The organism is Kitasatospora sp. NPDC004272 (assembly GCF_053603035.1).
The window spans coordinates 1-56,834 of the sequence record NZ_JBSGET010000005.1; the positions used below are offsets into that span (position 1 = coordinate 1).

53 protein-coding genes, 4 tRNA genes and 1 pseudogene (1 of these 58 running past the window's edge) are annotated in these 56,834 nt (G+C 72.6%); 48 read left to right on the plus strand and 10 right to left on the minus strand.

The window, feature by feature from the left end:
- From ACWEO5_RS03055 to ACWEO5_RS03115, 13 genes and pseudogenes are all read left to right on the plus strand, one after another.
- Window positions 1–330 (plus strand): annotated as a pseudogene (locus ACWEO5_RS03055) (hypothetical protein); the annotation flags it as partial.
- On the plus strand, window positions 327–1,286 hold the full coding sequence (nuoH, locus tag ACWEO5_RS03060) for an NADH-quinone oxidoreductase subunit NuoH (RefSeq protein ID WP_452159614.1): 960 nt from the start codon (window positions 327–329) through the stop codon (window positions 1,284–1,286). The pseudogene ACWEO5_RS03055 and the gene nuoH, both read left to right, overlap by 4 nt.
- Window positions 1,286–1,849, plus strand: a complete 564-nt coding sequence (locus ACWEO5_RS03065) for a NuoI/complex I 23 kDa subunit family protein (RefSeq protein WP_452159616.1) — start codon at window positions 1,286–1,288, stop codon at window positions 1,847–1,849. The genes nuoH and ACWEO5_RS03065 overlap by 1 nt, the downstream gene beginning before the upstream one ends.
- Window positions 1,846–2,469, plus strand: a complete 624-nt coding sequence (locus tag ACWEO5_RS03070) for an NADH-quinone oxidoreductase subunit J family protein (protein WP_452159618.1) — start codon at window positions 1,846–1,848, stop codon at window positions 2,467–2,469. The genes ACWEO5_RS03065 and ACWEO5_RS03070 overlap by 4 nt, the downstream gene beginning before the upstream one ends.
- A gap of 1 nt (window position 2,470) precedes the next feature.
- A complete protein-coding gene (gene nuoK / locus ACWEO5_RS03075; protein ID WP_452159620.1) occupies window positions 2,471–2,809 on the plus strand; it encodes an NADH-quinone oxidoreductase subunit NuoK in 339 nt (112 codons plus the stop codon).
- Entirely contained in the window at window positions 2,806–4,764 is a 1,959-nt protein-coding gene (locus ACWEO5_RS03080) for an NADH-quinone oxidoreductase subunit 5 family protein (protein ID WP_452159622.1), read from the plus strand. The genes nuoK and ACWEO5_RS03080 overlap by 4 nt, the downstream gene beginning before the upstream one ends.
- Before the next feature lie 43 nt (window positions 4,765–4,807).
- Window positions 4,808–6,334, plus strand: a complete 1,527-nt coding sequence (locus ACWEO5_RS03085) for a complex I subunit 4 family protein (RefSeq protein ID WP_452159624.1) — start codon at window positions 4,808–4,810, stop codon at window positions 6,332–6,334.
- Window positions 6,335–6,366: 32 nt separating this feature from the next.
- Entirely contained in the window at window positions 6,367–7,920 is a 1,554-nt protein-coding gene (locus ACWEO5_RS03090; RefSeq protein WP_452159737.1) for an NADH-quinone oxidoreductase subunit N, read from the plus strand.
- Between the two features lie 105 nt (window positions 7,921–8,025).
- Window positions 8,026–8,883, plus strand: a complete 858-nt coding sequence (htpX, locus tag ACWEO5_RS03095) for a zinc metalloprotease HtpX (RefSeq protein ID WP_452159626.1) — start codon at window positions 8,026–8,028, stop codon at window positions 8,881–8,883.
- Between the two features lie 104 nt (window positions 8,884–8,987).
- On the plus strand, window positions 8,988–10,700 hold the full coding sequence (gene ctaD / locus ACWEO5_RS03100) for an aa3-type cytochrome oxidase subunit I (protein ID WP_452159739.1): 1,713 nt from the start codon (window positions 8,988–8,990) through the stop codon (window positions 10,698–10,700).
- A gap of 132 nt (window positions 10,701–10,832) precedes the next feature.
- Complete coding sequence (locus tag ACWEO5_RS03105) at window positions 10,833–11,249, plus strand: SHOCT domain-containing protein (protein WP_452159628.1); 417 nt, start codon at window positions 10,833–10,835, stop codon at window positions 11,247–11,249.
- Between the two features lie 250 nt (window positions 11,250–11,499).
- The gene (locus tag ACWEO5_RS03110; RefSeq protein ID WP_452159630.1) at window positions 11,500–11,901 is read left to right on the plus strand and encodes a YccF domain-containing protein; all 402 of its coding nucleotides are present in this window, start codon (window positions 11,500–11,502) and stop codon (window positions 11,899–11,901) included.
- Between the two features lie 83 nt (window positions 11,902–11,984).
- The gene (locus ACWEO5_RS03115) at window positions 11,985–12,755 is read left to right on the plus strand and encodes a phosphotransferase (protein ID WP_452159632.1); all 771 of its coding nucleotides are present in this window, start codon (window positions 11,985–11,987) and stop codon (window positions 12,753–12,755) included.
- Here the strand turns inward: ACWEO5_RS03115 and ACWEO5_RS03120 are convergent.
- Together ACWEO5_RS03120 and mug are read right to left on the minus strand one after the other, a co-directional pair.
- Window positions 12,737–14,113, minus strand: coding sequence for a GH1 family beta-glucosidase (locus tag ACWEO5_RS03120; RefSeq protein ID WP_452159634.1), 1,377 nt, complete (start codon window positions 14,111–14,113; stop codon window positions 12,737–12,739). The genes ACWEO5_RS03115 and ACWEO5_RS03120 overlap by 19 nt on opposite strands.
- Before the next feature lie 79 nt (window positions 14,114–14,192).
- The gene (gene mug / locus ACWEO5_RS03125; protein ID WP_452159636.1) at window positions 14,193–14,780 is read right to left on the minus strand and encodes a G/U mismatch-specific DNA glycosylase; all 588 of its coding nucleotides are present in this window, start codon (window positions 14,778–14,780) and stop codon (window positions 14,193–14,195) included.
- 190 nt (window positions 14,781–14,970) lie between these two features.
- On the opposite strand from mug, the gene ACWEO5_RS03130 reads away from it, so the two are divergent.
- Window positions 14,971–15,417 carry a hypothetical protein gene (locus tag ACWEO5_RS03130; protein ID WP_452159638.1) on the plus strand — a complete coding sequence of 149 codons (447 nt, stop codon included), beginning with the start codon at window positions 14,971–14,973 and terminating at the stop codon, window positions 15,415–15,417.
- 151 nt (window positions 15,418–15,568) lie between these two features.
- Here the strand turns inward: ACWEO5_RS03130 and ACWEO5_RS03135 are convergent, their stop codons facing one another.
- Window positions 15,569–16,057: a YajQ family cyclic di-GMP-binding protein gene (locus tag ACWEO5_RS03135; protein ID WP_344553620.1), complete on the minus strand. Its 489-nt coding sequence runs from the start codon at window positions 16,055–16,057 to the stop codon at window positions 15,569–15,571.
- A 214-nt stretch (window positions 16,058–16,271) separates the two neighbouring features.
- Here ACWEO5_RS03135 and ACWEO5_RS03140 point away from each other — a divergent pair.
- Window positions 16,272–16,352 (plus strand) — tRNA-Tyr (locus ACWEO5_RS03140).
- A 124-nt stretch (window positions 16,353–16,476) separates the two neighbouring features.
- Here ACWEO5_RS03140 and ACWEO5_RS03145 read toward each other — a convergent pair.
- Window positions 16,477–17,727 carry a hydrolase gene (locus tag ACWEO5_RS03145; RefSeq protein ID WP_452159641.1) on the minus strand — a complete coding sequence of 417 codons (1,251 nt, stop codon included), beginning with the start codon at window positions 17,725–17,727 and terminating at the stop codon, window positions 16,477–16,479.
- Window positions 17,728–18,069: 342 nt separating this feature from the next.
- Here ACWEO5_RS03145 and ACWEO5_RS03150 point away from each other — a divergent pair.
- From ACWEO5_RS03150 to ACWEO5_RS03195, 10 genes are all read left to right on the plus strand, one after another.
- Window positions 18,070–18,142: transfer RNA gene (locus tag ACWEO5_RS03150), tRNA-Thr, on the plus strand.
- 42 nt (window positions 18,143–18,184) lie between these two features.
- Window positions 18,185–18,257 (plus strand) — tRNA-Met (locus ACWEO5_RS03155).
- 83 nt (window positions 18,258–18,340) lie between these two features.
- Window positions 18,341–18,505: a 50S ribosomal protein L33 gene (gene rpmG, locus ACWEO5_RS03160; protein WP_006604855.1), complete on the plus strand. Its 165-nt coding sequence runs from the start codon at window positions 18,341–18,343 to the stop codon at window positions 18,503–18,505.
- 126 nt (window positions 18,506–18,631) lie between these two features.
- Complete coding sequence (locus tag ACWEO5_RS03165) at window positions 18,632–19,093, plus strand: MaoC family dehydratase N-terminal domain-containing protein (protein ID WP_344552059.1); 462 nt, start codon at window positions 18,632–18,634, stop codon at window positions 19,091–19,093.
- Window positions 19,090–19,518 (plus strand): MaoC family dehydratase, encoded by a 429-nt coding sequence (locus ACWEO5_RS03170; RefSeq protein WP_344552058.1) that lies wholly within the window; start codon window positions 19,090–19,092, stop codon window positions 19,516–19,518. Before ACWEO5_RS03165 ends, ACWEO5_RS03170 begins: the two co-directional genes overlap by 4 nt.
- Window positions 19,519–19,640: 122 nt before the next feature.
- Window positions 19,641–20,192, plus strand: a complete 552-nt coding sequence (locus ACWEO5_RS03175; RefSeq protein WP_452159741.1) for a TetR/AcrR family transcriptional regulator — start codon at window positions 19,641–19,643, stop codon at window positions 20,190–20,192.
- 80 nt (window positions 20,193–20,272) lie between these two features.
- Complete coding sequence (locus ACWEO5_RS03180) at window positions 20,273–21,724, plus strand: DHA2 family efflux MFS transporter permease subunit (RefSeq protein WP_452159643.1); 1,452 nt, start codon at window positions 20,273–20,275, stop codon at window positions 21,722–21,724.
- Between the two features lie 57 nt (window positions 21,725–21,781).
- Window positions 21,782–22,168, plus strand: a complete 387-nt coding sequence (locus ACWEO5_RS03185) for an antibiotic biosynthesis monooxygenase family protein (protein ID WP_452159744.1) — start codon at window positions 21,782–21,784, stop codon at window positions 22,166–22,168.
- A 65-nt stretch (window positions 22,169–22,233) separates the two neighbouring features.
- Complete coding sequence (locus tag ACWEO5_RS03190) at window positions 22,234–23,271, plus strand: UDP-N-acetylmuramate dehydrogenase (protein ID WP_452159746.1); 1,038 nt, start codon at window positions 22,234–22,236, stop codon at window positions 23,269–23,271.
- A 9-nt stretch (window positions 23,272–23,280) separates the two neighbouring features.
- Window positions 23,281–23,409: a hypothetical protein gene (locus ACWEO5_RS03195; RefSeq protein WP_452159645.1), complete on the plus strand. Its 129-nt coding sequence runs from the start codon at window positions 23,281–23,283 to the stop codon at window positions 23,407–23,409.
- Here the strand turns inward: ACWEO5_RS03195 and ACWEO5_RS03200 are convergent.
- Together ACWEO5_RS03200 and ACWEO5_RS03205 are read right to left on the minus strand one after the other, a co-directional pair.
- Window positions 23,406–24,443, minus strand: a complete 1,038-nt coding sequence (locus tag ACWEO5_RS03200) for an adenosine deaminase (protein WP_452159647.1) — start codon at window positions 24,441–24,443, stop codon at window positions 23,406–23,408. The two genes, ACWEO5_RS03195 and ACWEO5_RS03200, sit on opposite strands and share 4 nt — an antisense overlap.
- Window positions 24,444–24,536: 93 nt before the next feature.
- Window positions 24,537–25,775 carry a pyridoxal phosphate-dependent aminotransferase gene (locus ACWEO5_RS03205; RefSeq protein WP_344552054.1) on the minus strand — a complete coding sequence of 413 codons (1,239 nt, stop codon included), beginning with the start codon at window positions 25,773–25,775 and terminating at the stop codon, window positions 24,537–24,539.
- Between the two features lie 310 nt (window positions 25,776–26,085).
- Here ACWEO5_RS03205 and ACWEO5_RS03210 point away from each other — a divergent pair.
- The 19 genes from ACWEO5_RS03210 (at window position 26,086) to ACWEO5_RS03300 (ending at window position 48,681) form a co-directional block, all read left to right on the plus strand.
- A tRNA-Trp gene (locus ACWEO5_RS03210) sits at window positions 26,086–26,158 on the plus strand.
- 141 nt (window positions 26,159–26,299) lie between these two features.
- Window positions 26,300–26,665, plus strand: a complete 366-nt coding sequence (secE, locus tag ACWEO5_RS03215; RefSeq protein WP_380273587.1) for a preprotein translocase subunit SecE — start codon at window positions 26,300–26,302, stop codon at window positions 26,663–26,665.
- 180 nt (window positions 26,666–26,845) lie between these two features.
- Complete coding sequence (gene nusG, locus ACWEO5_RS03220; RefSeq protein WP_452159650.1) at window positions 26,846–27,742, plus strand: transcription termination/antitermination protein NusG; 897 nt, start codon at window positions 26,846–26,848, stop codon at window positions 27,740–27,742.
- 166 nt (window positions 27,743–27,908) lie between these two features.
- Window positions 27,909–28,343 (plus strand): 50S ribosomal protein L11, encoded by a 435-nt coding sequence (rplK, locus tag ACWEO5_RS03225; RefSeq protein ID WP_014136323.1) that lies wholly within the window; start codon window positions 27,909–27,911, stop codon window positions 28,341–28,343.
- A 78-nt stretch (window positions 28,344–28,421) separates the two neighbouring features.
- Window positions 28,422–29,144: a 50S ribosomal protein L1 gene (gene rplA / locus ACWEO5_RS03230; protein ID WP_344552053.1), complete on the plus strand. Its 723-nt coding sequence runs from the start codon at window positions 28,422–28,424 to the stop codon at window positions 29,142–29,144.
- A gap of 162 nt (window positions 29,145–29,306) precedes the next feature.
- A complete protein-coding gene (locus tag ACWEO5_RS03235; RefSeq protein WP_452159653.1) occupies window positions 29,307–30,149 on the plus strand; it encodes a hypothetical protein in 843 nt (280 codons plus the stop codon).
- 103 nt (window positions 30,150–30,252) lie between these two features.
- The gene (locus ACWEO5_RS03240; RefSeq protein ID WP_452159655.1) at window positions 30,253–31,056 is read left to right on the plus strand and encodes a hypothetical protein; all 804 of its coding nucleotides are present in this window, start codon (window positions 30,253–30,255) and stop codon (window positions 31,054–31,056) included.
- 295 nt (window positions 31,057–31,351) lie between these two features.
- On the plus strand, window positions 31,352–31,906 hold the full coding sequence (gene rplJ / locus ACWEO5_RS03245) for a 50S ribosomal protein L10 (protein WP_014136320.1): 555 nt from the start codon (window positions 31,352–31,354) through the stop codon (window positions 31,904–31,906).
- 80 nt (window positions 31,907–31,986) lie between these two features.
- Complete coding sequence (gene rplL / locus ACWEO5_RS03250) at window positions 31,987–32,373, plus strand: 50S ribosomal protein L7/L12 (protein ID WP_344552066.1); 387 nt, start codon at window positions 31,987–31,989, stop codon at window positions 32,371–32,373.
- Window positions 32,374–32,980: 607 nt separating this feature from the next.
- Window positions 32,981–36,454, plus strand: a complete 3,474-nt coding sequence (gene rpoB, locus ACWEO5_RS03255) for a DNA-directed RNA polymerase subunit beta (protein ID WP_033250896.1) — start codon at window positions 32,981–32,983, stop codon at window positions 36,452–36,454.
- Between the two features lie 104 nt (window positions 36,455–36,558).
- Window positions 36,559–40,452 (plus strand): DNA-directed RNA polymerase subunit beta', encoded by a 3,894-nt coding sequence (locus ACWEO5_RS03260; protein WP_344552050.1) that lies wholly within the window; start codon window positions 36,559–36,561, stop codon window positions 40,450–40,452.
- A 173-nt stretch (window positions 40,453–40,625) separates the two neighbouring features.
- A complete protein-coding gene (locus ACWEO5_RS03265) occupies window positions 40,626–41,294 on the plus strand; it encodes a DUF4097 family beta strand repeat-containing protein (protein ID WP_452159658.1) in 669 nt (222 codons plus the stop codon).
- Between the two features lie 102 nt (window positions 41,295–41,396).
- Window positions 41,397–42,851 (plus strand): WGR domain-containing protein, encoded by a 1,455-nt coding sequence (locus ACWEO5_RS03270; RefSeq protein WP_452159660.1) that lies wholly within the window; start codon window positions 41,397–41,399, stop codon window positions 42,849–42,851.
- 102 nt (window positions 42,852–42,953) lie between these two features.
- The gene (locus tag ACWEO5_RS03275; protein WP_452159662.1) at window positions 42,954–44,126 is read left to right on the plus strand and encodes a sensor histidine kinase; all 1,173 of its coding nucleotides are present in this window, start codon (window positions 42,954–42,956) and stop codon (window positions 44,124–44,126) included.
- Window positions 44,127–44,161: 35 nt separating this feature from the next.
- Entirely contained in the window at window positions 44,162–44,836 is a 675-nt protein-coding gene (locus ACWEO5_RS03280) for a response regulator (protein WP_452159664.1), read from the plus strand.
- Window positions 44,837–44,995: 159 nt separating this feature from the next.
- Window positions 44,996–45,535 (plus strand): hypothetical protein, encoded by a 540-nt coding sequence (locus ACWEO5_RS03285; RefSeq protein ID WP_452159666.1) that lies wholly within the window; start codon window positions 44,996–44,998, stop codon window positions 45,533–45,535.
- Window positions 45,536–45,584: 49 nt separating this feature from the next.
- Window positions 45,585–46,346, plus strand: a complete 762-nt coding sequence (locus tag ACWEO5_RS03290) for an SIR2 family NAD-dependent protein deacylase (protein WP_344552041.1) — start codon at window positions 45,585–45,587, stop codon at window positions 46,344–46,346.
- Window positions 46,347–46,420: 74 nt separating this feature from the next.
- Window positions 46,421–47,671 carry a cytochrome P450 gene (locus ACWEO5_RS03295; protein ID WP_452159668.1) on the plus strand — a complete coding sequence of 417 codons (1,251 nt, stop codon included), beginning with the start codon at window positions 46,421–46,423 and terminating at the stop codon, window positions 47,669–47,671.
- A 14-nt stretch (window positions 47,672–47,685) separates the two neighbouring features.
- On the plus strand, window positions 47,686–48,681 hold the full coding sequence (locus ACWEO5_RS03300; RefSeq protein WP_452159670.1) for an ADP-ribosylglycohydrolase family protein: 996 nt from the start codon (window positions 47,686–47,688) through the stop codon (window positions 48,679–48,681).
- A 198-nt stretch (window positions 48,682–48,879) separates the two neighbouring features.
- On the opposite strand, the gene ACWEO5_RS03305 is transcribed toward ACWEO5_RS03300, so the two are convergent.
- The 4 genes from ACWEO5_RS03305 to ACWEO5_RS03320 form a co-directional block, all read right to left on the minus strand.
- The gene (locus ACWEO5_RS03305) at window positions 48,880–49,899 is read right to left on the minus strand and encodes an ADP-ribosylglycohydrolase family protein (protein ID WP_452159672.1); all 1,020 of its coding nucleotides are present in this window, start codon (window positions 49,897–49,899) and stop codon (window positions 48,880–48,882) included.
- Between the two features lie 31 nt (window positions 49,900–49,930).
- Window positions 49,931–51,241, minus strand: a complete 1,311-nt coding sequence (locus ACWEO5_RS03310; protein WP_452159674.1) for a DUF2786 domain-containing protein — start codon at window positions 51,239–51,241, stop codon at window positions 49,931–49,933.
- 281 nt (window positions 51,242–51,522) lie between these two features.
- Window positions 51,523–53,142, minus strand: coding sequence for a transporter (locus tag ACWEO5_RS03315; RefSeq protein WP_452159676.1), 1,620 nt, complete (start codon window positions 53,140–53,142; stop codon window positions 51,523–51,525).
- A complete protein-coding gene (locus ACWEO5_RS03320; RefSeq protein WP_452159678.1) occupies window positions 53,139–53,918 on the minus strand; it encodes an ABC transporter ATP-binding protein in 780 nt (259 codons plus the stop codon). Before ACWEO5_RS03320 ends, ACWEO5_RS03315 begins: the two co-directional genes overlap by 4 nt.
- Before the next feature lie 286 nt (window positions 53,919–54,204).
- Between ACWEO5_RS03320 and ACWEO5_RS03325 the strand changes: the two genes are divergently transcribed.
- The 4 genes from ACWEO5_RS03325 to fusA form a co-directional block, all read left to right on the plus strand.
- Window positions 54,205–54,816 (plus strand): DUF1707 and DUF4190 domain-containing protein, encoded by a 612-nt coding sequence (locus ACWEO5_RS03325; RefSeq protein WP_452159680.1) that lies wholly within the window; start codon window positions 54,205–54,207, stop codon window positions 54,814–54,816.
- A 340-nt stretch (window positions 54,817–55,156) separates the two neighbouring features.
- Window positions 55,157–55,528: a 30S ribosomal protein S12 gene (gene rpsL / locus ACWEO5_RS03330; RefSeq protein WP_014144289.1), complete on the plus strand. Its 372-nt coding sequence runs from the start codon at window positions 55,157–55,159 to the stop codon at window positions 55,526–55,528.
- Between the two features lie 2 nt (window positions 55,529–55,530).
- Window positions 55,531–56,001, plus strand: a complete 471-nt coding sequence (rpsG, locus tag ACWEO5_RS03335; RefSeq protein ID WP_030457432.1) for a 30S ribosomal protein S7 — start codon at window positions 55,531–55,533, stop codon at window positions 55,999–56,001.
- A gap of 39 nt (window positions 56,002–56,040) precedes the next feature.
- On the plus strand, window positions 56,041–56,834 hold the 5' end (the start) of the coding sequence (gene fusA / locus ACWEO5_RS03340; protein ID WP_344552033.1) for an elongation factor G. The gene runs 1,312 nt beyond the window's last position; the window shows 794 of its 2,106 coding nt (coding positions 1–794); it begins with the start codon at window positions 56,041–56,043; its stop codon lies off the right edge, out of view.

Sequence of the window (56,834 nt, forward strand, 5' to 3'; positions counted from 1 at the left end):
CAGGCCGCCGCGCCCGACGCGGCGGCCGCGCCCGACGCCGCCCCGCCGGTGCGCGCCGACCGGCCGCGCCGCACCCGCAGCGTCGGCGAGGGATCGGTCAGCCAGGGCGGGGCCGGGGCCCCGGCCGAACGGCCCGAGGCCCCGCGGCGCACCGCCCGCACCCAGTCGTCCGACGCCCCCTGGCACGCGCCCGTACCGGCGCGGGACGGGAAACCGGAGCCCGAGCGGTCCGAGCGGCAGCCCACCGAACAGCCCGCCGAGCAACCCACCGAACAGCCCGCCGAACAGCCCGAACAGCCCACCGAGCAGCAGGACGGAGACGGCGCGTGAACCTCCTCGACACGCTGCTGCGCTGCGTCGGCACGCTGGTGGCGTTCCTGGTGCTGCCGCTGGTGGTCGGCCAGGCCGAGCACAAGGTGATGGCGCACATGCAGGGCCGGCTCGGCCCGATGTACGCAGGCGGGTTCCACGGCTGGGCGCAACTGGTCGCCGACGGCGTCAAGTTCGTCCAGAAGGAGAACATCGTCCCGGCGGGCGCCGACCGGAAGGTCTTCCAACTGGCCCCGGCCGTCGCGCTGCTGCCCTACCTGCTGGTGCTGCTGGTGGTCCCGGTCGGCCCGGACGGGATGGTCGGCCAGGTGGTCGACGCGGGCATCTTCTTCGTGCTGGCCGTGATGGGCGTCGGCGTGCTCGGCTCGCTGATGGCGGGCTGGGCGTCGGCCAACAAGTTCTCGCTGCTGGGCGCGCTGCGCACGGCCGCGCAGCTGATGTCGTACGAGCTGCCGATGCTGCTGGCCGCCGCCTCGGTGGCGATGGCGGCGGGCACCGTCTCGCTGCCCGGCATCGTGGACGCCTTCCACTGGTGGTGGGTGCCGTGGCAGCTGATCGGTGCCTTCGTCTTCTTCACGGCCGGCCTGGCCGAGCTGCAGCGCCCGCCGTTCGACATGCCGGTGGCCGACTCGGAGATCATCTTCGGCGCGTACACCGAGTACACCGGCCTGCGCTTCGCGCTGTTCCTGCTCTCCGAGTACGCGGGCATCGTGGTGCTCTGCGGCCTGACCACGGTGCTGTTCCTGGGCGGCTGGCACGGTCCGTTCGAGGACGGCCTCGGCTGGCTGTGGACGCTGGTGAAGACCTTCGCGCTGGCCTTCGTGGTGCTCTGGCTGCGGGTCACCTACCCGCGGCTGCGCGAGGACCAGCTGATGCGCTTCGCGTGGACCGGACTGATCCCGCTCGCGCTCGTCCAGCTCGCCCTGACCGGCATCATCAAGGTGGCGATCTCGTAATGGGAATTCCCGGCTCCGGCCTGGCCAAGGGCCTGGCCGTCACCATGCGCACGATGATGCGCAAGACCGTCACCGCGCAGTACCCCGACGTGCAGCCCGACCTGCCGCCGCGCACCCGCGGCGTGATCGCGCTGCTGGAGGAGAACTGCACGGTCTGCATGCTGTGCGCCCGCGAGTGCCCGGACTGGTGCATCTACATCGACTCCCACAAGGAGACGCTGCCCGCCGCCGACCCGAACGCCCGCGCCCGCACCCGCAACGTGCTGGACCGCTTCGCGATCGACTTCTCGCTCTGCATGTACTGCGGGATCTGCGTCGAGGTGTGCCCGTTCGACGCGCTGTTCTGGTCCCCGGAGTTCGAGTACGCGGAGACCGACATCCGCGAACTCACCCACGAGCGCGAGCGGCTGCGCGAGTGGATGTGGACCGTCCCGCCGCCGCCCGCGCACGACGCCGCGGCGGAGGAGCCCAAGGAGATCGCCATGGCCCGCAAGGCCGCCGACAAGCTGGCCGCCGCAGCCGCGGCGGCGGCCGCCGCCGCCGAGGAGGGTGGGGAGAGTTGAGCACCCTGCTGGCCGCGGCGGGCTCGCTGGAGCCCGCCGCGCGCTCGTACCTCTCGCCGACCGGGCAGGAGATCGTCTTCCTGCTGGTCGGTGTGCTCGTGCTCGGCGCCGCCGTGGTCTCGGTGACCACCCGCCAACTGGTGCACGCCGCGCTGTGGCTGGTGGTCGCGCTGGGCGGGCTCGCGGTCGAGTTCCTGCTGCTGACCGCCGAGTTCGTGGCCTGGGTGCAGGTGCTGGTGTACCTGGGCTCGGTGATCGTGCTGGTGCTGTTCGGCCTGATGCTGACCCGCGCCCCGATCGGCCGCTCCCCGGACGCCGACTCCGGCAACCGCCCGGCCGCGCTCGCGGTCGGCGCCGCCTCCGCCGCCACCCTGGTCACCCTGGTCGTCGACGCGTTCCGCTCGTCCTGGATCGACCTGGGCGGCGCGGCCGGCACCACCCGGCTCACCGGCGAGTACCTGTTCTCGCACTGGGTGCTGCCGTTCGAGGCGCTGTCGGTGCTGCTGCTGGCCGCCCTGGTCGGCGCGATCGTGCTCTCCCGCACCAAGGGCGGCAGCGCGGACGCCAGGCCGCGGGCCGGGAAGCTGCGCACCGCCCCGACGAAGCCGAAGGAGCGCTGAGGTGCACCTCGCCTACCCCGCCGTCCTCGCCGTGCTGCTGTTCAGCGTCGGCGTGTACGGCGTGCTCGCCCGGCGCAACGTCATCCTGGTGCTGATGTCGGTCGAGCTGATGCTCAACGCCGTCAACCTCAACCTGGTCGCCTTCGACGTCTGGCTGCGCGACACCCTGCACGCCGGACAGGCGCTCACCCTGTTCACCATCACCGTCGCCGCCGCCGAGATCGGCCTCGGCCTGGCGATCGTGCTGCTGGTCCACCGCACCCGCCGCACCGCCGCCGTCGACGGGGTCACCGCGCTCGGCGACCGCCACGAGGCGGACACCGAGGAGGTCGCCCGATGAACCTCGCGCTGCCGATCCTCGTCCCCGTGCTGCCCGCGCTCGGCGCCGCCGCCGGACTGGCCACCGGCCGCCGGTACCCCGGCCTGGCCCGCCCGCTGGCGGTGCTGCCGGTCGCGGTCTCCGCCGTGCTCGCCCTGGTCACCGCCCTCCAGCTGGGCACCGGCGCCACCCTGGACGCCGCCACCCGGCTCGCCCCCACCGGCGGCCCGGAGATCTCGCTCGCCCTGCACCTGGACGGCTTCTCCTCGCTGATCTCGGTGCTGGTCGGCCTGGTCGCCACCTGCGTGCAGGTCTACTCGACCGCGTACCTGAAGGACGACCCGCGCTACCCCTCGTACGCGGCCCTGGTCTCGCTGTTCACCGCCGCGATGTTCCTGGTCGTCTACTCCGGCGACCTGATCGTGCTGCTGGTCGGCTGGGAGGTGATGGGCATCTGCTCGTACTTCCTGATCGGCCACCACTGGGAGACCGCCGACGCCCGCAGCGCCTCGCTGAAGGCGTTCCTTGTCACCAAGCTCGGCGACGTGCCGTTCCTGTTCGGCCTGTTCCTGCTCGGCGCGGACGCCGGCACCTTCCGGATCACCGAGGTGCTGCGCACCGCCGCCGACGGCGGGCTCGACCACCCGACGCTGATCGCGCTGCTGCTGCTCGCCGGCGTCGCGGGCAAGAGCGCCCAGTTCCCGCTGCACACCTGGCTGCCGGACGCGATGGCCGGCCCGACGCCGGTCTCCGCGCTGATCCACGCCGCCACCATGGTCGCCGCGGGCATCTACCTGGTCGCCCGGCTGCTGCCGGTCTTCCTGCTGTCCTCCGCCGCGCTGCTGGTGCTGGCCGTGATGGCCGCCGTCACCATGGTCGGCTCCGCGCTGTGCGCGCTCGCCCAGGACGACCTCAAGCGCGTCCTCGCCTACTCCACCGTCGGTCAACTCGGCTACATGGCCGGGGCGCTGGCCGCCGGCGACCGGCAGGCCGCCGTGTTCCACCTGGTCGCGCACGGCGCGTTCAAGGCGCTGCTGTTCCTCACCGCCGGCGTGGTCATCCACGCCGCGCACACCAACTCGATCAGCGCGATGTCCCGGATCGACGGCCTGCGCCGCCGCGTCCCCGACGCCTACTGGACGATGGGCATCGGCCTGGTCGCCCTGGTCGGCCTGCCCCCGTTCGCGGGCTTCTTCTCCAAGGAGTCGGTGCTCACCGCCGCCGAGCACGCCGCCCACGGCGAGGCCCTCACCGGCACCCTGGGCCCCGCCTCGGCCGTCCCCGCCGCCGCGGGCTGGACCGTCCTGGTCGCCGGACTGCTCACCGCGCTGCTCACCGCCGCCTACGCCACCCGGCTCTGGCTGGTCGCCTTCCACACCGGGCCGGCGGCCCCGGTGGCCGCCCCCGCCGACGCCCCGTACTCCCCGGAGATCGACGAGGCCGACCCGGCGCACGCCGAACCCGCCGCGATGCGCTGGCCGCTGTGGGTGCTGGCCGTGCCCACCATGGGCTTCGGCCTGCTCGGGCTGCGCACCGACTGGCTGCCCCGGCTGCTCGACGGCGAGAGCCTGCGCCCCGGCACCGAGACCATGGTGCTCGGCACCGGCGCCGCCCTGATCGGCCTGCTGCTCGCCTACGCCGCCTGGCGCACGGCCGGCACCCGGGCCGCCGCCGGGCAGCCCGCCACCGACCCCGGACGCCTGCTGCTCGGCCCGCTGCACGGGCCCGCCCGGCACGGCTTCGGCGTCGACCGGCTGTACACCGCGCTGTTCGTCCGGCCCACCGCGGCCGCCGCCCGGCTGGTCCGGTTCCTGGACCGCGCCGTGGTGGAGACCTACGTGCGCGGCGCCGGCGCCGCCCCCGGCTGGCTCGGCCGCGCCGTCCGCTTCGCCCAGACCGGCAACGCCCAGGGCTACCTGAGCGCGCTGCTGGCCGGAGCCGTCCTGCTCGCCGTCCTGGTGGCGGTCGGCTCATGACCCGCCCCCACCTCCCCGTCCCGGCACGCCCTTGGAGCCCCCGATGAACGCGGTCCTCATCGCCCTCCTGGCCCTGCCGCTGCTCGGCGCCGCCCTGACGCTCGCCCCGATCGGCGACCGGCGGGCGCTGCGCCTGGGCACCGCCGTCACCGGCGCCACCCTGCTGCTGGCGGTCGCCCTCGCCGCGGGCTTCGACCACGACGACCCGAGCCGGATGCAGGCCGTCACCGACGTCTCCTGGATCCCCGCGCTGGACGTCCGGCTGCACCTGGGCACCGACGGGATCTCGCTGCCGCTGCTGGTGCTCACCGCGCTGCTCACCTTCCTGTGCGCGCTGTACTCGGTGAAGAAGCTCCCCGCGGGCCCCGGCGGCCGGGCCTTCACCGGCCTGCTGCTCCTGCTGGAGACCGGCATGCTGGCCACCTTCGCGGTGCTCGACCTGGTGCTGTTCTTCCTGGCCTTCGAGATCGTGCTGATCCCGATGTACTTCCTGATCGCGCGCTGGGGCAGCGGCAGGAAGACCGCCGCCGCCAACCGGTTCATCCTGTACACCCTGCTCGGCTCCGCCGTGATGCTGCTCGGCTTCCTGCTGATCGGCGTCAAGGCCGGCACCTTCGACATGGTGGAGCTCGCCGACGCGCACGGCTCCGGCCTGTCGCACACCACCCAGCTGATCGCCGCGCTGGCCATCCTGATCGGCCTCGCCGTGAAGGCCCCCGCCTGGCCGCTGCACTCCTGGCTGCCCGACGCGCACACCGCCGCCCCCACCGCGGGCTCGGTGCTGCTGGCCGGCGTGATGCTCAAGATGGGCACCTACGGCCTGGTCCGGGTGCTGCTGCCGGTCGTCCCCGACGGCACCGCGACCTTCGCCCCCTACCTGGGCGCGTTCGCCGCCGTCGGCATCGTCTACGGCTCGCTCGCCTGCCTGGCCCTGGCCCGGCCCGGCGCCAAGGGCGACCTGAAGCGGCTGATCGCGTACTCCTCGGTCGGCCACATGGGCTTCGTGCTGCTCGGCATCGCCTCGCTCACCCCGACCGGCCTGAACGGCGCGCTGTTCGCCAACATCGCGCACGGCCTGATCACCGGCCTGCTGTTCTTCGTGGTCGGCGCGGTCAAGGACCGCTACGGCACCGCCGACCTCGACACCCTCGCCGGGGCCACCGGCGCCGCCCTCTACGGCCGCGCGCCGCGGATCGGCGCGCTGCTCGCGTTCGCCGCCGTCGCCAGCCTCGGCCTGCCAGGACTGGCCGGGTTCTGGGGCGAACTGCTCGCCATGTACGGCGCGTTCGACCCGGCCGCCGGGCTCTCCCGGCCCGCGTTCGTCACCTACATGGCGCTGGCCGGACTCGGCACCCTGCTGACCGCCGGCTACCTGCTGGTCGTGGTCAAGCGGGTCTGCATGGGCGACCCGGAGCAGCCCGCCCCGGTCACCGAGCTGCCCGACCTCAAGGGCTACGAGGCCGCCAGCTGGACGCCGCTGGCCGCGCTCACCCTGCTCGCGGGCCTGTGGCCGGCCCTGCTCCTCGGCCTCTCCGACCCGGCCGTCAAGCACCTCCTCGGAGGCGGCTGATGACCACCGCTCACGACCTGGGGCAGCCCCTCATGACTCCGCTCGCCGTCGCCGACCCGGGCGGCCTGATCCAGTCCGTCGACTGGGTGGCCGTCGCCCCGCCGCTGATCGCCGCGCTCGCCGCCCTCGCCGTGCTGGTCGCCGACCTGTTCCTGCCCGAGGCCCGCAAGCGCCTGCTGGGGTGGCTGAGCGCGGCCGGACTGCTGGCCGCGCTGGCCGCGCTGATCCCGCTGGTCGGCGACACCCGCTCGACGTTCTGCTTCAAGAGCCCCGGCGGCGGCTGCTCCTACACCGCCGACCACTTCGCGCTCGCCTTCCAGCTGCTGGTGCTGGGCGGCGCGCTGCTGACCGTGCTGCTCTCGCTGCACACCGTCGAAGAGGACGCCCTGCCCGGCGGCGAGTACTGGTTCCTGCTGCTCTCCTCCGCCTGCGGCGCCGCCCTGCTGCCCGCCGCCCGCGACCTCGCCACCCTGGTGATCGCCCTGGAGGTGGCCACCCTGCCCGCGTTCGCGCTGGTCGGCCTGCGCCGGGACGGCCGGGGCGCGGAGAGCGCGCTCAAGTTCTTCCTCTCCTCGGTCACCGCGACCGCCGTGATGCTGCTCGGCGTCAGCTTCGTCTACGCCGCCGCCGGAACGATCCAGCTCCAGGGCATCGCCGACGGACTGGCCCACGCCCCCCGCCAGCTGAAGCCGCTCGCCGAGGCGGGCGCGGTGCTCACCCTGGTCGGCTTCGCGTTCAAGGCCGCCGCCGTCCCGTTCCACTTCTGGGTCCCCGACACCTACGTCGGCGCCCCGCTCCCGGTGGCCGGCTACCTCTCGGTGGTCGGCAAGGCGGCCGGCCTGTCCGGCCTCGCCCTGGTCACCACCGTCGCTTTCCGCCCGTACGGCCACACCTGGGGCCTGGTGCTGGCGGTGCTCGCCGCGCTCACCATGACGGTCGGCAACACGGCCGCGCTGCGCCAGCGCACCGACACCCGGCACGGGGCGGTCCGGCTGCTGGCCTGGTCCTCGGTCGGCCAGGCCGGCTACCTGCTGGTGCCGCTGGCCGCGGCCGGGTACGCGGACTCGGCCGGGCCGCTGGGCGCGACCGTGGCGTACGCGCTGATCTACGGCCTGGTGAACCTGGGCGCGTTCGGCGCGGTCGCGCTGGTCGGCGGCTCCGGGCGGCTGGACGGCTTCCGCGGCCTGGCCGGGCGCAACCGGTGGGCGGCGTTCGCGCTGGCGTTCTTCCTGCTCTGCCTGGCCGGCCTGCCGCCGGGCGTGGTGGGCCTGTTCGGCAAGGTCGTGGTGTTCCGCTCGGCGGTGGACGCCGGCCTGGGCTGGCTGGCCGTGGTGATGGCAGTGAACGTGGTGATCGCGCTCGCCTACTACCTGAAGTGGACCGCGCTGCTGTTCGCGCCCGCCGAGTCCGAGACCGGGTCCGGAACCGAGCCCGCCTCCGGGTCCGCGCCCGCCCCGGAGGCCCCCGGCCCGCGCCGCGTCCCGGCCCCGCTGACCGCCGCGCTGGGCCTGGCGGCGGCCGGAGCGGTGGTGCTCTCGGTGGCTCCGCAGCTGGTGCTGAGGGTGGTGTCGGGCAGCCTGTTCTGAGCCGTGGTCGAATGCCGGGGGGAACGAACCGACCGGTTCGCCGCGTTGATCCCGGCAGAGGGAGGCGGCTCCACGGCTTCCACCGGCACCACAGGAGGGCCCGCAGTGCACAGCCACCACAACGGATTGCGGACGGCCGTCCTGCTGGGCGGCCTGTCCGCGCTGATCCTGGTGATCGGCGGTTTCTTCGGCCGCACCGGGCTGCTGGTGGCGCTGCTGGTCGCGGTCGGCACCAACGCCTACGCGTACTGGAACAGCGACAAGCTGGCGCTGCGCGCGATGCGGGCCCGCCCGGTCAGCGAGATCGAGGCCCCGCAGCTGTACCGGATCGTCCGCGAGCTCTCCACCTCGGCCCGCCAGCCGATGCCCCGGCTGTACATCTCGCCCACGCCCGCGCCGAACGCCTTCGCCACCGGCCGCAACCCGCGCAACGCGGCGGTCTGCTGCACCGACGGCATCCTGCAGCTGCTGGACGAGCGGGAGCTGCGCGGCGTCCTGGGCCACGAGCTGAGCCACGTCTACAACCGGGACATCCTGATCTCCTCGGTGGCGGGCGCGCTCGCCTCGGTGGTGATGTTCCTGGTGAACTTCGCCTGGCTGATCCCGATCGGCCGCTCGGACGACGACGACGGCCCGGGCCTGGTCGGCATGCTGGCGATCATGATCCTGGGGCCGGTCGCGGCGAGCCTGATCCAGCTGGCCGTCAGCCGCTCCCGCGAGTACCAGGCGGACGCCGACGGGGCCCGGATCACCGGCGATCCGCTGGCCCTGGCCAGCGCCCTGCGCAAGCTGGACGCCGGCACCCAGCGGCTCCCGCTGCCGCCCGAGCCGCAGTTGCAGACCGCCAGCCACATGATGATTGCCAACCCGTTCCGGCCCGGCGAGCGCGGCGCGAAGCTGTTCTCCACCCACCCGCCGATGCGCGAGCGGATCGCCCGGCTGGAGCGGATGGCCGGGCACTGACCCCTTCGGGCGAGCCTGCGGCGAGCGTCCGCCGGGCGCCCCCGCCCCGCTGGTAGGGCTGAACGCACTGACCAGTCCGAGGCCGGAGGTGCGGTGCGGTGACCATGCTGCCGAGCGATGCCGAACTGGGCGGCCCGTCCGGCCCGCCCGTCCCGCAGCCGCCCCCGCGCCGCCGCTTCGGCCGGGCCTCCCGCCCGCGCCGGGGCCGGGCGCTGGTGGTGTGGCTGACCACCACCGACCACAAGCAGATCGGCACCCTCTACCTGGTCACCTCGTTCGCCTTCTTCCTGCTCGGCGGGGTGCTGGCGCTGGTGATGCGCGCCGAGCTGGCCCGTCCGGGGACGCAGATCCTCTCGAACGAGCAGTTCAACCAGGCGTTCACCATGCACGGCACGATCATGCTGCTGATGTTCGCCACCCCGCTGTTCGCGGGCTTCGCCAACTGGTTCATGCCGCTGCACATCGGCGCCCCCGACGTCGCGTTCCCGCGGCTGAACGCCTTCGCGTACTGGCTGTACCTGTTCGGCTCGCTGATCGCGGTCGGCGGCTTCCTGACCCCGAACGGCGCGGCGGACTTCGGCTGGTTCGCCTACGCGCCGCTGAACAGCGCCGTGCACTCGCCGGGCGTCGGCGCCGACATGTGGATCATGGGCCTGGCCTTCTCCGGGTTCGGCACCATCCTCGGTTCGGTCAACTTCATCACCACCGTGGTCTGCCTGCGGGCGCCCGGCATGACGATGTTCCGGATGTCGATCTTCACCTGGAACGTGGTGCTGACCTCGGTCCTGGTGCTGATGGCCTTCCCGGTCCTCGCGGCCGCGCTGCTCTGCCTGGAGGCGGACCGGAAGTTCGGGGCGCACGTCTTCGACCCGGCCAACGGCGGGCCGATCCTGTGGCAGCACCTGTTCTGGTTCTTCGGGCACCCGGAGGTGTACATCATCGCGCTGCCGTTCTTCGGCATCGTCACCGAGATCCTCCCGGTGTTCTCCCGCAAGCCGGTGTTCGGCTACTCCGGCCTGATCGGCGCCACCATCGCCATCGCCGGCCTGTCGATCACGGTGTGGGCGCACCACATGTTCGTCACCGGGCAGGTGCTGCTGCCGTTCTTCTCGTTCATGACCTTCCTGATCGCGGTCCCGACCGGCGTGAAGTTCTTCAACTGGGTCGGCACCATGTGGCGCGGTTCGCTCTCCTTCGAGACGCCGATGCTCTGGTCGGTCGGCTTCCTGGTCACCTTCCTGTTCGGCGGCCTGACCGGCGTGCTGCTGGCCTCGCCGCCGATCGACTTCCACGTCTCGGACTCGTACTTCGTGGTCGCGCACTTCCACTACGTGGTGTTCGGGACGGTGGTCTTCGCGATGTTCGCCGGCTTCTACTTCTGGTGGCCGAAGATGACCGGGCGGATGCTGGACGAGCGCCTCGGGAAGATCCACTTCTGGACGCTGTTCGTCGGCTTCCACACCACCTTCCTGGTCCAGCACTGGCTGGGCGCCGAGGGCATGCCGCGCCGCTACGCCGACTACCTCGCCTCGGACGGCTTCACCACCCTGAACACCGTCTCGACCATCGGCTCGTTCCTGCTCGGCCTGTCCACCCTGCCGTTCCTGTACAACGTCTGGCGGACCGCCAAGTACGCGCCCGGGGTCGGGGTCGACGACCCGTGGGGCTACGGCCGCTCGCTGGAGTGGGCGACCTCCTGCCCGCCGCCGCGGCACAACTTCACCACCCTGCCGCGGATCCGCTCCGAGTCCCCGGCCTTCGACCTGCACCACCCGGACGTCGCCGAGTTCGACCGGCTGCAGAACGACCCGCGCTGACGCCGCCCGGGCGTCGCCCCGGCGCCCCGCTCGACATGCGGTGTCCGTTTCGCGGTGGTAAGAATCGTTTCGTCCCTACGCCGTTCGAGGCGCGGGGACGTTCCGTCTGACTGCGCGCGGGATCGGAGCGTCATGGACAACTATCCGCTGCTCGACATCTTCTGGACGATGCTGGAGCTGTTCCTCTGGATCCTCTGGTTCTTCCTGCTGTTCAAGATCATCACGGACGTCTTCCGCAGCGAGGACATGGGCGGCTGGGGCAAGGCGGGCTGGACGATCTTCGTGATCCTGCTGCCGTTCCTCGGCGTGCTGGTCTACCTGATCGCCCGCGGCGGCTCGATGCACCAGCGGGACGTCGACCAGGCCAGGAGGGCGGACGCGGCGTTCCAGGACTACGTCCGCAAGGCAGCGGGCACCGGCGGCGGCACCACCGGCGGCGGCACCACCACCGGGCACGTGGAGGACCTGGCGAAGCTGGCCGACCTCAAGAACAGCGGCGCGCTGTCCGAGGAGGAGTACCAGCGGGCCAAGGACAAGCTGCTCGCCTGACGCCCCGCCCGGTGCGACGGGAGGCCCGCCCCGCGGCGGGCCGCCCGTCGTTCCCGCCCGGCACGCTCCCGGCCCCGGCGAACTCCGCACCCGCTCGGCCCGCCACCCCGGCCGAACGCCGGGTGAACGAGCGGCCCTGACCGCCGCTCAGCCCGCTCCCGTCGCACCCCCGCCCCGCTCCCGTCACACCCCTGCCACAGTGCAGCGCCGCCACCTGCCACCGGCGGCCCGGGTGTGCGAGCCTGGAGGCATGAAGCTGGTCAACTTCCTGCTCAACGTCATCTGGCTGCTGTTCTGCGGCCTGTGGATGGCGATCGGCTACGCGCTCGCCGGGATCATCTGCTTCGTCCTGATCGTCACGATCCCGTTCGGCATCGCGTCCTTCCGCCTCGCGGGCTTCATGCTCTGGCCGTTCGGCCGCACCACCGTGGTGCGGGACGACGCGGGCGCCCCGTCCTGCGTCGGCAACGTGGTCTGGCTGGTGTTCGCCGGCTGGTGGCTGGCGATCGGACACATCGTCACCAGCATCCCGCTGTTCCTGTCGATCATCGGCATCCCGTTCGGCTGGGCCAACCTCAAGATGGTCCCGATCTCGCTGACCCCGCTCGGCCGGGAGGTCGTCGACACCGACCGGGGCTTCGGCACCCGCTGACCGGAGCGCCCGAAAACCGTTCGCGGAGCGGCCCGCCCCGGGGTACAACTGCCGGGTCGTGGACGGACGGTGAGGAGCGGCGCGTGGCGGACGGCGAGATCATGGCCGGCGGGGTCAACCGGGTGGAGCGGCGCGGGAGCCGGGTGCTGCGCCCGACCGGGCCGTGGTCGCCGACGGTGCACGGGCTGCTGGCGCACCTGCGGGCGGCCGGGTTCACCGCCGGGCCGCGGTTCCACGGGCTGGCCGAGGACGGCCGGGAGGTGCTGGACTTCCTGCCCGGCGAGGTCTCCGACTACCCGCCGACCCCGGCCGCCGCCTCCCGCACCGCGCTGCTCGACGCGGCCCGGCTGCTGCGCGAGTACCACGACGCCACGGCCGGCTACACCGCCGAGGGCTGGATGCTGCCCGTCCGCGAGCCGGTCGAGGTGGTCTGCCACGGCGACTACGCCCCGCACAACTGCGTGCTGGCCGGCGAGCACGTGGTCGGCGTCATCGACTTCGACACCGCCCACCCCGGCCCCCGGCTGTGGGACGTCGCGTACGCGGCCTACCGCTGGGCGCCCACCACCGCCCCCGGCAACGCCGACGGCTTCGGCACCCCCGACGAGCAGGCCGTCCGGGTGCGCGAGTTCTGCGACGCGTACGGCCTCGGCCGGGCCGACCGGGCGGGCCTGGTCGACGCGATCGAGGCCCGGCTGCACGCCCTGGTCGCGCACATGCGGGCCGAGGCCGCCGCCGGGAGCGCCGCGTTCGCCTCGCACCTGGCCGACGGGCACCACCTGATGTACCTCTCCGACGCCGCGTACGTGGTGCGCGAACGCGCCCGCTTCGAGGCTCAACTCCTGGCGGAGTGACGGGAGACGAACTCCCGGTACCAGTGGTACGAGTCCTTCGGGGTGCGCCGCTGGGTGGCGTAGTCCACGTGCACCACCCCGAAGCGCTTGCCGTAGCCGTACGTCCACTCGAAGTTGTCCAGCAGCGACCACACGTAGTAGCCGCGCACGTCCACCCCCGCGGCCAGCGCCCCGGCCACCGCCCGCAGGTGGCCCTCCAGGTAGGCGGTCCGGTCGGCGTCGTGCACCACGCCGTCCGGGCCGGGGACGTCGTCCTCGGCGGAGCCGTTCTCGGTGACGAACAGCGGCGGCAGCGCCGGGCCGTACTCTTCGCGCAGGCCCACCAGCAGTTCGCGCAGGGTGTCCGGGGCCACCGCCCAGTCCATCGCGGTGTGCCGGGCGTGCGGGTCGCGGACGTGCGCGAAGCGGTTGTCGGTGGCGTCCCGCCGGGCCGGGTCGGGCTCCCGGTGCGGGGCGGTGCGGACGGTCGCCGGGGTGTAGTAGTTGACGCCCAGGAAGTCCATCGGCGCCGCGATCACGGCCAGGTCGCCGTCCCGGCGGAAGTCCTGGCGCTCGATCAGCTCGCCCCAGGTGTCCGCCTCCGCGGCCGGGTAGCGGCCGCGCAGCAGCGGCTCCGTCCACACCAGGTTGCGCTGGGTGCGGGCGCGCAGCGCGGCGCTCTCGTCGTCCGGGGTGGCGGGGTACACCTGGTCGAGGTTGAGGGTGATCCCGGCCTCCCGGACCCCGGCCGCGCGCAGCGCCCCCAGCGCCAGGCCGTGGCCGAGCAGCAGGTGGTGGGCGGCGGCCAGCGCGGGCGTCCCGGAGCGCACTCCCGGGGCGTGCACGCCGTTGCCGTAGCCGAGGAAGGCGCTGCACCAGGGCTCGTTGAGGGTGGTCCAGCGCGGCACCCGGTCCGCCAGCGCCTCCGCCACCACCGCCGCGTACTCCGCGAACCGGTGCGCGGTCTCCCGGGCCCGCCAGCCCCCGCCGTCCTCCAGCGCCTGCGGCAGGTCCCAGTGGTAGAGCGTCACGGCGGGCTCGATCCCGGCCGTCAGCAGCCCGTCCACCAGCCGCGAGTAGAAGTCCAGCCCGGCCCGGTTGACCTTCCCGGTGCCGGTGGGCAGCACCCGCGGCCAGGAGACCGAGAAGCGGTACGAGTCGACGCCCAGCCGCCGCAGCAGCTCGACGTCCTGCGGCCAGCGGCGGTAGTGGTCGCAGGCCGGCTCCCCGGTGTCGCCGCCCTCGACCCGGCCCGGCTCGGCGCAGAAGGCGTCCCAGACGGACGGTCCGCGGCCGTCGGCGCGGGTGGCGCCCTCGATCTGGAAGGCGGCGGTGCCGGCCCCGAAGACGAAACCGGGCGGGAAGGAGAGTTCGGCCATGGGTCGATTCTTAACCGGTGAAGCTACTTACGAACAGCTTGGGCCAGATCGTGGATTTATTTTTTACTAAACGATTGCCTTACTCGCCTTGGCGTTCCAGGTGCTCGCGCAGGGCCCGGAACTCGTCCGCGATCCCGTCCAGCGTGTAGTGCGCGTTCAGTCCGCTCGGGTTCGGCAGCAGCCACACCTCGGTGTCGCCGATCGGCTCCGGCTGCGGCCCGACCACCGCCCGCGGCCGGCCGAACGCCGCCCGGTACGCCCCGATCCCGAGCACCGCCAGCGCGCGCGGCCGCAGCCGCCGCACCCGCTCCTCCAGCGCCCGGCCGCCCTCCCGGTACTCCTCGGCGGTCAGCTCGGCCGCCTTCGCGGTGGTCCGGCCCACCACGTTGGTGATGCCCAGCCCGAGCCCGAGCAGCTCGTCCTGCTCGGCCGGCCCCAGCTGTCGCGGGGTGAAACCGGAGCGGTGCAGGGCGGGCCAGAACCGGTTGCCCGGTCGGGCGAAGTGCTGCCCGGTGGCGCCCGACCACAGGCCCGGGTTGATCCCGCAGAACAGCACCCGCAGGCCGGGTGCGGCCACGTCCTCGATGGCGGTGTCCTGGGCGGCGGCGAGCTGTTCGGGCGTGGGCCTGGCGCCGGTGGCCGGGCGCTGCGGCGGGGTTCGGGTCACCCCGCCCACTCTGCCGTACCGGACGGGCGCGCGAACGCCGCCGAGCGCCTGCGAACCGTTTTCGGGACCTTGGTCCCGGAGAGGGCTTCCGGCAGGTCGGAGCGGGTGCGGCCGATGTCCGGCATATCGGATGGATAGTCAGTTCGATTGTTTTCCTGACCGGATGACTTTCCGGGCGGAGAATGGGGCGGTGCCATACGAACTGAACGCGCTGATCGCCGCCGATGAGCTGATCGCCGTAGTCACGGCCGAAGTCCCGCTCGCGCGCTCCGCACCCCTGCCGCACGGCCTCGCGCTGGTGCCGATGACCGACGAACTCCACGACGCGCTCCAACACCCCTCCACCGCGCCGGACTTCGGGTTCAAGCGGTTCCCCTCCGGATTCGCCCTGCGGATCGCCGGCTGGTCCAAGTCCGCCCCGATCGCCTACGTCGAAGCCGACGAGGAGCATCCCGGCGGCCGCCGCGCCGCCCTCTGGTACGACGGCCGGATCACCCTCGGCCCGCTCGTCCCCGCCGACGGCGCCCCGCTCGAACGGGTCCTGCGGGCGCTCGGCGCCACCGCCGCGACCGCCCCCGAGGTCGCCGCCGCCGTCGACGGCCGCCGCCGCACCCCGGCCGGGCCCGCCGAGGGCTGACCGCCGCCGGCCCGTCGGCCGATCCGAGCACGAGGTCCGGCGCGTCCGGGTGAAGAGGCCCGCTGGTGCCGCCCGAACCGGTTCAGCGGTCAGCAGGGAGGGCGCACCGTCGCCGGTGCGCCCTCCCTGGTGCGGAACCGCTTACCACCGCTCAGCGGTAGTTGACGAACTGGATCGCGAAGTCCAGGTCCTTGCCCTTGAGCAGCGCCTGCACGGTCTGCAGGTCGTCCCGCGACTTCGAGCTGACCCGCAGCTCGTCGCCCTGGACCTGCGCCTTGACGCCCTTCGGGCCCTCGTCGCGGATGATCTTCGCGACCTTCTTGGCATCGTCGGTCGTGATGCCTTCCTTGATGTCGGCGAAGATCTTGTACTCCTTGCCGGACAGCTGCGGCTCCGCCGCGTCCAGCGCCTTCAGCGACAGCCCGCGCTTGACGAACTTGGTCTGCAGCACGTCCAGGATCGCCCGGACCCGCTCCTCGCCGTTGGCCTTCATCTCGATCTTCTCGCCGGACCGCTTGATCTCGGCGCCCACGTTCTTGAAGTCGAACCGGGTGGCGATCTCGCGGGAGGTCTGGTTGATCGCGTTGTCGACCTCCTGCCACTCGACCTTCGAGACGATGTCGAAACTGGAGTCGGCCATGGGTGTTGGTCTCCTTGCACTACAGGCTGCACGGTCGCGCCACCCGCCACCGGCGGGCGACGCCCCAGCCTATCCAGCGCTCCGGGCCCCCGCCCGCAACGGCCGCGCGCCGACCTTGATCACGACGTGACGTAACCGGGTGGCGAACCACCCCCCACCATCGGGTATCGTTTACGACGTCGAACGGGGCAGCGCTCCGCGAGACACCATCCCTGGCTGGTTGCCCGAGCGGCCAAAGGGAGCAGACTGTAAATCTGTCGCGCAAGCTACGCAGGTTCGAACCCTGCACCAGCCACTGGATAGTGGAGAAGCCCCCGGGCTGCGGAGACGCAGCCCGGGGGCTTCTTCGTCGTCCGGGCCCCGGGCGGTGCCGACGCGGGCCGGACGGCTCGGCCCGGCCCGCCCCGGCCCGGGCGGGCTCAGTCCGGGTGGTTCTGGCGGGGGAGGGCCAGCGTGACGGTGTCGGCGAACTCGCGGACCGCGCTGGTGCGGGAGACGATCCGGCCGCAGTGCACCACCAGGCGGGACTGGCCGCCGGAGAGGGCGCCGGTCAGGCTGTCGCCGCGGACGGCGAGGAGTTCGGCGGGGAACCCGGCGTCGACCCGGACGGGGGCCAGGCCGAGGGCGGTGCGGGCCTGGGCGGAGACGGCGTCGTAGGCGGCCTCGGGGGAGAGCGCGCCGCTCGCGGCGAGCAGGCGGGCGGCGTCCAGCGGGTCGGCCCGGCCGACCGGGTTGGAGGCGTCGCGCAGGGCGCCGGCGCCGGCCGTGAGGGCGACCCGGGCGTGCGCGAACTCCCGGACCAGGGAAGGGCGCAGGCCGATCGGCCGGCCTTCGAGCCCGGTGCAGCCGCCGTTCTGCGGCAGGCAGACCACCCGGACGCCCGCGCTGGCCAGCACGTCGGCGCCGCCGGGCGGCAGCGCGCTGCACGGGCCGAGCGTGACCCGGGGCCGGTGCGGGGCCAACGCGGCGGCCACCCGGGAGAGTTGGGCCTGGTCGGCGGCGTTGGTGTGCAGGTCGACCGGGCAGTCGGCCTCGGCCGCGGCCTCCAGCAGGACGTGCACGTAGCCGACCGGGTCCGGGTCGAGGTCGGGGCAGCCGCCCGCCGCGTCCGCGCCGAGCTTGAGCGCGTCCCGCAGCAGGGCCCGCCCGTCCGCGCCGGCCCGGCCGGTGAGCAGCCGGGGCATCGCGACCGCCTGCAGCTCGGCCAGGCCGCGCAGCGACTGGCGGGCGGTGAGGACGGCCTCCAGCCGGGCCAGCCCGTGCACGTCGCCGATCCGGACGTGGGTGCGCTGGGCGGTGGCCCCGTAGCCGAGCGAGGTGAGCGCGGACTCGGTGGCCCGGCGGACCAGTTCGGCCGGGCCGTCCCCGGCGGGCTCGGGCAGCGCGGCGGAGAAGGCGCTGTCGTAGTGCCCGTGCGGTTCGGCGGGGGCGGGCAGCAGCAGGTAGCCGGACAGGTCGATCCGGGCGCCGGTGGTCACCGTCGGCTGTCCGGGCATCGCGGGCAGCGGCCCGAGGCTGCCGACGGTGCCGACCGCCTGGATCCGGTCCCCGCTGATCCGGACGTCCACCACCCGCCCGTCCAGCAGCCGGGCCCCGGTGAGCAGCAGCACCGGCCCGTGCCCGAGCGGGTTGGCGGGCGGCGGTTGGGCGCCCTCGCTGCGTTCGCTCATCGGTCCGCTCCTCCAGTCCCGTCGACCGTCCGGCGGCCCCGGAGCCGGTGCGGGGCGGCCGACCTGCGGCGCACCCGTTGAAGAGGCCGCCCAGGAGGCCGCGGAGACCGCTCGGGGGACCTCGGGAGATCACTGACGGTCGAGCCTAGGCCGACCTCGGGCGCGACGGTCGGATGCGGGCCGCCCTGACGTGTCGGGACGTGTCGGGTGCGTTCCGGTGGCGGCGGCGGTCGAACGGGTGTCGGGTGACGGCGCGTCAGTGCGGTGCCGCCGACCTGCGGAGATCCGGCGCGGATACGGATTTCACCTCTGGCCCGGAACCGTGTAATCTCTTCCTCGTTCGCCCCTATAGCTCAGTCGGTAGAGCGTCTCCATGGTAAGGAGAAGGTCTGCGGTTCGATTCCGCATGGGGGCTCTGGTGAGAGGCTCCTCGCTCCGGTGAGGTTCCGATCATCAAAGCGGTGTAGCTCAGTTGGTAGAGCAAGCGGCTCATAATCGCTGTGTCACCGGTTCAAGTCCGGTCACCGCTACCCCGCGTAGTCGATCGGGGGGATTACTCCCGATCGACTACTCTTGTCTGTGTTCTTATTCATTGTCCAAGGAAGGCACTCCCGTGGCTGCCACCGATGTCCGCCCGAAGATCACGCTGGCCTGCGTGGAGTGCAAGGAGCGGAACTACATCACCAAGAAGAACCGGCGTAACGACCCGGACCGTCTTGAGATGAAGAAGCACTGCCCGCGTTGCAACTCTCACACGGCGCACCGCGAAACCCGCTGACTTTGCCTCGGCTCCAGGCCGCACCCCACTCGGGGCGCGGCCTGGAGCCGTTTCTGCATACTGGACCACCGCCGGAGCATCGCCGGACCGCCGGCGGACGGCCGTACGCACCAGAGGAGTTGCCCCATGCCACTCGACCCCTCGTTCATCGGGCGGACCTACCCGCCCACCGAGCCGTACGAGGTGGGCCGGGAGAAGATCCGCGAGTTCGCCGCCGCGATCGGTGACGCGAACCCGGCGTACACCGACGCCGAGGCCGCCAAGTCGCTGGGCCACCCGGACGTCATCGCCCCGCCGACCTTCCCCTTCATGCTGAGCTTCCGGGCCGCCGCGCAGGTCGTCAACGACCCCGAGCTGGGCCTGGACTACAGCCGGGTGGTGCACGGCGACCAGAAGTTCGCCTACACCCGCCCGGTGCGGGCCGGCGACCGGCTCTCCGTCACGGTCTCGATCGACGCGATCAAGTCGCTGGCGGGCAACGACGTGCTGACCGTCCGCGGCGAGGTCGACGACGCCAGCGGCGAGCACGTGGTGACGTCGATCATGACGCTGGTGGCGCGCGCCGCCGACGAAGCCGGGGAGGAGTGACCGTGGCGGTCCGCTTTGACGAGGTCCAGGTCGGCACCGAGCTGCCGGCGCAGTCGTTCCCGGTCACCCGGGCGACGCTGGTGCAGTACGCCGGTGCCTCGGGGGACTTCAACCCGATCCACTGGAACGAGAAATTCGCCCTGGAGGTCGGCCTCCCGGACGTGATCGCGCACGGCATGTTCACCATGGCCGAGGCCGCCCGGGTGGTGACCGACTGGGTCGGCGACCCGGCCGCGGTCGTCGAGTACGGCGTCCGGTTCACCAAGCCGGTCGTCGTCCCCAACGACGGGGTCGGCGCCACCGTCGAGGTCACCGGGAAGGTCGCCGCGCTGCTGGAGGACAACCGGGTCCGGGTCGACCTCACCGCCACCAGCGCGGGGCAGAAGGTCCTCGGCATGGCCCGGGCCGTCGTCCGCCTGGCCTGACGCGCTCCCGGCGGTGGGGGCCCCGGACGGCGGGGCCCCTGCCCGGGGGCCGCGGACCCGCGGGGGTTGCTAAGTTATTGGCCAATCACTAATCTTTGGGTGTGGCCAGGAACAGCATGCGGATGTCCGCCGAGGAGCGGCGCGAGAGCGTCGTCCGGGCGGCCATGGTGGAGTTCGCCCGGGGCGGGTACCGGGGCACCTCCACCGAGGCGATCGCCCGCCGGGTGGGAGTCTCGCAGCCGTACCTGTTCCGACTCTTCCCCAACAAGCAGGCGATCTTCGAGGCGGCGGCGGAACACTGCATCGAGGAGACCTGGCGGGTCTTCGACCGCGCGTCGGAGGGCCTGACGGGGGAGGCCGCGTGCGCGGCGATGGGCGAGGCGTACCTCGGCCTGATTGCCGACCGCGAGCAGGTCATGATGCAGATGCAGATCTACGTCTCGGTGTTCGCGGCGGAATCGGTCGGGGACAACGAGATCGGCGAGATCGCCCGGGCCGGCTGGTTCCGGCTGTTCGAGCGGATCCGCGACCGGCTCGGCGACCGGGTGTCGGCCACCGAGTTCATGGCGCACGGCATGCTGATCAACACCCTGGTGGCGCTGGGGTACCCGGCCGGCCACGAGCTCTGGGAGGGTTTCGCGGAGCTCAACCGGAGGCGGGACGGGGAGGGCTGAGGCGCTCCGCCGACGGCGGCGGGCGCCCTTTTTTCGGCCCACGAAAGTTATTGATCAATCACAACCTGGGGGAAGCAGAGATGAACAGGCAAGCCGTCTGGACCCTGGTGGTCGTCAGCGTGGCCAGCTTCATGGCCGGCCTCGACAACCTGGTGGTCACCACCGCACTGCCCGCGATCCGCGCCGACCTGGGCGGCGCCCTCGCCGACCTGGAGTGGACGGTCAGCGCGTACACCCTGACCTTCGCGGTCCTGCTGATGTTCGGCGCGGCCCTCGGCGACCGCTTCGGCCGCCGCCGGCTGTTCCTCGGCGGGCTCGTGGTCTTCACCCTCGGCTCGGCGTCCGCCGCGCTCGCCCCGAGCATGGGCACGCTGATCGCCGCCCGCGCCGTCCAGGGCGTCGGCGCGGCCGTGATGATGCCGCTCACGCTCACCCTGCTCACCGTCGCGGTCCCCGCCGCCAAGCGCGGCATGGCCTTCGGCATCTGGTCCGGGGTCAGCGGACTGGCCGTCGCCACCGGGCCGCTGATCGGCGGCACCCTCACCGAGCACTTCTCCTGGCAGTGGATCTTCTGGGTGAACGTCCCGGTCGGCCTGCTCCTGCTGCCGCTCGCCCGCGCCGTGCTCGGCGAGAGCCGCGGCGAGAACCCCCGCCTCGACCTCCCCGGCACCGCGCTGGTCAGCGCCGGCCTGTTCGGCCTCGTCCTCGGCCTGGTCCGCGGCAACCCCGACGGCTGGACCGACCCGCTGGTGCTCACCGCGCTGACCGGCGGCGTCCTGCTGCTGGCCGCCTTCGCCGGGTACGAGGCCCGCTACGCGAAGCGGCCGATGCTGCCGATGCGGCTGTTCCGCAACCGGACGTTCAGCGCCGTCAACGCCGCCAGCCTGCTGATGTTCCTCGGCATGTTCGGCTCGATCTTCCTGATCAGCCAGTACTTCCAGGGCGTCAACGGCTACACCGCCGAACAGGCCGGCCTCCGGATGCTCCCGTGGACCGCCATGCCGTTGCTGATCTCCCCGCTCGCCGGCATCTTCACCGACCGGATCGGCGGCCGCCCCATCGTCGTCACCGGCCTCGTCCTGCAGGCCCTCGGCCTGGTCGGGATGGCCCTGCTCGCCGAGAACTCCGCCGGGTACGGGGCACAGGTCCCGGTCCTGATGCTCTGCGGCGCCGGGATGGCCCTGTACTTCGCCCCCACCGCCAACCTGGTGATGGCCAGCGTCCGGCCCGCCGAACAGGGCATCGCCTCCGGCGCGAACAACGCCATGCGCGAGGTCGGCGGCGCGCTCGGGGTAGCCGTGCTCTCCGCGGTCTTCTCCGCCCGGGGCGGCTACGGCAGCGTCGACTCCTTCACCGACGGACTCGTCCCCGCCGTCCTGGTCGGCGCCCTCGCGATCGGGGCCGGCGCGGTCGCCGCCGCGCTCGTCCCGCGCCGGCGGGGCGTGCGGACGGCCGCGGCGGCCCGCCCGGAGTCCGCTCCCGACGCCGCCCCCGCCCCCGCCCCCGCCCCCGTACCGGCCGACCGGGCCTGAGCGCCGGTCGGCGACCAGCCGACGGACGAGGAACAAGAGGAGGAACCCGTGCTCGCGATGACGCTCCCGTGGAGTCCCGGCCCCGCCGCCCAGCAGCCCCCCGCCCGGCCCGTCGTGATGGCCGCCGAACTCAAGGTCCGCGGACTGCGGCACGTTCCCGGCTTCCTGCGGCAGTCCCTGAAGGTCCGCAGTCGGGCCCGCCGCGCCCCCGGCGCCCTCGGCGTCACCCTGCGGGCCGCGCCCCTGGACCGCACCTTCTGGGTGCTCTCCAGTTGGAGCGACCGCGAGGCGCTCGCCGCCTTCGTCCGCTCCGGGACGCACCGGCGGGCGATGACCGCCCTCCGCCCCGCCATGGAGCACTCCGCGTTCGCCACCTGGGACGCGGAGAGCGCGGCGGAGCCCGGCTGGGACGAGGCGCGGCGCCGCCTCGCGGCGAACCGGTAGGCGGGCGGCCCCCGGTGGTGCGTGCCCGCCGTCCTCCCCGGGGCTTGCCTTACGCTGGGGCGGTGATCGAGGAGATGGACGCGCCGCTGGCCCCGTTGACGACGCTGCGCCTGGGCGGTCCGGCCCGCCGGCTGGTGACGGCGCAGACGGACGCCGAGGTGGTGGCCGCGGTGCGGGCGGCGGACGCGGCGGGGGAGCCGCTGCTGGTGATCGGCGGCGGGTCGAACCTGGTGATCGGCGACGCCGGCTTCCCGGGGACGGTGCTGCGGATCGTCACCGAGGGCTTCGAACTGGACGGGACGCGGCTCGAACTCGCGGCCGGCGAGGTCTGGTCGGACGCGGTGGCCCGCACGGTCGACGCCGGGCTGGCCGGGATCGAGTTCCTCGGCGGGATCCCCGGCTCGGCGGGCGCGACCCCGGTGCAGAACGTGGGGGCGTACGGCCAGGAGGTCGCGGAGAGCATCACCGAGGTGGTCGCCTACGACCGCCTGCTCGGCGAGACCGTCACGCTGGCCAACGCCGACTGCGCCTTCTCCTACCGGCACAGCCGCTTCAAGGCGGACCCGGACCGGTACGTGGTGCTGCGGGTGCGGTTCCGGCTCGCGGACGAGGGCGGGCTGTCCTCGCCGGTGAAGTACGCCGAGGCCGCCCGGGCGATGGGCGTCGAGGCGGGGCAGCGGGTGAAGCTGGCCGACGCCCACGCCGAGGTGCTGCGGCTGCGCGCGGGCAAGGGCATGGTGCTGGACGCGGCCGACCACGACACCTGGTCGGCGGGCTCGTTCTTCACCAACCCGGTCCTGACGGACGATCAGTTCGCCGCGTTCAGCGCCAGGTTGGGCGAGCTGCGGGCGCCGAGCTACCCGGCGGGGGAGGGGCGCACCAAGACCTCCGCGGCCTGGCTGATCGACAACGCGGGCTTCCGCAAGGGCCACGGCAGCGGCCCGGCGACGCTCTCCACCAAGCACACCCTGGCCCTGACCAACCGCGGCTCGGCCACCACCGAGGACCTGCTCGCCCTGGCCCGCGAGGTGCGGGACGGGGTGCGCGCGGCGTTCGGGGTCGAGCTGGTGAACGAGCCGGTGATGGTGGGCGTCAGCCTCTGAACCCGCCGGGTGCTCAGCCGCCGTCGCGGGCAGCACGGCGGGCCGTTCGTGGTCGGGGCGGCCCTGGTCGCGGTCGGCGCCCCGCCGGTGGGCGGGCTGCTCGCCGCGGCGAGCAGCGCCCTCACCCGCCGGTCCTAGGAAGCCCGGGCCGGCTCCTCCACCAGCCAGGCGTCGACCTCGCCCAGGAGTTCCTTCACCACGTGCTCGGGGGCCCGGGAGGAGCGGATCGACTGGCGGGCGAGCTCGGCCAGCTCGGCGTCGGTGAAACCGTGCGACTCGCGGGCCAGGGCGTACTGGTCGGCGAGCCGGGAGCCGAACAGCAGCGGGTCGTCGGCGCCGAGGGCGAGCGGGACGCCGGCCTCGAAGAGCGCGCGCAGCGGCACCTGCTCGGGGCTGTCGTAGACGCCGAGGGCGACGTTGGAGGCCGGGCAGACCTCGCAGGTGACCTGCCGGTCGGCGAGCCGCTGCAGCAGCCGCGGGTCCTCCGCGGCGCGCACGCCGTGGCCGATCCGGGTGGCGCCCAGGTCGTCCAGGCAGTCGCGGACGGAGTCGGGCCCGGCGAGCTCGCCGCCGTGCGGGGCGGCGATCAGGCCGCCGCCGCGGGCGATCGCGAAGGCCCGGTCGAAGTCCCGGGCCAGGCCGCGGCGCTCGTCGTTGGAGAGGCCGAAGCCGATCACCCCCTGGTCGGTGTACCGGACGGCGAGCCGGGCCAGCGTCCGGGCGTCCATCGGGGACTTCATCCGGTTCGCGGCGACCAGCACCCGGATGCCGACGCCGGTGGCCTCGGACGCCTCCCGGACGGCGTCCAGCACCAGCTCCAGGGTCGGGGTCAGGCCGCCGAGCAGCGGCGCGTACGAGGTCGGGTCGACCTGGATCTCCAGCCAGCGGGAGCCGTCGGCGCGCTCGTCCTCGGCGGTCTCCCGGACCAGCCGGCGGATGTCGGACTCGTCGCGCAGGCAGGAGCGGGCGGTGTCGTAGAGCCGCTGGAAGCGGAACCAGCCGCGCTCGTCGGTGGCCCGGAGCTTGGGCGGGTGCTCGGAGCTGAGCGCCTCGGGCAGCCGGATCCCGTGCTTGTCGGCGAGTTCGAGCAGCGTCGCGGGGCGCATCGAACCGGTGAAGTGCAGGTGCAGATGGGCCTTCGGCAGGCTCCGGACATCACGCAGGCGATCCATTCACCGATCCTGCCGCAAAACCCCCCGAAACAGGAACCGCCCCCCGTACCTCGCCCGATCGGGTGAGTCGCGGGGGGCGGGGCTGACGGGAGGTCAGTCGCGGGCCTCGCCGAGCAGCTTCTGCATCCGGCTGACGCCCTCGACCAGGTCGGCGTCGCCGAGCGCGTAGGAGAGCCGCAGGTAGCCGGGGGTGCCGAACGCCTCGCCGGGGACGACCGCGACCTCGGCCTCGTCCAGGATCAGCGCGGCCAGCTCGGCGGAGGTCTGCGGGCGCTTGCCGCGGAGCTCCTTGCCCAGCAGGGCCTTGACCGACGGGTACACGTAGAACGCGCCCTCGGGCTCGGGGCAGAGCACGCCCTCGATCTCGTTGAGCATCGCCACGATGGTGCGGCGGCGGCGGTCGAACGCGGTCTTCATCTCGTCCACCGCGGAGAGGTCCCCGGCGACGGCGGCGATCGCCGCGCGCTGGGCCACGTTGGAGACGTTCGAGGTGGCGTGCGACTGCAGGTTGGAGGCGGCGGCCACGACGTCCTTCGGGCCGATCAGCCAGCCCACCCGCCAGCCGGTCATCGCGTAGGTCTTGGCCACGCCGTTGACCACGATGCACTTGTCGGCCAGCTCGGGCAGCAGGGCGGGCAGCGAGGTGAAGGTCGCGTCGCCGTAGACCAGGTGCTCGTAGATCTCGTCGGTGAGCACCCACAGGCCGTGCTCCAGCGCCCAGCGGCCGATCGCCTCGGCCTCGGCCTCGGTGTACACCGCGCCGGTCGGGTTGGACGGCGAGACGAACAGGACGACCTTGGTGCTCGCGGTGCGGGCGGCCTCCAGCTGCTCCACCGAGACCTTGTAACCGGTGGTCTCGTCCGAGACGACCTCGACGGGGGTGCCGCCGGCCAGCTTCACGGCCTCCGGGTAGGTGGTCCAGTACGGGGCCGGGATGATCACCTCGTCGCCCGGGTCGAGGATCGCGGCGAAGGCGTTGTAGATCGCCTGCTTGCCGCCGTTGGTCACCAGCACCTGCGAGGCGTCCACCTGGTAGCCGGAGTCGCGCAGCGTCTTGGCGGCGATCGCGGCCTTCAGCTCCGGCAGGCCGCCGGCCGGGGTGTAGCGGTGGTTCGCCGGGTCCTGGCAGGCGGCGACCGCGGCGTCCACGATGTAGCCGGGGGTCGGGAAGTCGGGCTCGCCGGCGCCGAAGCCGATCACCGGACGCCCGGCGGCCTTGAGGGCCTTGGCCTTGGCGTCGACGGCGAGGGTGGCGGACTCGGCGATGGCGCCGACCCGGGCGGAGACCCGGCGGGCGGCGGGGGAGACGTTCTCGGGGGTGGGTGCGCTCATGCCTTGAATGGTCCCAGACCGAACGGACCGCGGGCATCGCGGTTTCCCCCGGTGGGCACCGGCGTTCCAGCATCCGCGCCGCGGCCCCGGACGATCTCGGGCGGACGGCGATCGGAGCCGGAGGATCTCGGGCGGAGGACGCCGAAAGTCGCCGAATGTGGATCTCGGTGAATGGGGTTCGACCAATCGGCGAAGAACCCGTACACTCACTGCTCGATGGCTCCCGAAGTGCGGATCCTTCGGCCGGGTACACCACACGGTCGGGCGGATGCGGTAGGTTGGGGGCCACGCCGGAGCCGCGAGGCTCCGTAGGGCACTAGCTCAATTGGTAGAGCACCGGTCTCCAAAACCGGCGGTTGGGGGTTCGAGTCCCTCGTGCCCTGCAGCTCGATCCGTGCCAAGCCCGTTCGCTCCGCAGAGCGAGCGGGCTTGATGCGGAGAGGGCCCCACCCAGCACAGCTTTCGCCGGATCGCCCGTGCAACAGGCACGGACCTCCGCAGGACCGGGATTCAGGTGAGGACGAGTGACGGAGACCACGGGCTCCACCGCAACGCCTGAGAGCGGCAACCCCGAGGGGGCCGAGGGCGCCGCGGACGAGACCACCAGCACCGAGGACGGCAAGCTGTCCCGGCGCGAGCGCCGTCGGGCCAACAAGGCCGCCGGCGAGGGTGGCAAGAAGTCCGGGAAGCGCGCCAAGAAGGGCGTCTTCGCCCGGGCCGCGATCTTCTACCGCCAGATCATCGCCGAGCTCCGCAAGGTGGTCTGGCCGACCCGCAGTCAGCTGATCCAGTACACCACCGTCGTGGTCACCTTCGTCATCGTGATGATGCTGGTGGTCGCCGGCCTCGACTGGGTCTTCGGGAAGGGCGCCTTCTGGATCTTCGGCTGACGCCGGATCCGGCCCCACCCCGCAGGGATCCCCCGCAGGTCCCGCACCGAATACTCCACCCCGACCCGGGCCGAATCCTTCGGCCCGGGTCGAGCTGTCGGCGCGAGGGGCCACGGGCGACTACCGTTGAGTCGGTACTGTTGAGGTATCCGTTCCACAACCAGGAAAGAAGCAGCGACCGTGTCTGAGTCCCCCCTGTACGACGCCGACGAGACCGTCCGCGAGGCGGATGTCGCCGCCGAGCTGGACGCGGCCGAGGCTGCCGACGTCGAGGCTGCCGAGGAGATCGTCGACGAGGCGGACGCCGAGGAGGACGAGGTCGAGGCCGCCGACGAGCTGGAGGCGGGCGAGCCCGCCGAGGCCGCCGCCGTGCACGAGGTGGACGGGGCCGAGGCGGAGGAGGAGTCCGCCGAGGACGCCGAGCCCGCTGAGGACGCTGCCGCCGAGGGCGAGGCCGCCGAGGAGGTCGAGAGCGACCCGGTCGCCGAGTTCCGCGAGCAGCTGCGCCGCGCCCCCGGCGAGTGGTACGTCATCCACACCTACGCGGGCTACGAGAACCGGGTGAAGCAGAACCTGGAGCAGCGCTCCGTCTCGCTGAACGTCGAGGACTACATCTTCGAGTCCCAGGTTCCGCAGGAGGAGGTCGTCCAGATCAAGAACGGCGACCGCAAGACCATCCGGCAGAACAAGCTCCCCGGCTACGTGCTGGTCCGGATGGACCTCACCCCGGAGTCCTGGGGCGTCGTGCGCAACACCCCCGGCGTCACCGGCTTCGTCGGCAACGCCTACGACCCGTACCCGCTGACCCTGGACGAGGTCGTCAAGATGCTCGCCCCCGACGTGGAGCGCGCCGCCGCCAAGGAGGCCGGCAAGGCCTCGCCGGTGCGCCCGGTCGAGGTGCAGGTGCTGGACTTCGAGGTCGGCGACTCGGTCACCGTCACCGACGGCCCGTTCGCGACCCTGCAGGCGACCATCAACGAGATCAACCCCGACTCGAAGAAGGTCAAGGGCCTGGTCGAGATCTTCGGCCGGGAGACCCCGGTCGAGCTCTCCTTCGACCAGATCCAGAAGAACTGACCCGAAGGTCCCCGGTGCCGGGGCGGGGCGAGAGCCTCCGCCCCGGCACCGTTTTGGTTCCGCGACGTGTCACCGGTTAGCCTGGTCCGATGTGTGTCCTGGCGGTCGGGTTTCGCCCCGGGGCCGGGCACATCAGCAATCACCTCTCGGAAGGACCCGGAGAGACATGCCTCCCAAGAAGAAGAAGATCACGGGGCTCATCAAGCTCCAGATCAACGCCGGTGCGGCCAACCCGGCTCCGCCGGTCGGCCCCGCGCTCGGCCAGCACGGCGTCAACATCATGGAGTTCTGCAAGGCGTACAACGCGGCCACCGAGTCGCAGCGCGGCATGATCGTGCCGGTGGAGATCACGGTCTACGACGACCGCTCCTTCACCTTCGTCACGAAGACCCCGCCGGCCGCTCGCCTCATCCTGAAGGCCGCGGGCATCGACAAGGGCTCCAAGGAGCCGCACAAGACCAAGGTCGCCAAGCTGACCTCGGCCCAGGTGCGCGAGATCGCCACCACCAAGATGCCCGACCTGAACGCCAACGACCTGGACGCGGCGGAGAAGATCATCGCCGGCACCGCCCGGTCGATGGGCATCACCGTCGAGGGCTGACCAGCCCCCGTACGTCCTTCCCGTGGTAGGGCCAGCGCGGCCCGTTCCCACGAACTCCATTAATCACCAGGAGCAGCAGTGAAGCGCAGCAAGGCCCTCAAGGCCGCGGACGCCCAGGTCGACCGCGCCCGGATCTACGCCCCCCTTGAGGCTGTCCGCCTCGCCAAGGCGACCTCCACCAGCAAGTTCGACGGCACCGTCGAGGTCGCCATGCGTCTGGGCGTCGACCCGCGCAAGGCCGACCAGATGGTCCGCAGCACCGTCATCCTCCCGCACGGCACCGGTAAGACCGCTCGGGTCCTGGTCTTCGCGAACGGTGAGCGTGCCGAGGCCGCGCGTGCCGCGGGCGCCGACATCGTCGGCTCCGACGAGCTGATCGACGAGGTCGCCAAGGGTCGTCTGGACTTCGACGCCGTCGTCGCCACCCCGGACCTGATGGGCAAGGTCGGCCGCCTGGGCCGCGTGCTCGGTCCCCGTGGCCTGATGCCGAACCCGAAGACCGGCACCGTGACCCCGGACGTCGCCAAGGCCGTCAACGAGATCAAGGGCGGCAAGATCGAGTTCCGCGTCGACAAGCACTCGAACCTGCACCTGATCATCGGCAAGACCTCGTTCTCCGACGAGCAGCTGGTCGAGAACTACGCCGCCGCGCTGGACGAGGTCCTCCGGGCCAAGCCGTCCGCCGCCAAGGGCCGCTACCTGAAGAAGGTCGCCTTCTCCACCACCATCGGCCCCGGCATCCAGGTGGACCCGAACCGCACCCGCAACCTCCTCGTCGAGGAGGACCCGGCGTCGGTCTGACCCCGAGTCAGTTCCCCGCGCGGTCAACGCTTCACCGGGCCCGCACCCCTTCCGGGGGTGCGGGCCCGGTGGCGTTCGGAAAGGGTTTGCGCGGCGCTCCGGCCGGTTCGGTAGAGTCCGCCCCGTAGTTGAGATGAGAATCCGATTAGAGGGGGACCTCCCGTGCGCGCACTGCGTACCCTCGCCGTGGCCTGCCTGGCCACCGGCGTCCTGACCGCCTGCAGCAGCTCCGGCTCGGACGGCTCGACCGAGGCCAAGGGCGGTTCCTCCGCCGCGGCCTCCTCCCCGGCGGCCGGTGCGGGCAAGGGCGGGGTGAAGCTCGCGCCCAAGGAGGCCCTGCTCGCCTCCGCCGTGGTGATGGACAAGGCCGGCAGCGCCAAGCTGGCCGTCAAGGGCGCCGGCAACGAGGGCGCCGGCGAGTACGTCTGGAAGGACCCCGCGTCCTTCCTGCTGACCACCACGGAGGAGGGCAAGGAGGTCAAGATCCTCTTCGCCGGCGGCCAGATGTACATCGGCGCCACCCCCGACATGGCCGCCGTGGCCCAGGGCAAGAAGTGGCTGCTGCTCGACTCGTCGGACGGCTCCGGCGAGGACGGCAACGAGGCGGCCTCCATGACCGGGGCGATGCAGGTGATGAACCCGGCGGTCCAGCTGGCCGCCGCCGCGCCCACCGCCACCCTGGTCGGCACCGAGACCGTCGAGGGCCAGAGCGCCTCGCACTACCGCAGCGAGATCAAGGCGGAGGACCTGGTCGCCAAGATGAAGCTGGAGGGGGCCCTCAAGGCCCAGGTGCTGGCCGAGATCAAGAAGCAGAGCGCGACCGTCACCGCCGACCTGTGGGTCAACGACAAGAACGAGCTGGTCCAGCAGACCGTCATCGACCCCTCGGCCGACGCGGGCAGCAAGCCCGAGACGGTCGTCTACAGCGCCCTGGGCACGGTCAAGGCCACCCCGGCCCCGACCGCCGCCGAGGTCTTCAAGCTCTCGGACCTGATGCAGCAGTAACGGTCCGTCGGACCGCGGGTCCCCGGGGTCGGCTCCGGGAACCCGCGGCCCGCATGGCATCGTGAGGGGTCGAGGCGGCGGCGAGGCGGCAGGAGGAGGACGGATGGGGGCACCGGCACGTTGGGCCGCCGGCTTCCTGGCGGCCGCGCTGCTCACCGGGACGGCCACCGGCTGCGGCTCCCCGGGCGGCACCCCCGACGGCGGCGCCTCCTCCACCAGCGCCTCCCCGTCCACCGCCCAGCCCACCCCCACCGACCGCTCCCCGCACGGGGTGATGCTCTCCGCCCAGCTGGTGCTGCACGACGCCCGGCGGGCCGAGTACACGGCGGTGCTGGGCGGCGAGGGCGCCAAGGGCGAGCTGTTCTGGGCGCCCAAGACGGTGCTGAAGTACCAGGGCGAGGCGGACAGCCAGGTGCTGATGGTGCTGGACACCTCCGCCTACCTGGGCGGCGACCCGGAGAGCGCGGCCAGGCTCGGCGGCCCGCACTGGCAGAAGTTCTCCAACGGCCGGATCCCGTACGGCGACCTGATCGACCGGCTCAGCCCGGTGGTCGCGGTCGCCGCCGCGGCGGCCGCCCCGGACCCGCAGCTGGTCGGCGAGGAGAAGCTGCTCGACGGCACCGCCGAGCACTACCGGATCACCATGACCTCCGCCCAGTACGCCGCCGCGCAGAGCCAGCTCGACCCGACCCGGCGGCAGGCGCTGGAGGCCGCGCTGGGCACCGGGGACGTGGTGCTCGACCTCTGGCTCGACGACGGCGACCGGCTGGTCCGGCTGCGCCGGGCCGCCGCCGCGGTCGACACCGTCGACTACACCGAGTTCGGCAGCTCCGCGCTCTCCGTCCAGGCCCCCGCCGAGGCCGACACCGCCCCCGGCACCGAGAGCAGCCCGCCGCCCTTCCCGTAGGGCGATTTGGTCAAACCCGACTTCCCCCGTTAGGCTGGCCGAGCCAAAGACCGCTGGTTGTCGCCGTGCCCCGAGAGGGAGGACGGTGGCCGAAGGGTCCGCACCCGTTGCGGACCGCCCGCGCAGGTTGTGGAGCAGAGTGGAGATCTCCGGGCCGTTCACGGTCCGTCGAGGTCATTGCGAGCCCCGGTGCCTGCGCACCGGGGCTTCTTCGCTTCCTGGGGTCCGAGGCGTTGGATGGTCGACTTCTCGAAGGTCGGCCCGACTTCGACATCACGGAAGGAGGCGTAAGCCTATGGCCAGGCCCGACAAGGCTGCCGACGTCGCCGAGATCACGGACAAGTTCCGTGCCTCCAGCGCCGCCGTTCTGACCGAGTACCGCGGTCTCACGGTGAAGCAGCTGAAGACGCTGCGTCGCTCGCTCGGCGGCAACGCCGATTACGCCGTGGTGAAGAACACGCTGACCAAGATCGCGGCCAACGAGGCCGGGATCTCCGAGCTCGACGACCTGTTCGCCGGTCCGACGGCTGTCGCCTTCGTCACCGGTGACCCGGTGGAGTCGGCGAAGGCTCTGCGTGACTTCGCCAAGGAGAACCCTGCTCTCATCATCAAGGGCGGTGTCCTTGACGGTAAGGCGCTGTCCGCCGATGAGATCAAGAAGCTCGCGGACCTTGAGTCCCGCGAGGTGCTGCTCGCCAAGCTGGCGGGCGCCCTGAAGGCCAAGCCCTCCCAGGCTGCCGCCGTGTTCCAGGCGCTCCCGTCCAAGCTCGTTCGCACCGTCGAGGCGCTGCGCGAGAAGGTCGAGCAGGGCGGTGCCGGTACTCCGGCTCCCGCCGAGGACGCGGAGTAACCACTCCCGTCCCAGCGGGCCCGTAAGCACGCCCGCCAACCCGTACATCCGGCACCTGCCGATTTAGTGGAAGGACGCCAATCATGGCGAAGCTCAGCACCGAGGACCTGCTCGAGCAGTTCGAGGGCATGACCCTGATCGAGCTCTCCGAGTTCGTCAAGGCCTTCGAGGAGAAGTTCGACGTCACCGCCGCCGCCCCGGTCGCCGTTGCCGCTGCCGGCGCCGGCCCGGCCGCCGCCGAGGCCGTCGAGGAGCAGGACGAGTTCGACGTCATCCTCGACGGTGCCGGCGACAAGAAGATCCAGGTCATCAAGGAGGTGCGCGCCCTCACCTCCCTCGGCCTGAAGGAGGCCAAGGACCTCGTCGACACCGCCGGTGCGAAGGTTCTGGAGAAGGTCGCCAAGGACGTCGCCGAGAAGGCGAAGGCCCAGCTTGAGGGCGCCGGCGCCAAGGTCACCGTCAAGTGACTCGTTCCTCTCGCTGAGAGGTTCTCTTCCGGCCGGGCCGGCCACCCTTCGGGGTGGCCGGCCCGGCCTGCTCGCGTTCCGGGCCCCGTGGGCCGTTGCTCCTGATGGCTCAAGCGGGACTCGGCTCCTGTCGGCGCCCGGCGGTAGGGTGATCGCTGTCCGTCGGCCCCCGGGTGCAGGCAGCGTGTAACGCGGGGCGTGGTCCGGACGATGGGCACTACGAGGTCCACACCCTGGTGCGGGCCTTGACGAACAGCACGCGGCGCGCGATTCTCAAGGCGCGTGCCCAAGCGGAACCGCCGCCGATGCATATTCGGGGGTGGCACTGGGAAGGTTCCCGGTGACGCAGAAGTGGGTGCGACGGCCCGGCCGGTGAGGGATCACTGCCCGGGTTGTCGGTTGTACGGGAGGAGCGTCCGATTCGGTCTCCGAATCAGGGCTTGCTAGCAGTGTCGCCTTTGGCTACACTGTCCCTTTGCGCTGCCTGTTAGCTGCTCCGTGACTCGTCGCCCGGAGTGGTCCCTGTCCTGACCTGGGGTTTTCCGCCTCGGCAAGGCCCGGCCGGTATGCGCGTAGTGAGCTCCGAGCCCTCGGAAGGACCCCCCTCTTGGCCGCGCCGCGCAACGCCTCGAACAATTCCGCATCCACCGCCCCGCTCCGCGTCTCGTTCGCGAAGATCAAGGAGCCCCTTGAGGTCCCGAACCTCCTGGCCCTGCAGACCGAGAGCTTTGACTGGCTGCTCGGGAACGCGGCCTGGAAGTCCCGGGTCGAGGCTGCCCTGGAGAGTGGTCAGGACGTCCCCACCAAGTCCGGTCTGGAGGAGATCTTCGAAGAGATCTCCCCGATCGAGGACTTCAGCGGGTCGATGTCCCTGACCTTCCGGGACCACCGTTTCGAGCCGCCGAAGAACTCCATCGACGAGTGCAAGGACCGCGACTTCACCTTCGCGGCCCCGCTCTTCGTCACCGCGGAGTTCACCAACAACGAGACCGGTGAGATCAAGTCCCAGACCGTGTTCATGGGCGACTTCCCGCTCATGACCAACAAGGGCACGTTCATCATCAACGGCACCGAGCGTGTCGTCGTGTCCCAGCTGGTGCGTTCCCCCGGCGTCTACTTCGACTCCACCCTGGACAAGGTGTCCGACAAGGACATCTTCTCCGCCAAGATCATCCCCTCCCGCGGTGCCTGGCTGGAGATGGAGATCGACAAGCGCGACATGGTCGGTGTCCGCATCGACCGCAAGCGCAAGCAGTCGGTCACCGTGCTCCTCAAGGCCCTCGGCTGGACCACCGAGATGATCCTGGAGGAGTTCGGCGAGTACGAGTCGATGCGCGCCACCCTGGAGAAGGACCACACCCAGGGCCAGGACGACGCGCTGCTCGACATCTACCGCAAGCTGCGCCCGGGCGAGCCGCCGACCCGCGAGGCCGCGCAGACGCTGCTGGAGAACCTGTACTTCAACCCGAAGCGCTACGACCTCGCCAAGGTCGGCCGCTACAAGGTGAACCGGAAGCTGGGCAACGCCGAGTCGCTCGACTCCGGCGTGCTCACCGAGCCGGACATCATCAACACCATCAAGTACCTGGTGAAGCTGCACGCCGGCGAGACCGAGTGGCGCGATGACGAGGGCCGCGACATCGTCATCGAGGTCGACGACATCGACCACTTCGGCAACCGCCGCCTGCGCAACGTCGGCGAGCTGATCCAGAACCAGGTCCGCACCGGCCTCGCCCGCATGGAGCGCGTGGTCCGCGAGCGCATGACCACCCAGGACGTCGAGGCGATCACGCCGCAGACCCTGATCAACATCCGGCCGGTCGTCGCCTCCATCAAGGAGTTCTTCGGCACCAGCCAGCTGTCGCAGTTCATGGACCAGACGAACCCGCTGTCGGGCCTGACCCACAAGCGCCGCCTGTCCGCGCTCGGCCCCGGTGGTCTGTCCCGCGAGCGGGCCGGCTTCGAGGTCCGCGACGTGCACCCCTCGCACTACGGCCGCATGTGTCCGATCGAGACCCCCGAAGGCCCGAACATCGGTCTGATCGGCTCGCTGGCCTCGTACGGCCGGGTCAACGCGTTCGGCTTCATCGAGACCCCGTACCGCAAGGTCGTCGACGGCGTCGTCACCGAGGCCGTGGACTACCTGACCGCGGACGAGGAGGACCGGTACGTCATCGCGCAGGCCAACGCCCCGCTCACCGCGGAGCTGACCTTCGCCGAGCCCCGCGTCCTGGTCCGCCGCCGCGGCGGCGAGATCGACTACATCCCCGGCACCGAGATCGACTACATGGACGTCTCGCCGCGCCAGATGGTGTCGGTCGCGACCGCCATGATCCCCTTCCTTGAGCACGACGACGCCAACCGCGCGCTGATGGGCTCGAACATGATGCGCCAGGCCGTCCCGCTGCTGCGCAGCGAGGCGCCGCTGGTCGGCACCGGCATGGAGTACCGCTGCGCCGTCGACGCCGCGGACGTCATCACCGCCGACAAGGCCGGCGTGGTGCAGGAGGTCTCGGCCGACTACGTCACCGTCGCCAACGACGACGGCACGTACAACACCTACCGGGCCGCCAAGTTCACCCGCTCCAACCAGGGCACCGCCTTCAACCAGAAGGTGCTCGTCGACGAGGGCGCCCGGGTCGAGGCCGGCCAGGTGCTGGCCGACGGCCCGTGCACCGACGAGGGCGAGATGGCCCTCGGCAAGAACCTCCTCGTGGCGTTCATGTCGTGGGAGGGCCACAACTACGAGGACGCGATCATCCTGTCGCAGCGCCTCGTCCAGGACGACGTCCTCTCCTCGATCCACATCGAGGAGCACGAGGTCGACGCCCGTGACACCAAGCTGGGCCCCGAGGAGATCACCCGGGACATCCCGAACGTCTCCGAGGAGGTCCTCGCCGACCTCGACGAGCGCGGCATCATCCGGATCGGCGCCGACGTCGTCACCGGCGACATCCTGGTCGGCAAGGTCACCCCGAAGGGCGAGACCGAGCTGACCCCGGAGGAGCGCCTGCTCCGCGCGATCTTCGGCGAGAAGGCCCGCGAGGTCCGCGACACCTCGCTGAAGGTGCCGCACGGCGAGTCCGGCAAGGTCATCGGCGTCCGCGTCTTCGACCGCGAGGAGGGGGACGAGCTCCCCCCCGGCGTGAACCAGCTGGTCCGCGTCTACGTCGCCCAGAAGCGCAAGATCACCAACGGTGACAAGCTGGCCGGCCGCCACGGCAACAAGGGCGTCATCTCCAAGATCCTGCCGGTCGAGGACATGCCGTTCCTGGAGGACGGCACCCCGGTCGACATCATCCTGAACCCGCTGGGCGTCCCGTCCCGAATGAACCCGGGACAGGTCCTGGAGATCCACCTCGGCTGGCTCGCCAAGCAGGGCTGGGACGTCTCCGGCCTCGCCGACGAGTGGGCCAAGCGGCTCCAGGCGATCGGCGCCGACACGGTCGAGGGCGGCACCAACCTCGCTACCCCGGTCTTCGACGGCGCCCGCGAGGACGAGATCACCGGCCTGCTGGACAACACCACCCTCACCCGTGACGGTGAGCGCCTGGTGAACTCCACCGGCAAGGCCCGGCTGTTCGACGGCCGCTCCGGCGAGCCGTTCCCGATGCCGATCTCGGTCGGCTACATGTACATCCTCAAGCTGCACCACCTGGTCGACGACAAGCTGCACGCCCGTTCGACCGGCCCGTACTCGATGATCACCCAGCAGCCGCTCGGTGGTAAGGCGCAGTTCGGTGGTCAGCGCTTCGGTGAGATGGAGGTGTGGGCCCTTGAGGCGTACGGCGCGGCCTACGCGCTGCAGGAGCTGCTCACCATCAAGTCCGACGACGTCCTGGGCCGCGTGAAGGTCTACGAGGCGATCGTCAAGGGCGAGAACATCCCCGAGCCCGGCATTCCCGAGTCCTTCAAGGTCCTCATCAAGGAAATGCAGTCGCTCTGCCTCAACGTGGAGGTGCTGTCCTCGGACGGCCAGTCCATCGAGATGCGCGACAGCGACGAGGACGTGTTCCGCGCCGCCGAGGAGCTCGGCATTGACCTGTCCCGGCGCGAGCCGAGCAGCGTCGAAGAGGTCTGACGGAGGCCGGGCCGGCCTGGTGCAGAACCAGGCCGGCCCGACCCCCAGGCCCCCCTCAGACCAACAGACAGACTCTCGAATCACGAAAGAGGGCTTGACGACCAGTGCTTGACGTCAACTTCTTCGACGAGCTCCGCATCGGACTGGCCACCGCCGACGACATCCGCCAGTGGTCGCACGGCGAGGTGAAGAAGCCGGAGACCATCAACTACCGCACGCTGAAGCCGGAAAAGGACGGCCTCTTCTGCGAGAAGATCTTCGGTCCCACCCGGGACTGGGAGTGCTACTGCGGCAAGTACAAGCGCGTCCGCTTCAAGGGCATCATCTGTGAGCGCTGCGGCGTCGAGGTGACCCGCGCCAAGGTGCGCCGCGAGCGGATGGGCCACATCGAGCTCGCCGCCCCGGTCACCCACATCTGGTACTTCAAGGGCGTCCCGTCCCGCCTGGGCTACCTGCTCGACCTGGCGCCGAAGGACCTCGAAAAGGTCATCTACTTCGCCGCCTACATGATCACCTGGGTGGACGACGAGCGCCGCCAGCGCGACCTCCCGTCCCTGGAGGCGCACGTCTCGGTCGAGCGCCAGCAGATCGAGAACCGGCGCGACGCCGACCTGGAGGCCCGGGCCAAGAAGGCCGAGTCCGACCTGGCCGAGCTGGAGGCCGAGGGCGCCAAGGCCGACGTGCGCCGCAAGGTGCGCGAGGGCGCCGAGCGCGAGATGAAGCAGCTGCGCGACCGCACGCAGCGCGAGATCGACCGCCTCGACGAGGTCTGGACCCGCTTCAAGAACCTCAAGGTCCAGGACCTGGAGGGCGACGAGCTGCTCTACCGCGAGCTGCGCGACCGCTTCGGCACCTACTTCTCCGGCTCGATGGGCGCCGCGGCCCTCAAGGACCGCCTGGAGTCCTTCGACCTGGGCGAGGAGGCCGAGCGCCTCCGCGAGATCATCCGCACCGGCAAGGGCCAGAAGAAGACCCGCGCGCTCAAGCGCCTCAAGGTCGTCTCCGCCTTCCTGCAGACCAGCAACAAGCCCAAGGGCATGGTGCTCGACTGCGTCCCGGTGATCCCGCCGGACCTGCGCCCGATGGTCCAGCTCGACGGTGGCCGCTTCGCCACCTCCGACCTGAACGACCTGTACCGCCGCGTCATCAACCGCAACAACCGCCTGAAGCGGCTTCTCGACCTCGGCGCGCCCGAGATCATCGTGAACAACGAGAAGCGCATGCTCCAGGAGGCGGTCGACGCGCTGTTCGACAACGGCCGTCGCGGCCGTCCGGTCACCGGCCCGGGCAACCGCCCGCTGAAGTCGCTGTCCGACATGCTCAAGGGCAAGCAGGGTCGTTTCCGCCAGAACCTGCTCGGCAAGCGCGTCGACTACTCGGCCCGTTCGGTCATCGTCGTCGGCCCGCAGCTCAAGCTGCACCAGTGCGGCCTGCCCAAGGCCATGGCGCTGGAGCTCTTCAAGCCGTTCGTGATGAAGCGCCTGGTCGACCTGAACCACGCGCAGAACATCAAGTCGGCCAAGCGCATGGTCGAGCGCGCCCGCCCCGTGGTGTGGGACGTCCTCGAAGAGGTCATCGCCGAGCACCCGGTGCTGCTGAACCGCGCGCCCACCCTGCACCGCCTCGGCATCCAGGCCTTCGAGCCGCAGCTGGTCGAGGGCAAGGCCATCCAGATCCACCCGCTCGTCTGCACCGCGTTCAACGCGGACTTCGACGGCGACCAGATGGCCGTGCACCTGCCGCTGTCCGCGGAGGCGCAGGCCGAGGCCCGCATCCTGATGCTGTCCTCGAACAACATCCTGAAGCCGGCCGACGGTCGCCCCGTCACCATGCCGACCCAGGACATGGTGCTGGGCCTGTTCTTCCTCACCTCGGACCGCGAGGAGGTCAAGGGCAAGGGCCGCTCCTTCTCCTCGACCGCCGAGGCGATCATGGCCTTCGACGCCCGCGAGCTGGACGTCCAGGCCCCGATCGACCTGCGGATGGCCGCCGGCACCGTCCCGCCGCGCGGCTGGACCCCGCCGGTGGACGAGGACGGGCAGCCGACCTGGCACGAGGGCGAGCCGTTCCGGATCACCACCACGCTGGGCCGGGCGCTCTTCAACGAGCTGCTCCCCGAGGACTACCCGTTCGTCGACTACGAGATCGGCAAGAAGCAGCTCTCGGCGATCGTCAACGACCTCGCCGAGCGCTACCCGAAGGTCGTCGTCGCTGCGGCGCTCGACAACCTGAAGGCGGCCGGCTTCCACTGGTCGACCCGTTCCGGTGTCACCGTCTCGATCTCGGACGTCATCGTCCCGCCGAGCAAGCCCGCCATCCTGGAGGGCTACGAGGCGCAGGCGGAGAAGGTCCAGCGCCAGTACGAGCGCGGTCTGATCACCGACAACGAGCGCAAGTCCGAGCTCATCGGCATCTGGACCCGCGCGACCAACGAGGTCGCCGACGCGATGGCCGCGAACTTCCCGAAGACGAACCCCATCTTCATGATGGTCGACTCGGGCGCGCGCGGAAACATGATGCAGATGCGTCAGATCGCCGGTATGCGTGGTCTGGTGTCGAACGCGAAGAACGAGACCATCGCGCGTCCCATCAAGGCCTCGTTCCGCGAGGGCCTGTCCGTGCTGGAGTACTTCATCTCCACCCACGGTGCCCGTAAGGGTCTGGCCGACACCGCGCTGCGCACCGCCGACTCGGGTTACCTGACCCGTCGTCTGGTGGACGTCTCGCAGGACGTGATCATCCGCGAGGAGGACTGCGGCACCGAGCGCGGCCTCAAGCTGTCGATCGGCTCGGTCGGCGCGGACGGCGTGCTGCGCAAGGCCGACGACGTCGAGACCAGCGTCTACGCCCGCATGCTCGCCGAGGACATCACCGTCGACGGCAAGCTGATCGCCACCGCCAACACCGACCTCGGCGACGTCCTGATGGACGAGCTGATCCGGCACGGCGTGAGCGAGGTCAAGGTCCGCTCGATCCTGACCTGCGAGTCCGCGGTCGGCACCTGTGCCTTCTGCTACGGCCGCTCGCTGGCCACCGGCAAGCTGGTCGACATCGGTGAGGCGGTCGGCATCATCGCCGCCCAGTCCATCGGTGAGCCCGGCACCCAGCTGACCATGCGCACCTTCCACACCGGTGGTGTGGCCGGTGACGACATCACCCAGGGTCTGCCCCGTGTCGTCGAGCTCTTCGAGGCCCGCACCCCCAAGGGTGTCGCCCCGATCTCGGAGGCCCAGGGCCGGGTCCGCATCGAGGACACCGAGAAGACCCGCAAGGTCGTCGTCACCCCCGACGACGGCAGCGACGAGATCGCCTACCCGGTCTCCAAGCGCGTCAAGCTGCTGGTCAGCGAGGGCGAGGCGGTCGAGGTCGGCCAGAAGCTGACCGTCGGCGCGACCAACCCGCACGACGTGCTGCGCATCATGGGCCAGCGTGCCGTCCAGATCCACCTGGTGGCCGAGGTCCAGAAGGTCTACAACTCGCAGGGCGTGTCGATCCACGACAAGCACATCGAGATCATCATCCGGCAGATGCTCCGCCGCGTGACGATCATCGAGTCGGGCGACGCCGAGCTGCTCCCGGGCGAGCTCGTCGAGCGCGGCCGCTTCGAGCAGGAGAACCGTCGCGTGGTCTCCGAGGGCGGCCACCCCGCCTCCGGTCGTCCGCAGCTGATGGGCATCACCAAGGCCTCGCTGGCCACCGAGTCCTGGCTGTCGGCCGCCTCCTTCCAGGAGACGACCCGGGTGCTCACCGACGCGGCGATCCACGCCAAGTCGGACCCGCTGCTGGGCCTCAAGGAGAACGTCATCCTCGGCAAGCTCATCCCGGCCGGTACGGGTCTGCCCCGCTACCGCAACATCCGGGTCGAGCCGACCGAGGAGGCCAAGGCCGCGATGTACTCGGCCGTCGGCTACGACGACTACGACCTGTCGCCGTTCGGCGCGGGCTCCGGCCAGGCCGTCCCGCTGGACGACTACGACTACGGCCCGTACACCGGCTGATCCTTCTGCCGGCTGCACCGCAGGGCGGTCACCCCACTCGGGGTGGCCGCCCTGCGGCGTTCCCGGGCCCCTGGGGGATCCCTCCCGGGACGGAGGGCGGGGAACCGCTCGCGGGAGGGAGGCGGGCGGGGGAGGGGCGCCGGGAGACTGGTGGGCGTCGAGAGGAGGCCGCGGTGCAGCGGTTGGTGGGGGCGGCGGCCGTCGTGGGGCTGCTGGCGGTCGGGGCGGTCGGCTGCGGGCCGTGGGACGAGCAGCGCAAGACCGTGTCGTACGAGGTGCCCGGGCGGGTCACCGAGCTGCGGGTGGACGGGGAGGTCGGCGGGATCGAGGTGACGGCCGGGGACGGGCCGGTGCGGGTGCTGGAGAGGCGCAACTGGCGGGACCGGGAGCCGCAGGCCACCCACGTGCTCGCCGACGGGGTGCTGGAGCTGACGTACTCCTGCTCGCGGTGCGGGATCGGGTACGAGGTGCGGGTGCCCGCCGGGACGGTGCTGCGGCTGAAGGAGACCACCGGGGGCATCCGGGTGCACGGCCTGAGCGGGGACGTCACCGCGGAGGCGGTCACCGGGGGCGTGGAAGCGACCGGGCTGCGCAGCGCCGACGTCACGCTGAAGTCCGGGACCGGGGGCGTGTCGGCCCGGTTCGCGGCGGCGCCGACCCGGGCCGAACTGCGCACCGGGACCGGCGGGGTGCAGCTGACCGTGCCCGCCGGCGAGGCGTACGAGGTGGACGCGCACGCCTCGACGGGCGGCACCGAGGTGAGCGTGCCCTCGCAGGCCGGGGCCGCGCACGCGCTGGTCGCCCGGGCGGACACCGGCGGCGTGCAGGTCCGCACCGGCTGATCGCCAACTGTCGGTGCCGGGCCGTAGGTTGGGCGGTGTCGGCAGGTGGCGAGGGCCCCGCCGGCACCCCTCCGAACTCTGTGCCCGAAAGGGGCGTCGGCCATGTCCGCCACCGTTTCCGCGGAACCGCAGGTGACCTACCTGGAACTCTCCGAGGACGAGGGGAGCGCCCACAAGTTCTACGAAGTCACGGTCAAGGAAGCCGAGTTGACGATCCGCTACGGCCGGATCGGCGAACCGGGCACCACCAAGTCCACGGTCTGCGCGAGCGCCGAGAAGGCCGCCGCGCAGGCCGCCAGGAAGATCGGCGAGAAGGTCCGCAAGGGCTACGCCCCGGCCGTCCCGGGCGTGCGCCAGCGCCGCTCGGTGACCCGCCGACAGATCACCTCGACCCGCTCCACCGCCCGCCAGGCGCCGCTGCTGTGGCGCTTCCGCTCCGGCTCGCCCGCGTTCGGGGTGTACGTCGGGGAGGAGCACGCCTGGGTCGGCAACGAGCAGGGCGACGTCTACACGCTGACCACCGACGGGCAGGTCACCGGCCGGTTCGGGCTGCCCGACGGCGTCAAGTGCATCGTCGCCGACGACTGGTGGATCTACGCGGGCTGCGACGACGGCAAGGTGTACGACCTCGGCGGGAAGGTGCCGCGGGTGGCGTACGAGATCGCCCAGGACGTGGACATCTACTGGCTGGACATCCACGACGGGGTGCTCGGCGTCGCCGACGAGCGCGGCGGCCTGACCACCGTCGACCACGAGGACGAGTTCCAGTGGCGCCGCAACGCCCAGGGCTCGTCCGGCTGGATGGTGCGCTGCGACGCCGAGTCGGTCTACCACGGCTGGTCGGCGGGCGTCGCCCGGTACGCCAAGCGCGGCGGCGACCAGCTCTGGCACACCCGGACCAAGGGCGCGGTGCTGTTCGGCTGGCAGGAGCGGGACGAGGTGTTCGCGGGCACCTCGCAGGGCTGGGTGCACCGGCTGCGCAAGGCCGACGGCTCGGAGGCCGCCGCGTACAAGTGCGACGCCGCGGTGTTCTCCTGCGCGGCCTCCCCCGACGGGGAGTTCGTGTTCGCGGGCGACAACCACTCGTCCGTCTACTGCTTCGCCGCCGACGGCACCCGGCTGTGGAAGCTGGGCACCGGCTGCGGCTCGGCGTACAGCATGCAGTACCGGGACGGGCGGCTGTACCTGGTCACCACCGACGGCTCGCTGGCCTGCCTGGACGCCTCGCAGGGCGCCGTGCTGGCCGCCGAGCAGGGCACCCTGCCGGTCACCGCCGAGGTGAGCGGCAGCGGCGTCGAGCGGGTGGCGGCGGGCGCCGAGCTGGAGACGGTCAGCGTCGCCGCGGCGGCCTCCGGCTCCGGCGTCGAGGTGGAGTGCGTGGCTGAGGGCGGCCGGCTGCGGGTGCGGGTGGTGACGCCCGGGTACGACGCCGCGCTGCGGGTGCAGTTCCCGAAGGACGTCCGGATCGCCGGGGCCAGGTACCTGGTCGCCGAGGTGCGCCGGTCCGAGTCCGGCGGGTTCTACCGGGCGCGCGGAGAGATCAAGCGGCTGCTGTGAGGCCCTGAGCCCGCGCAGGGGACGCTCCCGGCCGGGGGCGCCCCCTCGTGCGTGCGGGAGGGCGGTGCGGCGGCCGTCCGACGGTGCGAGAGGATGCGCGGCATGGGGACGTGGGGCACGTGGACGGACGGGCTGCTGGCCCGGGGGCGGGCCCGGCCCCGGCTGGTGAACGGGGTGCTGGTGGCGCTGGCCGTCGGCGTCTCGCTGTGGGGGGTGTACACCGACCGGATCCCCTCCGAACGGCAGTGGTGGGCCTACGCGTTGGCGCTGGCCGGCTCGCTGCCGCTGTGGTGGCGGCAGCGGGCGCCGTGGGTGGTGCTGCTGGCCTGCACGGTGCCCACCGCGCTGCTGTCGGCGTTCGCGCACTTCGCGATGCCGCAGATCCAGCTCGCCATGGCGATCGCCGTCTACACCGTCGCCGACCGCGGCCGGGACTGGCAGCGCGCCGTGCTGCTGGCCTGCGCGGTGCTCGGCAACGTGTACGGCACCCGGTCGTTCGACGGCATGCTGTTCAGCCTGGTGGTGTCGGTCGGCAGCTTCGTGCTCGGCTCGCTGGTGCGGGAGCTGCGCCGGCTGGCGGGCGTCGAGGCCGAACGGGCCCGGCAGGCCGGGCTGCGGGCGGCCAGCGACGCCGCCCGGGCGGTCGCCGAGGAGCGGGCCAGGATCGCCCGCGAGATGCACGACATCCTCGCCCACGCGGTCTCCCTGATGGTGATCCAGGCCGAGGCCGGGCCGCTGGTGGTGCACGGCGAGCCCGAACGGGCGATCCGCGCCTTCGACGCCATCGCCGACTCCGGGCGCGACGCGATGGTCCAACTGCGGCGGGTGCTCGGCGTGCTGAAGGAGGACGGCGCGGCGCCCGCGCTCGCCCCGCAGCCCCGGCTGGCGGAGCTCGCCGGCGTCCTGCAGCGGGTCCGCGACTCCGGGGTGGCGGTGGACGCCGAGATCGAGGAGGCCGGGCCCGCCGAGGTGCAGGCCGCGGCCTTCCGGATCGTCCAGGAGGCGCTCACCAACGTGGTCAAGCACGCCGGGGCCCGGCACGTCACCGTCCGGGTCGCCGTCCGCGCAGGCGCCCGGCTGGCCGTCGAGGTCGCCGACGACGGCACCGGCCCGGCCCCCGTGCCGGTCGGCGCGGGCGTCGACGGGCGCTCCGGCGGGCGCGGCCTGCTCTCCATCCGGGAACGCGCCGCGGCCTGCGGCGGCAGCGCGGAGACCGGGCCGCGCGCCGACGGGACCGGCTACCGGGTGGCGGCCGTACTGCCGCTCGGCGGCTGAGCAGTTCGAGGCAATTCATTGGAGGGGAACGAGAGTTGACCATACGAGTGGTGATCGCCGACGACCAGGAGCTGGTCCGGGCCGGGTTCGGCATGATCCTCGACGCGCAGCCCGACATCGAGGTGGTCGCCGAGGCCGGGGACGGGCAGCAGGCCGTCGACGCCGTCCGCGAACACGCCCCCGACGTCCTGCTGCTGGACGTCCGGATGCCCGTGATGGACGGCCTGGAGGCGGCCCGCCGGGTCTGCGCCGGGCACCCTGCGTGCAAGGTGATCATGCTGACCACCTTCGACGTCGACGACTACGTCTTCGACGCGCTGTACGCCGGGGCCAGCGGCTTCCTGCTCAAGGACGTCCGCCGCGACGACCTCGCCCACGCCGTCCGGGTCGTCCACTCCGGCGAGGCGCTGCTCGCCCCGTCCGTCACCCGCCGGGTCATCGGCGAGGTCACCGCCCGCAAGGCGGCCGGCCCGCTGACCGTCTCCCGGCCGCTCGGCCGGCTGCTGGACTCGCTCACCGCCCGGGAGGTGGAGACCCTGCGGCTGGTCGCCCGGGGCATGTCCAACGCCGAGATCGCCGCCGAACTGGTGGTCAGCGAGCACACCGTGAAGACGCACGTCAGCAACCTGCTGCAGAAGCTCGGCCTGCGCGACCGCGTCCACGCCGTGGTGTTCGCCTACGAGGCGGGGGCCGTCACGGCGGGGGAGTAGCCGCTCCTCCGCACGGGGGACACCCGGATCTCACCGGCGCGGGGGAGGCGCCCGGCGGCCCGCGGCGGCAGAGTCGTGGGTGCCGGGAAGGGCACTCTCACAAGGGGGTTGGGACAGATGGTGACAGGGCGTCGGGCACTGGGATGGTCGGCCGGACTGATGGCGGTCTACGGAGCGGTGCGGCTGCTGCCGGGCTCCCGCGACGTGGGCCCCGGCTGGACGGCGGGGCACCTGGCGCTGTTCGCCGCGCTGGCCCTGCTGGGCATCGGCCTGGTCGAACTGTGGCGGCTGGGCGGCCGGGCCTCGCGGTGGGGCCGGGGCTGGCTGGCGGTGGGCTGGGCGGGCGTCGCCGCCGGACTGGCCCAGGCCGGCATCGACCTGTACGCGAACGCGGTCTCCGCCGACCGGGCCGCCCGCTCGGCGGTGTTCGACCGGGTCCAGTCCGTCCCCGGGGTGCGGCCGGTGGTGTACGACGTGGTGCCGATGCTGCTGTACGTCGGCCTGATCGCGCTGCTGGTCCGGCTGGCCCTGCGCCGCGCCGCGCCCTGGTGGAGCCCCGCCCTGGTGCTGCTGGGCACCCTGGCGATGGGCGCCTCGCTGGACTACCTGGCGGTCGGCGCGGTGCTGTACCTGGTCGCGTTCCTGCCGGTGCTGACCGGCGGCCGCGGGCGGCCGCGGGCCGCGTCCGCCGGGGCGTGAGGGGTTAACCGGTGGCCGGGCGCCGAACGCGGCCCGTACGCTCCGGGGCATGACTGGGAGCACGGCCGGGAAGCGGCCGCTGGTGGCGGTGTTGACGGGGGCGGGCATCTCCACGGACTCGGGGATCCCCGACTACCGCGGCCCGCAGGGGCTCTGGCAGCGCGACCCGAGCGCGCAGGAACTGGTGACGATCGGCCCCTACCTGGCCGACCCCGAGGTGCGCCGCCGGGCCTGGCTGATGCGCCGGGACGCCGGGGCGATCGGCGCCGAACCCAACGCCGGCCACCGGGCGCTGGTCGAACTGGAACGGGCCGGCGTCCCCGTGCGGGTGCTCACCCAGAACGTCGACGGCCTGCACCAGGCCGCCGGCCTCCCGGCCCGCAAGGTGATCGAACTGCACGGCAGCGCCACCGAGGTGCAGTGCACGGACTGCCGGGCGCCCGGCCCGATGGCGGCCGCCCTGGCCCGGCTCGCCGCGGGCGAGGACGACCCGGACTGCGAGCAGTGCGGCGGCGTGCTGCGGCCGCGCACCGTGATGTTCGGCGAGGCGCTGGACGAACGGGTGCTGGCCCAGGCGGACGCCGTCGCCAAGAACTGCCAGGTGTTCCTGGCGGTCGGCAGCTCGCTCCAGGTGCACCCGGCGGCGCTGCTGCCGCGGATCGCGCTGGAGCACGACGCGCGGCTGATCGTGGTCAACGGCGAGCCCACGCCCTGGGACTGGGCCGCGCACGAGGTGATCCGGACGCCCATCTCGCAGGCGCTCCCGGAACTGGTGGCCCGGCTGGTGGACGGCGACCTGTCCCGGGTCTGACCGGCGCCGAGCACCGGCGCTACCCGGCTCGGCGGCGCTGCCCGGCGCTCCCCGGCCCGGCGGGCCGACGTAGCATGGCGGCCCGACGAGCAGGCGAGCAGGGGAGCAGCCCAGTGACGACCGACGCCTTCGACCCCTGGTCGCCCGCCTTCGTGGCCCACCCCTACCCGGCCTACGCCGGGCTGCGCGAGCGGGCGCCCGTCCACTACCACCCGCCCACCGGCCAGTGGCTGGTCTCCCGGTACGCCGACGTCAACGCGCTGCTGCGGGACCGCCGGCTCGGCCGCACCTACACCCACCGCTTCACCCACCAGGAGTTCGGCCGCCCCGCGCCCGACCCGGCGCACGAACCGTTCCACACCCTCAACGACCACGGCCTGCTCGACCTGGAGGGCCCCGACCACACCCGGATCCGCCGCCTGGTCTCCAAGGCGTTCACCCCGCGGATGGTCGAGTCGCTGCGCCCCACCGTCCGGCGGCTGGCCGGCGAACTCGTCGACGGCCTGCTCGCCGACGGCGGCGGCGACCTGATCGCCCGGGTCGCCGAACCGCTGCCGGTCGCCGTGATCGCCGAGATGCTGGGCGTCCCCGAGTCCGACCGGCACCTGCTGCGCCCATGGTCCGCCGACATCACCGGCATGTTCGAACTCCACCCCGGCCCGGAGACCGCCCGCCGCGCCGTCACCGCCAGCCTCGAATTCTCCGCCTACCTGCGGGAACTGATCCGCCGCCGCCGGGCCGAACCCGGCCCCGACCTGATCAGCGCCCTCGCCCGGGCCGCCGAGGACGGGCAGGTGCTCAGCGAACAGGAGATGGTCTCCACCTGCGTCCTGCTGCTCAACGCCGGACACGAGGCCACCGTCAACACCACCGGCAACGGCTGGCTCGCCCTGTTCCGCAACCCCGGCGAACTCGCCCGCCTGCGCGGCGCGGTGGACGAACTGCTGCCCACCGCCGTCGAGGAACTCATGCGCTACGACACCCCGCTGCAGATGTTCGAACGCTGGGTGCTGGACGACGTCGAGGTGGCCGGCACGCACGTCCCGCGCGGCGCCGAGGTCGCCCTGCTGTTCGGCTCCGCCAACCGCGACCCCGACCGCTTCGCCGACCCCGACCGGCTCGACCTCGGCCGCACCGACAACCCGCACCTCAGCTTCGGCGCCGGAATCCACTTCTGCCTCGGCGCCCCGCTCGCCAGAATGGAACTCACCGAGTCCTACGGCGCACTGCTCCGCCGGGCCCCCGGGCTGACGCTGCTGCGCGAACCCGAGTGGCGCCCCGGCTACGTGATCCGCGGACTCGAACAGCTACTGGTCGAGGTCTGAGAAGGGAGCGCGCGATGCGACGGGCGACGGGAGCGATGCTGGGACTGGCGATCGGCGACGCCCTGGGCAAGCGCACCGAGTTCCTGAACCTCGACGAGATCCGGCTGCTCAGCCCCGACTGGCGGCAGCTCCCGCTCCCGAAGCAGGCCCAGGTCACCGACGACACCCAGATGACCCTGGCCCTCGCCCGCGCCCTGCGCGACGCCCTCGCCGAGGGCCCGCTCGTCCCGCCGCGCCTCGAACTCCCGCTGCGCGAGGAGTTCGTGGACTGGTGGCGCTCCCCGGACAACAACCGCGCCCCCGGCATGACCTGCCTGCGCTCCTGCTCCCGGCTCTCCACCGGCCGGCCCTGGCAGGACGCCAGCGACCTCGGCTCCAAGGGCTGCGGCGCGAACATGCGGGTCGCCCCGCTCGGTCTGGTCCGCGAGCTGACCGACCGCCAGGTGGCCGGCGCCGCCCAGCTGCAGTCCGGCCTCACCCACGGCCACCCCACCGCGCTCGCCGCCAGCGAACTCACCGCCTTCACCGTCCGCTGGCTCGCCCAGGGCGCCGACCCCGCCGAACTCCCCGCCCGGCTGCGCGCCCACGCCCGCGAACAGCGCACCCGCTACGACGAGTTCTGGCTCGGCGACCTCGCCTCCCGGGACCACTTCGGCTCCCCGGAGGAGTTCATCGCCCGCGGCTGGGACGAGAGCCTGCACGCCCTCGACCGGCTCGACGCGGCGCTCGCGGCGGGGGACGGCGACGCCGACCCGTGCGAGCGCACCGGCGCCGGCTGGGTCGCCGAAGAAGCCTTCGCCGGCGCGCTGCTCTGCTTCCTGCTGTTCCCCGACGACCCGGTCGCCGCGGTCCGCCGCGCGGCGGTCTCCTCCGGCGACTCCGACTCCCTCGCCTGCCTGGCCGGAGCCTTCGCCGGCGCCCACCGCGGCGCGGACGCCTGGCCGCGGGACTGGGCCGACCGGATCGAGTACCGCGAGGAACTGCTCGCCTTCGGCGCGCTCTGGGACTGACAGGAGCACCGCCAGGGGCTCGGGGAACGGCGAGGCCGTGACTGCTGGCGGTTCACTGGCGTTGCGTGCCATCGGCTTCTGGTTCCTGTTACGGCACGCAGCAGCCCGGACCTTCGATGGGCTCCGGCCACCAGCAACACGGACCCGCCGTTCCCCGGGCCCCTGAATGCGCGCACTCTGTCGGGCCCCCGGCGGGGCTCAGCGCGGGTAGCGGGCGTCCAGGGTGGTGCGGTCGCCGCCGGCGAACGCGGTGACCAGGTCGTCGGCGACCTGGAGGATCACCTCGCGGCCCTCCACCAGCGCGCACCAGTCGGCGGGAAGGCCGTCGAGGCCGTACAGCGCGCCCACCAGGTTGCCGCACACCGCGCCGGTGGAGTCGCTGTCGCCCGAGTGGTTCACCGACAGCACCAGCGCCTCCCGGGCGTCCGCGCCGGCCAGGGCCGCGTACACGGCGACGGCCAGGCACTCCTCGGCGACCCAGCCGAGGCCGACCCGCTCCACCGCCTCCGCGCTGCCCGGGCCCTCCGCGGCGATCCGCAGCGCCCGGCGCAGGGCGTCGCCGGTCTCCCGGCCGCGGGGCTGCGCGTCGACCTGGGCGAGCACCGCGTCGAGCGCCGGGCGCAGCGGCGTCCCGGCCGCGACCCGGGCGATCAGGGCCGCGAAGGCGCCGGCCGCGAGGTAGCCGGTGGGATGGCCGTGAGTCAGCTGCGCGGCCACGGCGGCCTGCTGGAACGCCTGCTGCGGGTCCAGCCCGACCAGGCCGAACGGCGCCGAGCGCATCACCGTGCCGCAGCCCTTGGAGTTCGGGTTCACCGGGCCGTCCTGGCCGAACGGGGCGGCGGGCCGGTAGTCGGTGGCCACGCCGGTGGTGCAGGCGTTGCCGGGGGCCCGCGAGGCGTACAGGAAGTCCTGGGCGGCCAGCCAGCCGTCCGGGTCGCGCAGCGGCTCCGGCAGCCGCTGGGTGAGGAACCAGCGCCGGTAGGCGGCGTGCAGGTCCTCCGGGCGGCCGCCGCGCAGCAGGCCCTCCGCGGTGAACAGGGTCATCTGGGTGTCGTCGGTGACCTGGCCGCCGCGGTCGGCGGCGGCCAGGTCGGTCAGCCCGGCCGGACCGTACTCGGCCCGGATCAGCTCCAGCCGCCGGAACTCGACCGGCCAGCCCAGGGCGTCGCCCACCGCGCCGCCGAGCAGCGAACCCCGTACCCGTGCCGTGAAGTCCATCGGTGTCCCCCCGTGCGGAGCTGACGCGCAGTCAGCGTTCGATGCGTCCCGAGCCGCGGTGCAGGGAGGCCCGGTCGGCGGCGGCCCGGCCCTCGGCCCAGCCCTCGCCGTCGCTCACCCGCACCCGCTGCGACACGAGCTTGGGGAACATTCTTCCCACAGCGTCGTCGACGGCCTCCGCCCGGGCCGCCAGTACGGGCAGCAGGCCGCCCGCCGGAACGGCCGGCAGCGCGCCGCCGTCATCGTCCGCCCCGACCCCGGCGCCGTCGGTGCGCCCCGCAGCGGCGTCCTCGGCGGCCCGCTCGGTGGCCCGCTCGGTGGCGTCCGCCAGCCGCTCCCGGATCCGCGCCGCGTACGCGACCAGGAAGGACTGCCGGAACGCCTTGGTGCGGGCCGCGCCGTCCTTGTGCTTGCGGCTGCCCGCCCGGTGCATCGCCGAGGTCGCCTGCACCAGCAGCGAGGTGTAGAGCAGTTCGACCGCGTCCAGGTCGGCGTCGAAGCCGATCACCGTGCAGAACCCGAACTCCTTCGCCCACACCACCCGGCACCGGTTCGCCGCCGCCACCGCGTCCAGCAGCATCGTCTTCGGGCCCTCGTACGGGTTGTCCACGCCGATCCGGACCGCCGCCGGGTCGTCCGCGGCCCGGCCGCCGCCCGCCGCCAGCAGCGCCTCGTCGATCGAGTGCCGGGCCATCAGCTCCTGGGCCTTCGCGGTCAGCGCCTCCGCCTCGTCCGGGAACCCGGTGGACTCGGCCTTCGCCAGCAGCGCCCGGATCCGGCCCAGCATCCGCGGCTCGTCCGCGCGCGGCGCCCCCGTCCCCGCCCGGGGCGCGGTCCGGCCGGGCGCCGGGCCCACCGGCTGGACGGGCGGCAGCAGCGCCCAGGCCCGCAGCAGCTCCAGCGCCGCCGTGGCCAGCGCGAACCGGTCCAGTCGGTGCCGGGCCGCGAACTCCGGCAGGTACGCCTCGTCGGACGGCCACCACGGGTGCGCGTCCAACTCCCGCAACTGCTCCCGCCAGCGCCGGTCCAGCGCCGCCGCGGGGTACTGCCGGGCCTCCGCCGCGATCAGGTCGGCCGCCAGCGCGACCTGCACCGGGCCCAGCTCCCGCCGGGCCACCCGCACCAGGTCGGCGGGCTGCCACCCGGCCGCCCAGCAGCGCGCCACCGAACGCTCCGCCGCCCCGAGCAGCGCCCGGCTCACCGCGGGCCACCGCTCCGCCGAGGCCGCCAGCAGCGAGGCGGCCCCGTCCACCACGTACTCCAGCCCCCCGGCCGGCGCGCCCGCCACCCGGGCCACCGCCTCCGCCACCAGCTCGTCCACGGGCTGATCGGTGCTGGTCACGGCGGTTCCTGCTTCCTGCGGGGGAGGGGAGGGGACGCCCTCCATGATGCCGGAGCGCGAACGCGAAGCCAGGAGCTCGGCAGAGCGCGCATTCAGGGGCCCGGGGAACGGCGGCTCGATGCTGCTGACGGCCGGAGCCCATCGATGTGTCCGTGCTGCTGCCTGCCTGAAACAGAACCCGAAGCGGCGGCGCCCAACGGCAGTGCACCGCCAGCAGCCACGGCCTCGCCGTTCCCCGAGCCCCTGATGGTGCTCTCCCGAGCCCTGGCGGTGCTCTCCCTTCAGCGTTCGATCACCTTGGCGAGGATCTCCGGCGCCCGCTCGACCAGCCGTCCCGAGGCCAGCCGGATCCCCAGCAGCGCCAGGCCCGCCCCGTACAGCACGCCGACCGGCAGCACCGGCCAGGCCGGGTGGTGGCCCGGCAGGAGGAAGCCGAGCAGCGCGCCGAGCGGCAGGCAGAGCAGCGCCACGCCGATCATCGAGCCGAAGGCGCTCAGCATCACCGCGCCGTTCTGCCCGGGCGCCGCGTTGCGCATCGGGTTGCCGTCGGCGGGCAGCGCGTACGGCGCGTGCACGCTGATCACGCAGCCCAGGCCGACCGAGGTGCCGAGCACGGCCAGCGCCAGTCCGAGGGCCGGGGCCAGTCCGGTCCAGTCGCCGGTGAGGGCGGCCACCGGCGGGCCGAAGAGCAGCAGCACCGGGACCGCGTAGGCCAGGACCGCCAGCACCCGGCCGCGCAGTTCGTCCCGGGCGTCCCGGCGGGTGCCCAGGGTGGCGGCGATCATCCAGAAGCCGGAGCCGTCCATCCCGAACAGGTTGACCGACTGCAGGCCGAGCATCAGCCCGCCGATCGCGATCACGTACACGCTGCCCCAGCCCTGCACCACCGACAGCACCGAGAACACCGCCGTCATGCCGATGCCGGTGAACACCGCGGCCTTCGCCCGCGGCTCCCGCCAGGCGTAGCGCAGCTGCCGCTGGGCGACGGCGCCGACCCGGCCGGCCGGCAGCAGCCGCCACAGGCCCTCGGCCCGGGCCGAGGCGGCGGGCGAACGCTCCAGCAGGGTCGAGGAGTCGCCGCTCACCATCAGCTCCCGCAGGCTGCGCAGCCACCAGCGCAGCAGCCCCGCCAGCAGGCCGCCGGTCAGCAGCAGCTGTCCGGCCGCGAGCAGGTAGGCGCCCTCCCCGGCCGAGCGCACCGCGTCGATCGCCGCCACCGGCGGGACCCACCGCACCACCGAGGCGTACGGGTGCAGCACCGACAGGTCGACGCCCCGGCCCGAGCCGTTCAGCGAGCTCTGCAGGCCGAGGTTCCCGGCCTGCGCCAGCACCGCGAACAGCAGGCCGCCGAAGATCGCGAAGTCCTTGCCGCGCCGGCTGGACAGCATCCGGGCGTTGCCCGCGCCGATCGCCCGGATCAGCGCCACCAGGGTGAGCAGGGTCAGCGGCACCGCGAGCACCGCCACCGCCGCGGCGGCCGCGCCGCGTCCGGCCGCCACCGCCGCGCCGGTCAGCAGCAGCAGGCTGATCAGCGGCCCGGGCCCGATCAGCCCGCCCAGCAGGGTGCCGCGCAGCAGGGCGGAGGGCCGCAGCGGCAGCATGGTCAGCCGGGTCGGGTCGGCGCTCTCGTCGCTGGAGAAGAAGAACAGCGGCATCGCCGCCCAGGCCACGGCCAGCCCGGCGACCAGCACCGCGGCGGCGTCGGCCGCCCCCTCCCGGCCGTGCAGCGCGACCATCCCGGCGGCCCCGCCCAGCCCGAACAGCAGCCCGACGAGCAGGCCGAGGACGTACCCCGCGGCCAGCCCGCGGCTGCGCCGCAGCCCGTTCCGCAGCAGCCGGACCTTGAGCGCGACGAGGGTCCGGACGACCGCCCGGTCCTCGGCGACGGCGGGAGCGCTCACCGGTTGCCCCCGCCCAGCCAGTCGAGCGCCGGCCCGTCGTCCGCGCGGACGCCGACCAGCCCGAGGAACGCCTGGTGCAGCGAGGTCCCGCCGCGCACCTGCTCGATCGGACCGGCGGCGACCACCCGACCCGCGCTCACCACGGCGACCCAGTCGCACAGCGACTCCACCAGCTCCATCACGTGGCTGGAGAACACCACGGTCGAGCCGGAGCCGGCGTACCGGGTCAGCACCCCGCGGATGGTCTGCGCGGAGACCGGGTCGACGCCCTCGAACGGCTCGTCCAGGAACAGCACGTCCGGGTTGTGCAGCAGCGCGGCGGCCAGGCCGATCTTTTTGCGCATGCCGGTGGAGTAGTCGGCGACCAGCTTGTCCGCGGCGCCGCCCAGGTCGAGCACGGCCAGCAGCTCCTCGGCCCGCCGGTCGGTCTCCGGGCCGGCCAGGCCGCGCAGGCGCCCGTTGAAGCGCAGCAGTTCGCGCCCGCTGAGCCGTTCGAACATCCGCAGGCCCTCGGGCAGGATGCCGATCCGGGCCTTCACCGCGACCGGGTCCCGCCAGACGTCCGCGCCGTGCACCAGGACGGTCCCCCGGTCGGGTCGCAGCAGGCCGGTGGCCATCGACAGGGTGGTGGTCTTGCCGGCCCCGTTCGGGCCGACCAGCCCGATGAACGAACCGGCGGGCAGGTCCAGGCTCAGCCCGGCGACGGCGGTCTGCTCGCCGAAGCGCTTCCACAGGTCGCGGATCGAGACGGCGGGCGGCGGGGTGGTCGCCTCCATGGCGGGTGCTCTCCTTGTCGGGCGGCCCGGGCGGCCCGGGCGGCCCGGGCGGGCCCGGGCGGGTCCGGCGGTCCGGGCGGGCCCGGTGGTCCGGACGGCCCCGGCGGCCCGGGCGGGTCCGGCCGGCGCGTTCCTATGATCGTTCCTTCACCCGGGCATCCCCCGTCCGGCGGCGCGCAACCCCTTCCCGGCGGCTCCGTCCCCCGCGCCGGCAACTACCCGGCCCCTCCGTTCGTCCTGCATGCTGGGAGCGCACGCGCAGCGCGGGGAAAGGGAGGTGGTTGCGGTGGCAGGGCAATGGGGGCCGCCGGCGCCGTACGGGCAGCAGCCCTGGCAGCCGGCAGCGACGCCGCAGTCCGCGATGCGGGCCGCCAACTCCGACCGCGACCGCACCATCGACGTGCTGAAGGCCGCCTTCGCGGAGGGCCGGCTGACCGCCGCCGAGTACGAGCAGCGGATGTCCGCCGCCCACCAGGCCGCCACCTACGGGCAGTTGGCCGCTCTGGTGGCCGACCTGCCGTCCGGCCCGATGGTGCAGCCCTTCGCCGCGCCCGCCCCGGTGGCGCAGCCCTTCGCCGTGCCAGTGGTGCCGCAGACCTTCATGCCGGCCTTCGTCCCGGCGCCGCCCGCCCGCAACAACGGCCTGGCGGTGGCCTCCCTGACGCTCGGGTGCCTGGCGCTGCCGGTGTCCGGCTTCGCCGCCGCCATCGCCGGGCCGGCCGGCCTGGCCGCGCTCGGCCTCGCCGGGACGGCCGCCGTGGCCACCGGCCACCTGGCCCGGGCCCGGCTGCGCACCACCGGGGAGGACGGGGACGGCCTGGCGGTGTTCGGTCTGATCATGGGCTGGCTGTCGGTGACGCTCCTGCTGTTCCTCCTCATGGCCACGGCGGGGAGCTGACCCGGAGGCTCCGCGGGCCGCCGCGGCGGCCCGATCCCGTGCCGGGCCCGGAGGCGGACCCACCCGGGCGCGCCCCATTTGTTTTGACCGCCGCCTGTGCGCTAGGTACGCTCTGACCTTGTGCCTGGGGTGTGCCCGGGTCCTTGTGCGTGCCAGCAGATCGGCCGCCGCAGCGGAGACTCCACCCGCTCGGTGTGCGCCGTAGCCGCAGCGCAGCTCATGGGATTCCGCGATTCTTCCCCCGAAGAAGGCCAACACACCCGACCGCGTGGGTCGGAGGGTGCGGGCCATACCGCAGGTTAGTTCCACCAAGCCTTGGCACACAGAAAACGGAGAAACGGTGCCTACGATCCAGCAGCTGGTCCGAAAGGGCCGGCAGGACAAGGTCGAGAAGAACAAGACGCCCGCACTGAAGGGTTCGCCCCAGCGCCGCGGCGTCTGCACGCGTGTGTACACGACCACCCCGAAGAAGCCGAACTCGGCTCTCCGCAAGGTCGCCCGTGTGCGCCTCACCAGCGGGATCGAGGTCACCGCTTACATTCCGGGCGAGGGCCACAACCTGCAGGAGCACTCCATCGTGCTGGTCCGCGGTGGCCGTGTGAAGGACCTTCCTGGTGTCCGCTACAAGATCATCCGCGGCTCCCTCGACACCCAGGGTGTCAAGAACCGCAAGCAGGCCCGCAGCCGCTACGGCGCCAAGAAGGAGAAGTAAGAATGCCTCGTAAGGGCCCCGCCCCGAAGCGCCCGGTCATCATCGACCCGGTCTACGGCTCCCCCCTGGTGACCTCGCTGGTCAACAAGATCCTGCTGCACGGCAAGCGCTCCACCGCCGAGCGGATCGTCTACGGCGCCCTTGAGGGCGTCCGCGAGAAGACCGGCGCCGACCCGGTGGTCGCGCTCAAGCGCGCCCTGGAGAACGTCAAGCCGACCCTTGAGGTCAAGTCCCGCCGCGTCGGTGGCGCCACCTACCAGGTGCCGGTCGAGGTCCGCCCGGGCCGCGCCAACACCCTGGCGCTGCGCTGGCTGGTCGGTTACTCCCGCGCCCGTCGCGAGAAGACCATGACCGAGCGTCTGCTCAACGAGATCCTCGACGCCAGCAACGGTCTGGGCGCTTCCGTGAAGCGTCGCGAGGACACCCACAAGATGGCCGAGTCCAACAAGGCCTTCGCGCACTACCGCTGGTAGTCCGAACCCCGTCACTAGACAGAGAGAGAACGAGCCACCATGGCTGCAACCTCCCTTGACCTCGCCAAGGTCCGCAACATCGGGATCATGGCGCACATCGACGCGGGCAAGACCACCACCACCGAGCGGATCCTGTTCTACACCGGTGTCTCGTACAAGATCGGTGAGGTCCACGACGGCGCTGCCACGATGGACTGGATGGAGCAGGAGCAGGAGCGCGGCATCACCATCACGTCGGCCGCGACGACCTGTCACTGGACCCTCGACGGCGTCGACAACACCATCAACATCATCGACACCCCGGGCCACGTCGACTTCACCGTCGAGGTGGAGCGCTCGCTGCGCGTGCTCGACGGTGGCGTGACGGTGTTCGACGGCGTCGCCGGTGTCGAGCCCCAGTCCGAGACCGTGTGGCGGCAGGCTGACCGCTACGGCGTCCCGCGCATCTGCTTCATCAACAAGCTGGACCGCACGGGCGCCAACTTCTTCTTCTGCGTGCAGACCATCGTGGACCGCCTCGGCGCGACCCCGCTGGTCATGCAGCTGCCGATCGGTGCCGAGGCCGACTTCACCGGCGTCGTCGACCTGGTGAAGATGAAGGCCCTGGTCTACTCGGCCGACGCGCCCAAGGGCGAGATGTACGACACCGTCGACATCCCGGCCGACCTCGCCGAGCAGGCCGCGGAGTACCGCGAGGCCCTGATCGACACCATCTCGAACGTCAGCGACGAGGTGATGGAGCTCGCCCTGGAGGGCGAGGACATCCCCGAGGAGCTGCTGGTCGCGGCGATCCGCAAGGGCACGCTGAACTCGGACTTCACCCCGATCTTCTG

Bases quoted from the DNA above. Each gene is read 5' to 3' on its own strand.
- ACWEO5_RS03065 (WP_452159616.1), top strand. From the start codon at position 1,286: ATGGGAATTCCCGGCTCCGGCCTGGCCAAGGGCCTGGCCGTCACCATG.
- ACWEO5_RS03080 (WP_452159622.1), top strand. From the start codon at position 2,806: ATGAACCTCGCGCTGCCGATCCTCGTCCCCGTGCTGCCCGCGCTCGGC.
- ACWEO5_RS03085 (WP_452159624.1), top strand. From the start codon at position 4,808: ATGAACGCGGTCCTCATCGCCCTCCTGGCCCTGCCGCTGCTCGGCGCC.
- ACWEO5_RS03090 (WP_452159737.1), top strand. From the start codon at position 6,367: ATGACTCCGCTCGCCGTCGCCGACCCGGGCGGCCTGATCCAGTCCGTC.
- ctaD (WP_452159739.1), top strand. From the start codon at position 8,988: ATGCTGCCGAGCGATGCCGAACTGGGCGGCCCGTCCGGCCCGCCCGTC.
- ACWEO5_RS03105 (WP_452159628.1), top strand. From the start codon at position 10,833: ATGGACAACTATCCGCTGCTCGACATCTTCTGGACGATGCTGGAGCTG.
- ACWEO5_RS03110 (WP_452159630.1), top strand. From the start codon at position 11,500: ATGAAGCTGGTCAACTTCCTGCTCAACGTCATCTGGCTGCTGTTCTGC.
- ACWEO5_RS03120 (WP_452159634.1), bottom strand. From the start codon at position 14,113: ATGGCCGAACTCTCCTTCCCGCCCGGTTTCGTCTTCGGGGCCGGCACC.
- ACWEO5_RS03135 (WP_344553620.1), bottom strand. From the start codon at position 16,057: ATGGCCGACTCCAGTTTCGACATCGTCTCGAAGGTCGAGTGGCAGGAG.
- ACWEO5_RS03145 (WP_452159641.1), bottom strand. From the start codon at position 17,727: ATGAGCGAACGCAGCGAGGGCGCCCAACCGCCGCCCGCCAACCCGCTC.
- ACWEO5_RS03165 (WP_344552059.1), top strand. From the start codon at position 18,632: ATGCCACTCGACCCCTCGTTCATCGGGCGGACCTACCCGCCCACCGAG.
- ACWEO5_RS03175 (WP_452159741.1), top strand. From the start codon at position 19,641: ATGTCCGCCGAGGAGCGGCGCGAGAGCGTCGTCCGGGCGGCCATGGTG.
- ACWEO5_RS03180 (WP_452159643.1), top strand. From the start codon at position 20,273: ATGAACAGGCAAGCCGTCTGGACCCTGGTGGTCGTCAGCGTGGCCAGC.
- ACWEO5_RS03185 (WP_452159744.1), top strand. From the start codon at position 21,782: ATGACGCTCCCGTGGAGTCCCGGCCCCGCCGCCCAGCAGCCCCCCGCC.
- ACWEO5_RS03200 (WP_452159647.1), bottom strand. From the start codon at position 24,443: ATGGATCGCCTGCGTGATGTCCGGAGCCTGCCGAAGGCCCATCTGCAC.
- ACWEO5_RS03205 (WP_344552054.1), bottom strand. From the start codon at position 25,775: ATGAGCGCACCCACCCCCGAGAACGTCTCCCCCGCCGCCCGCCGGGTC.
- rplK (WP_014136323.1), top strand. From the start codon at position 27,909: ATGCCTCCCAAGAAGAAGAAGATCACGGGGCTCATCAAGCTCCAGATC.
- ACWEO5_RS03240 (WP_452159655.1), top strand. From the start codon at position 30,253: ATGGGGGCACCGGCACGTTGGGCCGCCGGCTTCCTGGCGGCCGCGCTG.
- rplJ (WP_014136320.1), top strand. From the start codon at position 31,352: ATGGCCAGGCCCGACAAGGCTGCCGACGTCGCCGAGATCACGGACAAG.
- ACWEO5_RS03270 (WP_452159660.1), top strand. From the start codon at position 41,397: ATGTCCGCCACCGTTTCCGCGGAACCGCAGGTGACCTACCTGGAACTC.
- ACWEO5_RS03275 (WP_452159662.1), top strand. From the start codon at position 42,954: ATGGGGACGTGGGGCACGTGGACGGACGGGCTGCTGGCCCGGGGGCGG.
- ACWEO5_RS03285 (WP_452159666.1), top strand. From the start codon at position 44,996: ATGGCGGTCTACGGAGCGGTGCGGCTGCTGCCGGGCTCCCGCGACGTG.
- ACWEO5_RS03290 (WP_344552041.1), top strand. From the start codon at position 45,585: ATGACTGGGAGCACGGCCGGGAAGCGGCCGCTGGTGGCGGTGTTGACG.
- ACWEO5_RS03295 (WP_452159668.1), top strand. From the start codon at position 46,421: ATGGCGGCCCGACGAGCAGGCGAGCAGGGGAGCAGCCCAGTGACGACC.
- ACWEO5_RS03300 (WP_452159670.1), top strand. From the start codon at position 47,686: ATGCGACGGGCGACGGGAGCGATGCTGGGACTGGCGATCGGCGACGCC.
- ACWEO5_RS03305 (WP_452159672.1), bottom strand. From the start codon at position 49,899: ATGGACTTCACGGCACGGGTACGGGGTTCGCTGCTCGGCGGCGCGGTG.
- ACWEO5_RS03320 (WP_452159678.1), bottom strand. From the start codon at position 53,918: ATGGAGGCGACCACCCCGCCGCCCGCCGTCTCGATCCGCGACCTGTGG.
- rpsG (WP_030457432.1), top strand. From the start codon at position 55,531: ATGCCTCGTAAGGGCCCCGCCCCGAAGCGCCCGGTCATCATCGACCCG.